The organism is Viridibacillus soli, assembly GCF_016612995.1.
GTDB lineage: Bacteria > Bacillota > Bacilli > Bacillales_A > Planococcaceae > Viridibacillus > Viridibacillus soli.
In genome coordinates this window covers 346030-389231 of sequence record NZ_JAEOAH010000001.1, presented here as the reverse complement: position 1 = coordinate 389231, position 43202 = coordinate 346030, and the positions used below count along the sequence as shown (strand labels likewise).

The following is a 43202-nucleotide window of genomic DNA, read 5'->3' as shown; positions in this document are numbered from 1 at the left end:
CGCTTTTCTCATGTTCCATCAGACTTTGAATAACTTCAATAGGTGCACCATTGTTTAATAAATGAGTGGCGTAACTATGTCTGAGTTGATGTGGATGTATCTCTTTATTAATTCTTGCACGATTTGAGATTCGCTTGATGATATATCTCATTTGGGCGACGCTCATTCTATGAGGATGTCTTTCAGTCACGAAGATGGCTGGATCAGTGTCAGTTCTATTATCAATATAGCGTTTAAGCCATATTTCGCTCCTTATATTAAAATAAACTTCCCTCTCCTTATCACCTTTTCCTCTTACTATCGCAGATCGATTGGACCAATTAATATCGTTCTTTTCCAACGAAACAATTTCCCCAATTCGGCAACCTGTAGAGAACATAAACTCAAACATCGCTTTCTCCATTTCTGTATGACAAGCTTCACGAAGAAGTTCAATTTCCTTTTCAGATAAATACTTAGGTATTCGTTTTCCTACTTTAGGCTCTTTAATTTTGGAGGCGGGATTCATCTGTAGGTAACACGAAACAAAGACTTCATAAAGCGAATTCTATGTGAAAGGCTAGATGGTTTTAAATGCTTCCCTGAAACCGAAAGATATTCTTTCAGTAGATTTGTTTCTATATTTGTTATTTCTATATCCTTAAAATATTTAATAAGTAATGAGGCTCGGAGTCGATAAGCTTTCAATGTCTGTGGGGAAAAACCTTCAATTCGTTTGTCTGATTCAAATGCTTCCCATGCTTTTGACAGTAACATTGTTTCTACCTCCTAAAAGGTTATTAATAAAGGGACTATTGCCAACTCTATTGAAATATAGACATATTGATATTTTACTAACGGGGCAGTTTAGTTTAAGTAGAAATGATAGAATTAATAAAAATTAATAAAAGGAAAGGTTGGTTTGATTATGGATATTATCACTTTTGGTGAAAAAGAAGATGGTAAGGAATACATATTGAGACCCGCTGTTTATTGTTTAATGTTCGATAGTCAGAAAGATAAAATAGCAATTATTCAAACAAGTGATGGTAAGTATTTTCTTCCAGGTGGGGGAATAGAAAAAAATGAGACACACGAAGAGTGTTTAAAAAGAGAATCTCTTGAGGAAATGGGGATGGATATTGAGGTAGGTCATTTTGTAGGGTGTGCCCGAAGATACTTTTATTCTACAAATGAATATAAATATTACCTTAGCGAAGGATATTTTTATTTATGCGACACGGGTAGGCAAATAAGTGAACCTACAGAAGAAGACAATTTCCTTAAATGGATTGAACCAATCCAAGCGATAGTAAACTTATTCCACGAACATCAAAGTTGGGCAGTTAATGAAGCATTAAGACAATTAAAGTTGTTCAACTAACGGACTGATTTAGTAGAAAATCTTTGAGCTGTTCAGACAGCTATTATTCAACTAAAGGGGCAGAATAGTTGAAGAAGAAGCCAAAGACTTTTGTATATTCAAGATGGGTTATTTATTTAATTTTGGAACTTAAATTCCTTTCAACCGTATTAAAGTAAAGAGTTAAGAGGTGAAAAGATGAAAATTGAAATGGAAGTAAAAGCATTTGGCGAAGTAGAAGTTCAAGGTGCAAAAGATGCTTTTAAAGGTGTAGAACTTATGAGCGTACATAATCTTTCTAAAGATACAACACTAGGTGAATTAGAAACTCTATTATCTACGCTATTTGAAGAAGTCGAAAATGGATACAAAAACCCAAAGCAATGTGTAGGTAAAATTACAATTCGCGCAAAAAAAGAAAATGGTGAAATTGTATTTTTAAGTTAGATTGAACGGAGTGCGTTTCTGCGATTTGTAGGAACGCTCTTTCACTAAATGAGTGCTTTAGTAGAAGATCTTTGAGCTGTTTAGGTGGCTCTTTTTCCTTATTGAACTAAGAGGCATTTTAGTTTAAAAAAGGTATCTTTTGAAAGTGACAGATTATCAGTGGGAGGAATAAATAAATGGAAGAAAAAAAGTTTGATATTTTAATGTTATTTCAAATAATTTTTGCAATCCTTGTTATGTTAATTAGTATTTACAGTAAGGTTACGGAAAACTACAACTTACTACCATTGATGCTCATACTTCTGAGTATAACGTTACTTATAATGGGGTTACGAGAATATAAAAGAACTCAGAGTCTATTGTGGGGTATCTTCATTTTATGCACTTCGTTATACATTTTATTCTCGGCGGTTGAAGGTATTATGATTAATTAAATAGAGGTAATATTGAACTAACGGGGCAGGTTAGTTACACAATAATATGTTTTAAATTGAAACTTTGCACCAATATATATCGTTAAACCTATGTATTGAGAATTGTTGAAGAATTTGTAATTTATTTCGAAAGGGGAAGTAGAAGTGTTGAAAAAAGCTATAATTTCAGGAATTGTATTAATTTCAATTTTGTTAGTTGGGTGTAATGGAGAGCCGGAAGTATTAGATGATTCGAAAAACGGGGAAAATGATACAAATTTATTATCAGAATTAAAAAATGAAATAATAGTATCTATTACAAAACAAACAGAAATTGATAGTGAGTCAATAGCAATAATGTTAGGTGGTAATCCTGTTAAAGGAATTATTGATGTATCAGTAAGTTTCCCAAAGGATGTAAAAGTTGATGATACGATGATTCAACAACTAGTTGAAGATTCTATAAAGAAAGTTTCTGAAACAGAAAACGTAACAATTAGCAAAGAAGATATAGCAATAAAAATTGAGAAATACTAACGCAGAAGTTCTTAAAGGATACAATCAACCTTAAAAGTACAGTTGCTTTATAATTAACTACATATTTTATATTCATCTCGATACAAAAAACGTTCCCAAATGAAAGTTTGGAAATACATCAACATTCGTGGCTGTTCTTATGAACATTGTTTATGCGTTGTTTTATGCACTTTTGTTAAAAGTCAGTCATAGCAAAGGTTTTGAAGTATATGAAGTAATGTTGCACCATCGTCTATGATGAATAAAAACGTGAATAAAAATTGAAGTCCTATCGTTGTAAATCCGCATAAATCTAACTAGACCCCTTATTGTACTAACGGGTGCTTTAATTGAAGAAGATAGCAAAACCAGAAGCAACAATTTTTGAGAAAACAGCCTATTAAATTAACGGAGCAGTTTAGTTTTATACTTTTTGGATTTAAAAGATATAAGGGGGAAAAGACATGCAAATACTATTAATTCGACACGGAGAATCGGAAGCAGATATTTTAAACGTACATGAAGGAAGAGCTGATTTTGAATTAACGGAAAGAGGTAGAAAGCAAGTGGGAAGTTTATCACAAAAAGTAAAAAATGATTTCCCACCAGATTTTATATGGGCAAGTACGTTAAAAAGAGCACGTGAAACTGCTGAAACATTAGGAGAAACTATTGGGTGCCCAGTGCAATTGGAAGAAGAATTAATGGAGTTTAATAATGGTGTACAAGCTGGATTATCCTTTGAAGAAGCGAAAAAGTATCCTGAGCCAAAATTTTTTCATGAACGTTTTGAAAATGGAGAATCATTCATAGAATTTCGAATGAGGATTGAAACGATATTTTCTAAGATTGTGACAGGAAATAAATATGAACGAATTGCGATTGTTGCTCATGGCGGGGTAATTAATAATATATTACGTGCTTTTTACCAAATGCCAATCAACATGGAGTATTATTTTAAAATCGGAGATACAGGAATTAGTTTAATTGAACTTAATGATAAGGAAAAGGTAATTCACTTTATAAATGATACGAATCATTTAGAGAATATATAGGATAACTTTATGAAAAAAATTTGTTCAACCTTTTTAAAAAAACATCCTATTAAATTAATAAAACCCCACCGTTTAGATTAATCTTTTTTTCTAAACGGTGGGGTTTTTAAAACGCGAATCAACGTTTGCAAGATACTTTTAATTTTATTTCAAAGCTACGAGGAGGACATTTACTTGAGGACAGATTTAGATAATTGGGAATCAATCAACGTAACAGAAATTTATAAGCTCTTTTCCACTATCCCAATTAATTGGGGTATTGCAGGGGGATGGGCTTTAGATTTACATTTAGGCAAACAGTCAAGGGTACATGATGATATAGATGTAATAATACTTCGAGAGGAACAATTAACTACCTATAATCATTTGTCAGATGATTGGATGTTATACAAAGCAGAGAATGGGAAACTTGTTCTTTGGCAAGAAGGTGAATTTTTAAAAACCACAAATGACATCTGGGTCAGCAAAAGCAGTAGTTCCCCCTGGGTTTTTCAAATTATGTTAGTAGAGACAGAGCAACAATCTTGGATATACAGTAGAGAAAAATCTATTCGAAGAAGATTAGAGGATATATTTTTAAGAACAGATGAGGAGATACCTTACCTGAGACCCGAGATTCAACTCCTTTATAAAGGTGGTAGCTCAAACGTTAGAGAAAAAGATTTTAAAGATTTACAAATTATGCTTCCATATTTACTGCCTGAACAAAGGGATTGGTTAAAAATGAATTTGAAAAGACAATTTCCAACTGGTCATTCGTGGCTTGACTATATCTAAGTGTGAAATATGATTCAAAAGATAAATTGAACCAAATGTTAAGTGAGCTGTATGTTAACAAACAACAAGATATAAAGATACTTTAATGTACACTTGAGAAATTTAATAAATAAGGTAATCCACTACTTAACTCTAATGAGATATAAAATTGTATCAACTGATAAAAAAAGCACTTGAACCATACTCATTAGGGAACAAATCACTAATTATAGAAAAATAGTTACACATAGGAAGTTGGAATAATGACCTACATTATAAAATAGTTGCTGACGGAAAACCTTTTTCTGCAAGATTCATTAAGAATAAACGTCCCCCAACAATGTATTTGGTAAAATCTCAAATGATACTTTATTTGAACAAACAAAGTTTTGTCGATTCCTTGTAAATAATCAAATTCCGTTTATGAATTTATTACCCGTTTCAGTAGATTTACCATTCACTACCATTTAATAGGAAGAAGAAATTTATCGTTTTATACTATTTGAATGGATTGAAGGAGAACATATTACTCATTGTGATGAGTATATTGCAGAGGAATTTGGTAAAATGGTAAGAAAGTTCCATGATATTTCAAGCTTATATAAAAGTTCTGCCTTTCCGAAACAATCTCAACTTGTTGGTTACTCCCAATTTGTTGATAATCTCCGAAATACGGTTGAGACATCTTACATATCATTAGAAAATTTGAAAATGGTAGATGAATATCTTGAAACAACCGAATATCATATAGAAAATGCCAAAACGAAGCAATTTGATTTTATTATACAATCAGATTTAAATCCACTTAATATTATCTGGGATGAGAATAGAAAAATAAAAGGAATTGTTGACTTTGAATCAATTGGCTACAGTGATAGGATAGAGGGTTTAGCTTGGCTAATCAAATGGTATTCCAGAACAAATGGAATAACTTCAACTGAAATGTCTCCCATTGTCGCTAATGCCTTTATAAAAGGTTACAAAATAAATGATTTTCTTTGTGAAAATGATTTTGACCGTCTATCTTCACTAATATGGTTATCTGGTTGCATAAATTGGAATTTCGTAAGAAATACAATTAAAGTTTTAGAAACTAATAATGAAGAAATATTAAAAAATCATTTGAATGCTTATAAACAGCGTGGTGAAAAATTATTACAATTAATTCCGAATAAATAGGATTATTGAAAAAATAATAAGGAGGAAAGTACTTGAGATATACAGAAAGAACGTTAAGAATTCTAAAATATGCAGAAACAGAAGCTGAAAGGACAACTAAATCGTTATAAGCAAGTTGGTGAAAATGTTTGGCATAAAGAATAAAAATGTTGGATTTCTTGTTGAACTAACGGTGCAGTTTAGTTGAAGAAGCTATTGTATACTTTATTGGCTCGAGTTAAAATCATAAAGCTTTAAACATAAAAAGGTAGGTTTAATGATGGGTGTATTATCCTTAATTGCAGGAGTTATTTGTATAGTAATTACGTTATGTATTTACATACCTGAGGAGGCTCTCCGCCTGTGCATCAAAAATCGAAAAATCCCCTTACCTTTGTTAGGCGTTTCTTAAGCATGTATTCATCAGAAACCTCTTCGCACAATTTCAACAAAGTTCGCCGAAATTAGGCATACACTCTGCCTTGGGTGAATATCTTAATGGGAAATTACTTTTTAATAATTGGGGTGATACACTTGAGATACTTTGTAACTGTCGAACCAGGCGTCAACGTATTTATAGAGGACATCAATCCGAAGGGAAATAAAACGATACTTTTTATTCATGGATGGCCGCTAAACCATAACCAGTTCGAATATCAGTTCAACTTCCTTCCAACGCTTGGATATCGTTGTATCGGAATGGATTGGAGGGGATATGGCAATTCGGATAAACCTTTTAGCGGGTACAGTTTCGATAGATTAGCAGATGATGTCCGCATGGTCATCGAGGCGTTACAGTTAAAAAATATAACACTGGCAGGACACTCTACAGGAGGCGCGATCTCGATTCGTTATATGGCTCGTTATAAAGGGTATGGGGTATCTAAGCTCGTCCTGATCGACGCTGCCTCTCCATCTAGCGTTCCAAAAGAATTTACAAATAAAATCATCGAAGATACAAATCATGACCGCCCGCAAATGCTGCAAGATCAAACGGGAATTTTTTTCTTTCAGTATATTTCCGAACCGAAATCCGATTGGTTCGTTTTAATGGGATTACAAGCGGCGAATTGGGCGACTTCCGCCATTATGGTCACGCTTAGAGATGAAAATGTTTACAACGATCTCGGTCAGATCGATGTACCCACATTAATTATTCACGGAATTCATGATAAAGTCGTTCCGTTTACCCAAGCTGAGGAAACAAATAAGCTGATCAAAAATTCGAAGCTAGTTCCGTTCCAATACAGCGGCCATTGCGCTTTTTTAGAGGAGCGCGATAGATTCAACCAATTATTATCTTCTTTTGCATAACGACTCGGAATAGCAACACCGTCGCCAATTAATCCTGAGTGTTAGTGATAAACTATACAAAGACGTTACCTTTATTACTAGTAAGATTAATGAAATGAAAAACACGACCACTAATTGAGAGGTCGTGTTTTTTTGTTTTTCAGGTACTTTACATATTAGAGAGTCATATTCTGAAGACAAGTTGTAGATTTGAAATAAAGTCGAGGATAACCGTAAGTAGGAGAGATTATTTAATAAGGAGTACTTTGTTTATTGAACTAACGGGGTGCTTTTGTTGAAGATCAAAGGTTGCTTAGGTAACTCTTTTTCTTATTGAACTAACGGGGCAGTTTAGTTGAAGAGTGTTGTTTAACTTGTGTCCAACAATCGAGCCATTTTGCGGAACAAGGGTTAGAAATCACAGGGGAAAAAGAGTTAGCATGGGTGAACATTTATATACCACATATTGATAATTATGGAAATTACATTTATAATGTTTTAGACTAGGTGTGGAAGTGGCTTGTCGTAGGAGAGGAGATAAAAATGATTGAATTACGAAAGATAACCGGGGATAACATAGATGAAGTAATAGCACTTGAGGTTAGAGAAAACCAGAAAGATTTTATACTAACTACTAACCTCAGAAGCATTGCAGACGCTTATGTGTTGAACGAAGACGGCGAACCAACTATCCCCTTCGCCATTTATGCCGATGGAGTTGTGGTAGGGTTTTTGATGTATTCTTATGATATATTGGATCATGAATCATTTGAAAATGAAGATTTTTACAGGAAGATGGGCTATTTTGTTCGGCATATTATGATTGACAAGCGTTATCAGGGGAAACAGTATGGCAAGCTTGCCTTTGAAAAAATGTTGATGGATATTGAAGCGATGCCTTATGGCGAAGCAGAATATGTAGCACTCTTTTATCACACAAGTAATCTCACAGCTAAAACATTATACGCTTCATTTGGTTTCTTAGAAACAGGCATCGTTCAGGATAATTCGATGTTGGCGATTAAAAATCTAGATGGGAAAATAACAGAATCCTTAGTAGAATAGGATCTCTCAGAAAGAAATGTAAGCTATCATGGCTTGCCCCATAATAAACACCGATTTTGTTAACTCTGTACTAGCAAAAATATAATATTTATACTGCAATCAGGTACGATTGTTTAAGAAAAGTTTTTATTTTAAATTACTTTAGTTTATTAAAGATTTATAACGTATACAAAATAAACCTAATAAACGTTCCCAAATGAAAGTTTGGAAATACATCAAAAAGCCACGAATGTTGTTAAATCAACGTTTGTGGCTTTTTGTATGGACATTAATTTATGCAGCTTTTTATGCAAAGGTATATAAACATAGCTACAATAAGACTTTTTAAGAATTTGCAGAAAATTCTACAGATATGCTATATGAATAAAAACGTGCATATATAGACAATTTATAACGCTGTAAATTAGTATTTTTTAATCGGTACTTCAACTTAAACTAACAAGAACTTTAGTTGAAGAAGCGTCGCTGTTCTTATTAAACTAAAGGGGAGCTTTACTTCAATAAGGAGTAGAGCCTTTTTTTATTGAACTAAAGGGGTAGGTTAGTCAAACAAAGGGGTTATTTTTTATAAGCTACGTTGTGACGCATAAAATATACATTAAAACGATCTAGGGTTTATAATTAATAATTTTCAATCAACCGGTGCAAGAGTGGCTGAACAAACATGATACGGCAGCTCTTTTTCTTATTGTAGTAAGTCTTATTGACCTATCAGGGCAGAAATTACAAAAGAGGTATTTGTAATTTTATGTAGAATTAGTATATACATAGGGCTATTTAGTTTTTATAGCCGAAACTTAAGGAAGAGGTGACATATTGAAAATGATAGAATTTCAAAATAGCATGCTAATGAGAGGGATTACTTCTTAACTAAGGTTTAATCCTCTCAAAGGTAATGGGAGGAAAAATAAAAGATGATGAATTTAGGAAACATGGTAAGAGGAGTAGCTTCTGATGCAGTCGCTCAGAGTCTCGTTCAATTCTGGGAATATGACGAGGGAACTTTGGAGTTGTGGCGCACAAATTCAAAATTGTTGAACAAGAAGTTGGAGGGATAAGATGAAAGAATGGTTTGGTTCCGCAGCAATTTGTATTAATGAGGACAAAGAAGTTTTAATGGTAAAAAGCAGCTACTGCTACGGAAAGTCAAGTAATTCAGGCGATTAATATGGCCGTATCTGTAATGTAAACTAAAAAGTACCCAAGCAATTATTGGTTAAAAGGTTAAATGAAATTACTGAAGGTAAGTTTCTTAAACATGAGCCTTGAAATATAGCAATATAGACAAACACCTGCCTTGGGTGAAAATGAAGTTAGTTGGAGGAGATATATTGAATCATAATGAAGTTGCTGAAATATACGAAGCTTATTTAAGTCCACTAGTATCAGAGTTGTACGAGTTGGAAGGCTATGAAACAAGTTTAATTAATGCTCATGCCGGAGGGCGGAATGTCGTTTATAACTGTGAGAAAGAGGGCGCTAGTGCAAAAATACTCAGAATCGCCTTTTTAAATGACAGGAGCCGAGAGGATCTGTTGGGCGAAGTTGAATATATCCAATATTTATTCGAGCATGGCGGTAGTGTCTCGAATGTGATCAGCTCTCGGAAGGGGAATCTACTGGAAGAGATCACTCATAATAATCACACTTTTTTTGTCTGCCTGTTCGAAAAGGCTAGGGGAAAAATGCTTGTAGAAAATCATTATCAGTATCGCGAAGGAGTTCCTATTACGGAATACTATTATAACTGCGGTAAAGTTCTCGGGAAGCTGCACCAATTGTCGAAAAGCTATGCTCCTGTTCATCGCCGGTATAGTTTCTTTGATAAATACAATGTCGAGTATATCGATAATCTGATACCGGGTACGTTACCACTGCTTAAGGAGAAGATGGTAGAGCTTCTTAACACTTTAGAAGGATTGGACAGGAACCGTGAGTCTTTCGGTATGGTCCATTTTGATTACAATGATGGGAATTATTCGATAGATTTTGATACCGGGCAAATTACCGTATATGATTTCGATAATTCATGTTACTGTTGGTATATGTTTGATTTGGCAGGTCTTTGGACACACGGAGTTGGCTGGATACAATTTGAACCAGACGCCGGTAAACGGAAAAAGTTCATGGATAATTATTTTGAAACAGTTCTCGAGGGATATAAATCCGAGACCAGAATCGAAAATTCAATATTGGATAAGTTGCCCTTATTTATCCAAGTAACCGTCATGGAAGGTATTGTGGATGCATTCGAGGTAATGCGGAACAATGGTGAAGAACCGGAGTGTGATGAGGAGTTGTCGTATCTCATAAAATGCTTGGAGGACGATATTCCGTATAAAGGTTTTTTCCATGAAATTTACTCGTGTGAAGAACCCTTCGAGTGTGAGGAACGAAATATTTAATCCACCAATTTCCGAAGATGACGACGGTGTCTCGTCATCTTCAAGTTTCTATTCTTGTTTAGCTGCTTCCACATATAAAATTATTAACGACTTTCGGGAAGTGGTTGGAAAATCGCGGTATTTTTTGTCAAATACTAGCGCAAAATATGGCGGAAGTGGTAAATTCTAATGGCATTAATCAGATGCAGTCATAGACGTTCTTATTTATGGGATACACCTAGCCGAATTAGTGCGGTTTTACTCATAGAACAATAGCATGTTAGAATTTCTTATTGCGCTAAGTATACTTTTATAACCCACATGTAAATCGGTAAGTCAGTGGAAACCAAAAAGGAAATTTTAGTTTAGATTTTTTTGTCTTTGTACAAGAATTTTTTGAAATAGTAATTATTATTTTGTATGTATTTTTTTACTAACTGGGTGCTTTAGCAAAAGATTATTGAGCTGTTCATACAGCTCATTTTTTTTGTTCAACTAAAGAGGCAGGATAGTTGAATAGTGTGTTTGTGTTTAAACTGTTATTCAAGAATCGGGCTATTTTCCACAATAACATTATATAACTAAATTAGATATTTACGTTAAACTATAAAGGGGTAATATTGTAAAAGGGCTATGAGTAATGACTGAGAGATTACTTTTCAGCTTTCATGCTTTTCAATACCGCAATTGGGGGCTTTAGAAAAAAATCAACAGGTGGTTAAAAATAATGAATGGAAAAAAGATTTTGAATATATTTGGATTTGAAGTTAAAGACGAGCCTTTAAGTATTTATCCATTTTCACCAGTATATCGAGTAAAATATGGTGATAAATGATGTTGTTGTAAAACGTACGCAAAGAAGAGCAGATAATGTAATGGCTTATACTAATATGCTAAAAGATAGAGGGATAAAGGTCGTAACCCCAGTTAAGTTACAAGTAGATAATCCACAAAAATATGAGGATACAAATTTTGTTGTTTATCCGTTTATAGAAGGCGAGCAATATTCAGGAAAAGAAAAAGAAATCTATGAAGCTGGAAAATTGTTAGGACAAATTCATAGTTTTTCTCCTTATTCTAATGCTTATAATCTTTTTGAATATGATGTTTACGATTTTAATCTACAAGAAGTAGAAGAGAGTATGGAAGCGATTCTACAACATGTGGACAAAGCTGGAGTTGAAATTGATACAGGGTTAAAAAGAATATTACTAGAAAGTGTTGCGAGCCAAGAGGAACTTTACCATGCAAGGTTACCACATGTTGCAACTCCTCATGATTTTAAAGCAAATAATCTGGTTTTAGTTCCGGAACCATTTCTAATTGATCCAGATAATGCCACTTGGATACCAAGAGTCTTTGACCTAGCTTTGGCATTACTACTTTTTCATAATGAGCATGATCAAGCCCCAGACCAGGTTTTTACAATAGATGAATGGAAATTATTTTTATCAGGATACAAAAAATATATTGTTTTAACCGATAAAGAAAAAGTATTTTGGGAAAAGGCGAAACAGCACGTCTTTCTTGATGAAGTAATGTGGTTAATGGCTGAGTATGAAGAGGACTGGCAAAATTCTTCTCAACAAAAATTGTTTAATAGCTTAATTCGTATTGTGATTGATGGTTCTGACTATAAACTAGTATAAGGAGTTTTAAAAGAAACTCAACTAACTATAGTTTATAACATGCTTCTTCAACAAATGGGCGTAATTGTTGAATGAGCGTCACTTTTCTTATTCAACTAAAAGGTGCTAGTCACATCAATGAGCTGCATAGGCGGCTCTTTTTTCTTGTTCAACTAACGGGGCAGGTTAGTTCAATAAGAAAATCATAAAATTGTACGAGGAAAAGGAAAGAACCCTATTCTTCTAAAGAATAGGGTTCTTTTGTTGTGTGGTAAGGGAGAACCATCGTTTTATTACTGATTGGTTAATTTATTTCTACCATGGAGTTTCAGTTTTATGCTCGATGACTTGTATTACTTTTGGTTCAATATCTTTTAACATTTGCTCGTATGGTCTACTACCGCCATTATTTTCACCCTGAAGTTGTGCATCAGCCTGTGTTTCTGCAATGACATTAATTACTTGTTGTTTAGAAACGTTTTTAGAAGCTGCAATCTCCACCACAGATTTTCCTGTTGCCAATTCTTGTTTTAATTCTTGTGCGTTTATTTTTAATAAAGACAATAAAATTTCATCGTTCAAATAAAAGTCTGCAGTATAATCAGGTTTACCATTTGTAGAAAATAAACCTTCGACTTTAATATTTGGAGGTGTAGGTTTACCTTCTAATACTGTTTGAATTTCTTCAGGAGTTGGTGCTTTAATAGAATGCACAGTTTCTACCGGCGCATTTCTTTCTTTTTGAGCAGCATAGGTACTGCCAGCTCCTACTAATAATACTGTTGAAATTCCAAGTGCAGTGAATAATTTTGTCTTAGGATTTAACATTTTAAAACCTCTTTTCATTGTTTTATTGGGTGCTACAAGTACTACAATAAACGCAGCATGTAAAGATGAAGTGAAGATGATATAAAGTTGAAATCAAACTTTATTCTTCCACTAACCGGTGCTTCAAGTAAAAGAAGCTGAAATGCTTCTTTTTTGTTATGCAGCTAAAGGAGCAGTTTAGTTGAACAAGAAGTACATTTATATGGTAATATTTATGTGAAAAGTATGGAGGGAATTATGAGTAATTCTATTAATTATAAAATATGGACTGTTTGTATGATTCAAAGTGAAGAGAAGGTTTTACTTCTGGACAGACAACACGACAATTTCAAAGGATTTATTCCACCGGGTGGTAAAGTTGAGTTTCCTGAAAGTATTGTAGAGAGTGCTATCAGAGAAGTAAAAGAAGAAACTGGGTTAGATGTTAGAAACCTTATTTATAAAGGACTTTATGAATATGTTAATCCAGCCGTTAAAGATAGATACATGATATTTAATTACATAACAAAGGAATTCCAGGGTGAACTCTTGGAAGATGCTCCAGAAGGGAAAGCAGTTTGGGTAGATATAGAGAAAGCATATAAACTTCCTATGCAGACATCAATACGGAGAAGATTTCCTTTGTTTTTTAAAGATGGAACATTTGAAATTCAAGTTGAATGGAATCACGAAGAAAATAAAGAAGGGAAAGTTACTATACGTAACACATAAAACTTCTTATTCAACTAACGGGGCAGATTAGTTGAAGAGCGTTGTTTAACTTTTGTTCAACAATCGGGCCATTTAATGGAGTAAGAAACTTAAGAAAACCTATATTAAAAAATAAGAAGAAATTAAAAGGCTGTCGAGGACTTATCGACAGCCTAAGCTTTAGAAAAATGAATGACTTAATATTACTCTGTCTTGTAATTATTACCAAGGTTGTCTTGTCGGTCCAATTGTAAACTCATTAACGTTAGTATCTTCTGGCTGATCAATCGCGAATGCCACAACATTTGCCACTCGATCAGGTGTAATACCATATTGTTCGTACAACGCAGTCATACCTGCTGAAACATTCTTATCAGTAATCGTATCCAACAATTCCGTGTTGATCGCAGCTGGATAAATAGTGGCTTGCGGATGTTAGTACCTTCTTGGGCAGATTCCATACGCAAAACTTCCTTTAAATTACGAACAGCCCACTTGGCTTGCTTGCACCATAAAGGTGGTTTTTAAGAACGAAGATAAATCAAAGTTATTCCATTAAAGGGCGCTTTAGTTTAATAAAGCAACAGTAGAAGAATGATAAGAAAAAAAGGACTCGATTCCTCTAAGCCTTATTTATTCAATTCCTTATATAAAACATATTTTAAAGCAGAAATTTCATCTTCAGACAGTTTACCTTCAATTTCGGATAATACTTCATCCTTACTAATTGAACCGTTTTGCGCTTGTTCCTGAATATCAAGTAAACGATTAACGCCCACTTTTTTTATTAACACACGTGTCGCTTCTTCCTTAGTTTGGAAGGGAAGAGTATCCGGATTTATAGTTGCTGCCTCGCTTACAATTTCTTGAACCTTCGAATCGTTCTCGATATAGGATTTTACTTCTTCTAGATTTTCGTCATCTAAAGTAGATTCCACTTTTTCGATTATTTTTTCGGAAGCGATATTTGTCCCAAAATGCCACACAGCAAAGCCAGCTGCTCCGAGTAAAACAAGAATTATTGCGGTAATTGTTAAAAACTTTTTCATCAACTCACTCCTGACACTTTGAATATAGCACAACTTCTCAAAAACCACGAAGAAAAGATGTTTTCTATAATTGGTTTAATTACAATTATTTGCGAACCCAGAGCAGATAAGTTTTCACCCTAATATATAGATAGCATAATTATTATCTATTGTAGGTATGTCTATATTTCCATCTGGGTACTTGTTAAACAATCAGGCGCGAGTGTTTAATAAGCGTCTCTGTTCTTCTTCAACTAACGGGGGCTTTTGTTGAAGATCAAAGGTTGCTTAGGTAACTCTTTTTCTTATTGAACTAACGGGGCAGTTTAGTTGAGTAAGAGGAATAGATAAAAGGCTCTTTTCGTAAGGATTGTTGCTTTCTCAATAAAATAAGGTTTTTTACATTTTGTGGTATATTGTTTACAGGAGCTTATTCAACTAAAGAGCAGATTTGTTTAAGAAGAAAGGATATTAGGTTAAGCAAGGAGTGGATAGAAATTAGTAAAGACAATGATTCTGTTTTGTATCGAGAAGTTCAACGACCAAGACAATTATTATATATCATAGTGATAATTGTGGTTTCAGGAATTTTGTGGTGGGGGTTTATCCAACAGGTTATTTACGGAATTCAATTCGGAGACAAACCGATGTCGGATATTGGGTTGGTAATAGTTTGGGTTTTGTTCGGTTTGATGATACCCTTGTTAGCGTTCCAAGTTAAGATGATAACTGAAGTACGTGGAGATGGGGTGTATATAAAATTTGTCCCCTTCCATTTTGAATACCGAGACTTTCGTTATCAAAGTATTCGGGATTATAAAAGTGTTTCTTTTAGTTCGTTAAAACGGTTTGGAGGTTGGGGGATTCGTATTAATCTAAATGGAGAACGCCTTTATAATATTGCAGGAAGCGAGGGTGTCGAATTAAGGTTAGCTTCAGGAGAAATTGTTATAATAGGCTCAAAAAATCCTGATGAGCTCAAAAAGGCATTAGATTTATCTTTCATAGATAATACTAAATAATAAGTCAGTTTCTTCAACTAACGGGGCAGTTTAGTTTAACAAGAGATATGAAAATCCCATTCTTTTTATGTCGCATTAGACACAAATGTTGATTGACAATAAAGTTGTTTCATTTACAATAAAGTCGTTTAAAAACTAATAAAGTTATTTAATTTTAAATGTACCTTCGTCAACAAACGTGGCAGATTAGATTTAAGAAAGAGTATTATTTCCTTTAGCGAATCTATTTCAAAAAGCACTTTTCTATTTATTCATTTGGTCATTTATCGAAGTAAGTTAATTCTGAGTTTTAGTTTGAATAACGGGGGAATTGATATGACAGTAATAAAAGCAAATAATATTCATATTAATTATGAAATAAGAGGGGATGGTGAACCAATTTTATTTTTACACGGACTAGGGGGAAGTTGGAAAATGTGGGAGCCACAAATCCCATTTTTTTCGCAGAAATATAAAATGATAATGATTGATATGAGAGGGCACGGAGGATCAACCAAAGCATTTCCAAATGATAGATTTGACCCAAGGGTGATGGCAGAAGATATAAAATTCTTTCTTGATGCTATGGGAATAATAAAGATTTCTATTGTAGGTGTGTCACAAGGCTCCGTTGTTGCACAGTTATTTGCAGCTAAATACAGCAGTTATATTAATAAATTGGTTTTATCAAATGGTTATAGTGAGGTTCCGACGAAGCTATCAGGGTTTGTATTAAAAATTTCCACTGCAATATTTAAGATGCTGTCTTATGAAACCATTATAAATGCAATGCTAAAGGTGTATAAGAATGACAATTATACAAAAAAATCTTAAGAGAATCTTTTTCATTTGATAAGGAATTACTTATTATGGCAAAAACGAGTGATTTTCCAAGTCATACACTAGAGTTACAGAATATATCCGTTCATACACTCGTAATGGGTGGGGATAAAAAAATTATGGGTGTTGACGAAAAAAAAGGTTCTCAAATAATTTTTGAAAATATACCTAATGCAGTATTAGCTTTATTTAAAGATTCATTTGATCCTTTAAGTATAATGAAAAAAGACATATTTAACGATATGGTTTTAGATTTTCTTGAAGGGCACAAACTTAACTCCTACGAAGGTGTAACATATACATATAAATAATACCTCTGTACTTTTACTACAAGAATTATGTAAATTGACTTATTTTTTATTTCAGGGGCAATAGTTGCATAAGAACAATTTTTAAACCCTGATTGTAAAGGAGGAGCTAATATTCCATCTTTAAGGCAAGCACAAAAAACTCTATTGTATTTGGGGCTTGTGAAGAAAGGTGTATTGAGTTTGTAAGAAAACCTAATGAAAAAGACGAAAAAGACCCTAATTGGAAACGGTTATTATAGAGGAGAGTTATTAAGCTAACGGTGTGCTTTAGTAAGAAGATCTTTGAGCTGTTCACGCAGATCTATTTCTTCTTCAACTAAAGGGGCAGGTTAGTAGAACAAGAAAAATGATAATAGCGACTATATAGAGTGTCAGTAATCAGTGATTGGGGTAGTGATATGGGGAAGAAAATATGGTTATTAATTAATGAGAGTTTGAGTGTCTTAAAAAAGAAGACATATTCCCTTTAGCGCGGGGAATATGTCTTCTTTGTCTTTTTTATGCAATAGATGTGCTTTTTGTAAACATGTTGGTGGTACCCCATATAGTAATACAAAAAAAGCCTTCAAGAAAAAATATTAAAGGTAATTGTAAGAGATACATTCTATTTCTTAAATGGAATATTCAACAATTCTGGAACTGTGACAAATTCATATCCTTGCTCTTGTAGTTTTGGAATAATTTGGTGAAGTGATTCGATCGTATTCGTTCGATCTCCACCCGATTCTGCCCCATCGTGCATGAGAATAATCGCACCTGGATGAATGTTGTCTACTACATTCGAAGCAATAACTTCCGGCGGGTCTTCCTGCCAATCCAACGAATCAACCGACCAGGCAATCACGTAATAGTTTATTTCCCTAAGCTTCTCGACTAATTCATTGTATAAGAAGCCATATGGTGGTCTAAATAATTTTGTCCGGTAACCAATAATGTCCTTAAGAGCATCTTCCGTTCTAGTTACTTCCCTCTCTAGGGTTCCGAGGTCGGATTCTTTGACAAGGTTAGGATGGGAGTAGGTATGGTTTCCGATTACATGACCCTCGTTTTGCATTCGCTTGACAATTTCAGGGTTAGCAACGGCTTTTGAACCTAACACGAAGAATGTTGCTGGTACATTGTACTGTTTTAATACATCTAATACATCATTTGAAAAACGTGGATCAGGACCATCATCAAAAGTTAAAGCAACTCGTTTTTGATCAGTAGGACCTTGTAAGAAAAATATTTCTGGATACCGTTGTTGTAAAATTCTTAGGTCAACAGGCTGCAGAGGATCCCGCCCGGAATTTTCAGATCCTCCTTTAAGGTCAGGTAAATCTTCTTCCGGATCATCTCGTAAGTCCGCTTTCAACCATTGCCTCGATACATCTGCCAAGGGTCCCTCATTCGCATAAACAGTCATGATATCTGTTATATGCAAACAAAATAAAAACCCCGTAACTAACAACCACTTGAATATTCGTTCTTTCATCCATTCATCTCCTTTTTATATTGATACCCGTTTTAGCGATGGCTATTCTAACCTGAAGGTGTTTTTATTTCTCATAGTTGTTTAGCATATTAAAAATTTCATTTTTTGTTCAACTAACGGTTTTGTTGAACTTATTTAACTAAAGGGGCAGATTAGTTGAACAAACACATGATTTTTATGAACTGGGCAAGCTACCTTGACTGATAAAATAAGGTGGTTATTCAAATATGAAAAAAAACAAATTACCTCTATTTTGATTTCACTCGTTTTGGTATTAACGTTTATCACTTCGGGAGTGATGTTGTCGAATACAGGTAAAGCTGAAGCTGAAAAAGTAAGTTCTGAAGAAGAGCATTCCGATTTTTATGATGTATTATTAGTTTTATTAGACCCTGAGGCTAGGAAAGTGATTAATAAGGAATATCCAAATCGTAGTTATGCACTTTGGAATGCAGAAATATTAGAAGTAAAACGACTAACTGGCGGGTATTCTCAATATGATTTTACTGTGAAAGTAAAATATGATACGTATACAGGTCCATTTAATCCACCTGAAGGTCCTATTACAATAACCTTTCATGTAACAACAGATGGAGTTTCAGTAGCGAAAATTCAAAAATGAGTCTTGATACAGCTTTGTATCTAATTCAACTAACGGGTACTTTACTTGAAGATCATTGAGTTGCATAGGCAGCTCTTTTTTTCTTATTGAACTAACAGGGCAGGATAGTTGAATAAGGAATTATTGTAGCTGAACAGGACAAACTAAACCTAATATTTAAGGTGATGAAATTGGATAAAAGTATTCCTCTTATATTGGTTTTATTTGGTGTATTAAATTCTTGGTTGTATTATGGAACTTTTCTAAATACGCCCATTCTACACTAAATAATATAAAGGAACTACAATCTTTGATCTCGGTATAAAAAGGAGACATATTGATGAAGAAAATAATGCTACCTACATTATTGCTACTCTTTGCATTTAGCTTTAGTCCAATATTTGTTCACGCTAACGAGGACCAGAAAGAAGACTTAATGAAAATTGTTAGCAGATTTATGCCATCGAATGCGTCACTTATAAGTCCTGAAAATCCTTCCTCCACACTGCCAATTCAACTCTATGACTTTGACCACGATGGACAGAAAGAAATAATCTTTACTTTTGAAATTAAAGCAAAAGATCAACCAGCCCCTTCCCAGTTTGGATCAATAGTGCTGAAAAAGGACAATGCTGATTGGCGAAAAGTTTTGGAAACAAAAATTCAAGGAGTAGATTTGGATTTTTCGGGTTTGGAAGATATTACAGGTGATGGTACAAAGGAATACTTATTCGGTGTTACAATTGGTGCAGCAGCAGGAAGCGAACTTGAAGTTTATCAATGGGTTGATAACTCATTCAAAAAGATTGCTGATGTTCCTTATCATAAAATGGATTTTGTGAATGGAAAACAAAAAGTTGGTATAGCAGTTTGGCAAATGTATATTGGCGATAGTTATTTAGTGGATGTACTAAAATGGAATGGTGAAAAGTTGGTCTATAACGAAGAATTATATTCTAAATACTATCCGATAATCGAAAAGTTTTATAAAGATAAAATTTCAGAAATGGATGCCTGGTTTTACTGGTATTGCCTTGCAGATGCCCAAATTAAAGCAAATAAATTTGAAGAAGCTTCTAAATCTATTCAAAAGGGGATTTCGTTAGCTAAAAAATCATCAATGCAAGAAGTAGTCCAAGACTTTAATGATTTAACTGAACGGCTAGAGAACAAGAGAAATTAAACAAAAGCTTCTTCAATTAAAGGGGTACTTTAGTATGGAAGTCGATAAAATGGTAGTAGAGATAACTGAATTTTTTTTCATGAATACAACCCCTTTTAGTTTTTATATTGTTCTCTTTCAAAATCATCTTCTAGCTCTCCTGTTACTGCGTTGAACATTAAATAGATCATATTTTCCTTGGTATGATCCCAACCGATAACCATCACAATTGGAACGTTTTTTTGCAGTTGTTTAGTGAAACCAAAATTATATCCCTTAGCAAAAGTGTCTCCTGGATATATTTTGGTGATTTTTTGTGCCTTTTTTAGTAATTCAGGTGTATCATACTTAAAATCTTCAACTTTAGAAATAAATTGACTATTAGGCATAGCGTCCATTTCATTAGGCACATGCACTCTTTATTCCATTTAAGTGCTTCTTTATGGGCGATTTCAAGTGCTTCTTTTAATGTTAAGCCCCTTTCTATATCAGGGGAAAAAAGAAACTTCGGATTCTATGTTCGAATCCATCGTAGTATCTTGGTCTGTACTTTGTTGACAACTAACTATAAATACACAAATGAAGAGAAGTAAAAGATTTTTCTTCATTAATTCCTCCCTTCAAGGGATAGTATAAAAACTATTAACATCTTTTTCATTTTCTTCAATATACCTCTTTACGACTTTATCGAATTGATTGTATTGTTACCTTTTCTGAATAAAGTATGTGCTTATTGAACTAACGGGGCAGGTTAGTGGAAGAAATAGCAAGTGGGTTTAACTAGGAGAAGTGTCGATGACATTAAAGAAGACACCGAGGTGTCTTATGTTTTTTAAATTAAGAATATTGATAAATTGGAATTTAATTACTTAACATTATACTTATTTTCGGAGCGAGGCATCTTATCGGTGAGTATATACCAAGTAATGCTTGCTGTTAATAATGTTGACGAAATCAAAGCTGTAAGAACACTATATGTTTGCCAAATAAGTATCGTTGACCAATCGAAGGCAAAAAACATTATACACTGGGCAATCGTAGCGATTAGGAAAATAATTGTTACGATTGTTCTCTTTTTTGTCATTGGCTGCTGCTCATTCGTTTTCCTTTTTCTTAATCCTAAGAGAAATAACAGAACGGCCAATAGGCAAAGAATAATTGTGGTAGACGACAAAATGATGTCCAAAAGCTGTGTGCCGCTTATCTCATATGACTGAGTTAGATTGCCGTTTAATATATTTTTAACTTTTAGTACCAGGTTTATATTGGTATTTGCGCCGTTGCTCAGTAAGCAGATGGCTGTTCGTTCATTTGGCAGTATGGCTACTTCGGTTCTAAAATTCGGATTACCCCCAGTGTGTTCTATAAACGTTTGTTCGGCGTTTACCGACCAACCTGCCGCATAATACATATCGTTGACAGCCGAAACAGACATATCACCCCTATGTGATTTTTCGATAACCCTGTGAAATATTTCGGGTATGTCCTGCACGATACCCATCTGTATGCCCATCCAACGCGCCATATCTTTTGTATTAGAAATGATATAGCCGGCAGGTTTATTCCCAGCATAATCCGGAGCGTTAAATGGAGTTGTTATGAAAAAGGAAGAACGGTAGCCCTGCGCTAACTGTCCAGTGGCTTGAGCATCTTCTTTATAAACATACGTCTGGTGAAGACCTAAGGGTAGAAATACCTGTTCCCTCATAAAGTCTTCATAGCTTTGTCGTGATACAATCTCAATAACCAAACCCAATACGTCATAATTAACGGTTCCATAGTTATATTGTTCACCGGGAGAGAACGCCAATTCAGCATCTACCAGCGTTTCCACAGTCTTTTGCAACATATCAGGCGTATTGCCTTGTGGAATATTTTGAGTATGTCTAATATTTGTTAGGCCGCTGGTATGGTGAAGGAAGTTATTTAGTGTAAGGCTTTGCATATCAACAGGTTTACCTTGATACTTTAACGTAAACCAAGGTAAATATTTTTGGATAGGGTCAGTCATAGATAGCAGCCCTTTCTCTTCCAATAGCAGAATCCCCATACCAGTAAAAGCTTTACTCACCGAGGCCAACTCATAGAGTGTATTTTCACTTGCAGACAACCCCTTTTCAAGATCTGCATACCCAGAAGAAAAATAGAACACTTCATCATTAGCAAGTATTGAGATTGACATTCCAGGCACACCTGATGTACGACAGGCATCATCTAGCAACGCTTGTATTGCCACAGATTTCGAATCTGACAACGCATAACTTTGTGTTGCGAATCCTGAGAATAATATAAGTATCGTTAATACAAAAACAATAGTCTTTTTCATAAACCCTCCTTTTTGAAGAATTATAAGAGTATAAAAAACTTATTTTTATAACTATAAACTAAATTCTAATTTATATTTCTACTTACCTATATAATATCAAGTAATTGTGAAGAGTTACACTTAAATTAACGGGGGCTTTAGTTGAAGAAGAGCTACTAAAAATAATCAAATTTTCCAATAAAAACTGTATACTAAATTAACAGAAAAGAAATCGTTTTTCTTTGATTTGTATTTTGAAGAAAAGAGTCAAAATATAATGCAACAAAACAATTGGTTTGATTATCGTATAGGGGTTAACAGTGAGAAGGTAAATAGATAATAAATCAAGCCAGTCCTATGAAAGTTTTGTAGGACTGGCTTTTAATTTATCTTTACATTAATTTTTCCACTCATTCTCCAATTTGGATTTACAATGAAATATTCTTTCATTTTGGAACGCATATTTATATTTTTATTATAGGCTTACTCTTTGGGTTTGTGTACAAAAAGACCGGTTCATTATGGTCGGTTATTATATTGCACGCACTTTATAATTTTTTTGTTACTATTATTTAGTAAAGGAAATACGTTATTAACTTTATTCAAGTAATGAGGATGTTTCTAAATTAAGTTGAGACGCTTTTTTACTAACGACTCGGTAATTTAAAATGTACTCATTGAAACTTTGCTTCGTATAAAACGTATTATACTGGAAGGAGATGATATATTTGAAAAAAGAAAATAAAAAGGAATTCATTGAATGGATTAAACCAATCGTAGTAGCAATTATTTTTGCTTTGGCGATTCGCACATTCATTTTTACACCCATAGTGGTAGATGGGGCTTCGATGATGCCTACATATGAAGATGGGGACAAAGTCATTGTAAATAAAATTAGTAAACAAATTGCAGAGTATGAACGCTATGATGTAATTGTCTTTGATGCAGGGGAAGATAATTATATAAAGCGTGTTATAGGTTTACCGGGTGAGCACATTGCCTATAAAGATGATATTTTATATGTCAATAGAGAACCTTATGTTGAGCCATATTTAGAAGAATATAAGAAAAAACTAATTGACGGTGGTACATTAACAGAAGATTTCAGACTCGAAGAATACACTGGCAAATTAACGATTCCTGATGGTTACTTATTCGTAGTAGGGGATAATAGGAGACATAGTTCTGATAGTAGGGATCCGGAAGTCGGTTTAATACCAATGGACAAAGTTTTAGGAAAGGCCAATATTATATTTTATCCATTAGATAATATAGGTATCGTAAAATAAAACAGGAATTGGAAGGTATTTGCGTAATAGGAGCATTCGCTTCTTTTGCTAACGGGGGCTTTAGCAAAAGATTACTGAGCTGCATAGATGGCTCTTTTTTTATTGTGGAAATAATAATATAAAGCTTATAATTTGATTGGGTGATTAAAAGTGACTATACAACATAAAAAGATAATCGATTTCTATGATAGTCGTAGACTGTTCAATAAATATCAACGTAAAAATACACCAAGCGTAATCTTTATTGCAGGGTTAGGCGATAGCCATGAAACATGGAAAAAGGTCCAAGACCGAATATCGGATGAAACGTCAACCTTGTCCTATGACAGGGCGGGTATTGGCAGGAGTCAAGACGTAGCAGTCCCGCGGACTTGCTGTGATCTTGTCGAGGAGCTCTCCGAATTGTTGCAAGCGCTTGACGTGGAGAAGCCCTATATATTGGTAGGACATTCCTTTGGTGGGTTGGTCGCCAGATTGTATACCAGTCTTTATCCGCTGGATATCTGTGGTTTTGTTTTGGTTGACGCTGCACCGGAATATAAAGAACTTGCCTATGAAAAGGCTCTACCAGAAAATCTCCTTGCAGGAAATAGGGAATATTTCGAGAATCCTATGTTGAATAGTGAGAAAATTGATAAAATACAGAGTTATCAGCAAATTGTTGATCACTCAAGACAAAGTGACATCCCTCTCTCAATTATTACAAGAGGTTTACCCGATAATGGTGAAGATGGATGGCCCTCTCAAGAAATATTAGAAATTGAACAAAGTCTACAAGCAGAATTCCAATGGCTGTCAACGTCAAGTAAGTTCCGGATTGCTAGTCGTAGTGGACATTATATACATCACGATGAGCCTGATATTGTAATAGAAGAGATTTTATTAATGTTAAAGGGGATGGGGAAGTGAGCAATATAAGGTTGAAATTTATGGCGGATTTGAAAAGAATTGAGGAGGAATAATACCAACTTCGTTAAGGTGAGCAGATGAGGAATTTGTAACTTTAATGTTGCAATATATCGGTGATCCTGAGAGCTGTTCATACAGCTCTTTATTAATTCAACTAACGGGGCAGTTTAGTTTAATAAGCACTTAGAAAAAGAGACAGTACCTGTTTATTTTGGGTACTGTCTCTTTTTAATTGATTATCATAGCTAGCAAAAGATGTTTTTGTTAATGCATGAAGCTAGCGCCGACAATAATTAGAAGAATGAATAGTACAACGATTAGAACGAATGCTGAACCATTGTTGCGTTCGCGAAATTCTCCAGAGTATCCCATAAAAATCCCTCCTTTCTACAATCTATAATATGTATAGTTGTAAAAATGGGAGGTGTATTAGTCTAATAAATACTTTTTTTTGAAAAATATATTATCAATTTAAGTATTTTGAGAAGAATTTTGTCCAGTAAGGGGTGAGAATAATTGAAGGGATATTATGTTAAAAACCTAATTTTAATAGGTAATGGGATTCGGTTAGGAAAAATGCTTACTGATGAAAATAAGTTTTTGAAAGGGATAACATTAGTTCTTTTCCATAAAGCGAGTTGAAATATTGTCATAGCTGATAACGAATGGGTTAATGGCGACGGCGTACCGTACAAAATAATAACGATAGATGGCCGTGTATTATTCTTTAAACGATTAGCAATAGGAGTTATGAGGGTTTTTTAAGATATATATATTGTGCAGGGAGTGAGGTGAACTAATTTGGATTAAACATGTTGGACATGCGGTCATTGGGTGTTAGCTCTATGGAGACTAACGGGTGCTTTCGTACAAGGTCGTAGAGCAGCTGTTCAGACAGCTCTTTTCTTCTTCAACTAACGGTCAGTATAGTGGAAGAAGGCCCAATAAAAATGATTGCGAAAGACCAAATTGGAAACCATTATAGCTTATATAGTGCTAGCTTTTAAGATTCTTGATATTTCAAGATTTTTCTAATAGAATTGAGATAATGATATATACAAAGTTTCCATAGTGTATTGAGGCCTGGGTCGAAAGTTCGATTCTTCGGCACCTTCATATTTGTATTTATTACAATCTCTTTTTTACGATATATCAGTTTATTACCTGAAGACGTACCATATATGGAGGCAATGCAAATGCAATTATCAGCAAAAAATCTTATTTCTATCATTACTGAGTCACTCTGGGCTTTTGGAATTAGTGTATTTGCAGGTATGAATATAGGTGGGTCTGGTGTGCATCCAGGGGCTTCGGCCTAAATACATTAGAATACATATTTTTAAAGAGTGTAGTTTTTCTACACTCTTTTTATGTGAGTCTGAAGTGAAACGATGATGAATATAAAGTGAAAATAAGTTGACAACAAATTCTGTTTCTATCTAATTTTTTTAAAATATGCTTTGGGAGTTGCTTAAAGGAACCATCTTCATTATTTAAGTAACTCATCACCTTATTAGGTGTAAGATAAATATTTTCAAAACCTATGATTTGGATACGTACTCCAGATATATGCTAAACCACGTGCATATTGTTCCTGTGACCAACTTTTGAAAACCTCTCCAGAAGGTTGAATAATCTGAACTACTCGTTCATTATCTATTTCAATAGTCATATACCGGGGAGAGGAAATGGCTAAAAGTTGCTTGTAATTGATTTTTGCATATATCTCCTTTAATTGGATAGGCTGAAGGTTTTTTTGTCCTTATACTTATCAAAATAGTGCATGCCAAATTCTGATTGTACTCCTGAATCCTCGATACATAGAAATAAACCAATATCGTTCATTTTCATTCCGAAAACAGTAGAAAAATACTCAAAGTAGTTGAAGTTTGATTCATCCCAATCATCATCATATTCATACATTATAAATACAAAAAGTGAATAAGGTTTTACCGGAATATATTGACCGGGTCAGCTTAGCAGGCTTCTACCTTATGACTAGACCGAACGAAGAAATGTAAGCGTACTGACGCTAAGAGACATGGGAGGGTACGTCATAAGCATCGCAGAGATCCATTGTGCATCACGTAGTGGATAAAAAAAGCTAATGATTTCCATTAGTTTTAGCGAAGCTTACACTTGATTTGTTAATAAAAACCATAAATTCAATACCCTGTTTGTAGGAGGAGCGAAAAAATATTTTTTATACATCACGAAGTGTTGTAAACCGTTGATACATCAATGTTTATAGAGGGAGTTTAGTTGAATAAGCACTTAAAAAAGAGACAGTACCTATTTTGGGTACTGCCTCTTTTTCCTTAATACATTTACTTTTATAAACTAACTGCAAAGTAGGGAATTTTAATTGTTATGGTCTATAGATACCATCCACTTACTGTAAAGAGAGACCAAATGTAATTCTAATAACTACTAGTTATTTTTCTGGTTTAATATAAGGGACAATTTGGGCAGTAGCACCTACTGATGCTCCACGAACAAAATCTTGATTTTCTAACGCTTTAAAATTTTGCGTTTGGCCAGTCAGCATCACTCCTGAAATTCCTGTTTAATCCCATTTTAATTCTTGTTCATATTCAAAAAATCCTGGATTTTTTCGATATTACCATTAGCATCATATATTTTTAGCGTATCGATAAAGCCATTGTATGCCTCTTTCGGTGAAGAAGATGGTTCAAATCCATAAACCAGTGTACCAGAAGGTCCCTTACTTTCATCTATAATCGGCGAGGCCATATATTGATCCGTGTTACACCGATTTTGCTAAGATAACACAATGTAGCGAGAAAACACTATTGTCTTGTGGCTAATTAGCCCGACTTGGATATAAAAAATTATTAATAGAATGTTACGTTTTAAGAAATGAATCGTTTATTAAACTGGATAGATTAAATGGGGGAAGTGGTTGGATGTGAAGTTTGTTGACTTGTATGATGCTTATTTTGATGACATTTATAGGTATGTGTATGTGAAGACGAGTAATAAATGGGATACGGAAGATTTGGTTAGTGATGTGTTTCGGAAGGCGTTTGAGAAGTTTTCTGTGTTGGAAGGGCATCCGAATGATAAGGCTTGGCTGTTTACCATCGCGAGGAATACGGTCATTGATTACTATCGGAAAAACAAGAGTGTCTTAATGGGAGATGAATTCGAACAGTATTTGAGTCAACTTCAATTTGAAGATCCGTTTGATGGTACAACGGAGAAGGAATGTTTACAGAAAAGTTTAGGGCATTTATCAGACGAAGATTTAGAAATTACGGAGTTACGGTATTTTGCGGATTTGAAATTTAAAGATATGGCGGTCATTTTGAAAAAAGAGGAAGGGTCTCTTCGTGTGAAGTCAAATCGTATTACGAAAAAGTTAGGTGTTTTAGTGAGGAAGTGTTTGGGGGGATTATGATGGAGAACGAAAAAATAAAGAAGACACTTTACGAGTTAAGAAATGAGATTGCAGTTGACACTGATTTAAAAAAACAATTGCGTAAAACATTTGTGAAGAAAAGTAGGACGAGGAAATGGAAGAATGCTTGGATTCCTTTACTTGCGGCAGCTAGCATGTTTTTAGCTTTTTTATTGTCGAATGAACAAGTGCCACAACACGTGAAGGCAAGTTCGTTAAAGATTGCGAATGCAATTTCGTTTCTCGATATTGGGAGCGGGGAGATAACAGCCTATACGTATCATGATGGACGTTTGTATCTCTCATTAGAGGGCAGAGGTATTTTTGTTTATGGGAATGAATTGAAAAAAGTTTTAAATGATGCTGCGGATAGTTTTAGCCGTTCGTCTAAGGGGGAGAAGCTACTTTTTACGTATAATGGAGATGTGTTTTTGTTTGATGTGAAAACTACGAAGTCGGAAAAAGTGCTAGATGGAACTTCAGATTCTAGTTATATTTATCCAGAATGGAAGGATCAGAACCATATCTATTTAACAAAAGTAACGGATAAGGAAAAACAAATTGTAGAAGTGAATGTGCAAACAAAGGAAGAGACCATCATTGTAAGTGGAGAAATGGCCTCTTTTGTGGAGAAGGAACAAAAACTTGTCTTCGAGCGCCATGGAGAAATTATTATTTACAACGTAAAGAGTGGCAAAGAAACCATTGTGGATCGTGGTAAGAACCCATCTGTTACAAACGATGGCAATTACATTTCGTATGTGAAAGAGCGTTCTGGGTTTGAAGATGTATGGATTTCGGATATGGATTTGGAGACAAAAAACAAGGTCACGACAAATCCGCCTCCACGCTATGAGCCTTCGGGTGAAGGGATGTATCGTTATCATCTTCCCATTTGGGGTAATGATGAACGTACATTGTATGTTATGAAAAAGAGAAACGATGGTGAAAACGGACCTGCTAAAATTATGAAAATCGAATTGAGTGAACAATCGAGTACGGAGATTGAAACGGTGAAAAGTTATTTACAAGCTTTGATGGTGCGAGATGATGACTTTGCAAAAAGCTTACTAAAAGACCCTCCGGAATTTTTAACGTATTCGAATCCTAAACAAATTGGTTTTCAAATACTGGAAACGACAAAAAATGAACAGTCTACTTCAGTAAAAGCTGAAGTCTATTGGACAGACACATCTCTTGCTTATTACAAAGTGTCCACGTATGACCTTACTCTTATGAAGAAAAATGAGCGATATGTAATTGAAACAGTGAAAGAGCTATCTACCACAGAACTTTTGGCAAATGAACAGAACGAAGTTGAATTGGTGAAGGATGGCAAGGGGGAGGCACTTTTTTCTTTACAAGACATTCCTCAATCTTTTAATCAAACTGAAAATATTCGTTTCAGTTCCTTGCTCCGTACACATGATGAAAAAACCGTTATTTTTAGTTTGCAGGGAATGGATGAAAAGAGTAGGTTTACCTTACTTTCTTTTAATCGTGAAACAAAAGCCTTCAACTTGTTAGTTACACTTGAAGGAGGCATTATGGAGAAAGTTGCACTGGATGCTACTGGACGCTTTTTAACCGCAGACTATTCTACAGACGCTTTTGATTCGAAGATGTTCATCTTTGATTTAGAAAAAGGAAAGCAAACAGACTTTACCAACGTCCATTCTGTATTCTGGAAGGGAGACAAACTCATCCTAAAGGAAGTGGCGAAAACACATTCTATGTACTATCAGTATGATCCACATACGGGAAGTAAAATAAATTACTAATTCACTCAACTTTCGCATAGTGAAATCGATAAATAAGCCTTGATATAACTGGGTAGGCCGTTGATCCACTGTTGTAGTTGATTTTCAATCGACTTTCTTATTTTCTGAAACTGTCAAGGGACATATTAAACTATGGATAAAGCAAGGCAGGGTAACTTACAACGCTAATTTATTTGGTGCGAAAGTGGAGTTAATAATATTATTGATAACATTCCCGGTGAGATGAATGAATCACAGTAAGCAGGAGATTATGTAATTTTAGAGCATTCAAACAAGGAGTATAGTTTACTTGCCCATTTTAAAGAACATTTCATTATGGTAAATGAGGGAGATGCTGTAAAGAAAGATCAAATCATCGGATTATGTAGAAACTCTGGAAACTCATCTGAGCCACATGTTCATTTTCAAGTGATGGATTCGTCGGATTATATGAATTGTCAATCAATCCGTATCCGTTGTAACGATGGGCTAGAGCCAATTCAAGGGGAGAGAGGTTCCCTTCTACTCGACTAGTTCAATAAGGGCTAATTCTGAGGAAGATGAAACTATTAGTAAGTTCTCACGTATCTAACATATGTAAAATATTGGGTATGGAGTGATTTTATGAAAAAAATAATTATGATGCTTACACTACTATTTTTAGTTGCTTGTTCAAACAACGAAGGGGAGACTTTAAACTTTCAAGGAGAAAGTGAAAACTGGAAAGTTAATTTTACTTCTGTAGATACAGGTTCTTCGAGTCAAAATACATCATATACAATTGTGTATATTGGTAGTGATACAGCACCTGAAACATTTGATTATAATCTTTCCGCCACTCCTTCACAGAAAGATTTTGGAGAAACAAATGCAAAGTTGAACAAAGATGGGCTCAAGGAAGGAAAAGAAATAAATAAAGGTTCCAAAGTTCAGAAGGATGAAATCATAGTTGTAGAATTAAATTGGGATGGCAAAACAGAAAAAGTGGAGTTAGCTCCTAAATAAGAAATTCGACAATAGTTTAATCATTTAGCGTTTTTCTTATTTAGACAAAGGTCAGTTTAGTTTAATAAGGTGTTTGTTTTATCATTTAACAATTGAGATAGGTGGACGAAGAAAAAGAAGTAATACAGTTTAATATTAGTTTCTGTGAACCGTATCAAAAGTAGGTGCGGTTTTTCTGAATTAGGAATATAAAGTTTTCATACAATGCACATTTTAATGAGTTGTCGTGAATTATCTTATAGTTATATAATTAATAAACTGATTATATAGAGGAGTTGAAAAAGAATATGGTTGAGCGATATAAAGTATTTTCTTTTGTCTTTAGCCTGATGGCGGTAGCTTTTATTTTGACGGGATGTGGAACATCAACAGAAAGTGGACAATCAGAGGAGAAGACGGTAAAGGAATCGGACGAAAAAACGGATTATTCATCAGCTGTGAAAGAAAATCCAATTGTGACGATTACTATGAACAATAATGAAAAAATCGTTATTGAACTAGAGCCTTCTACAGCTCCAAATACGGTAGCTAATTTTATTTCCTTAGTTGAAGAAGGTTATTATGATGGTCTTATTTTTCATCGGGTTATCCCTGATTTTATGATCCAAGGAGGAGATTCCTCAGGAAATGGATCAGGTGGACCAGGATATTCTATTGAAGGTGAATTTTCTAAAAATGGTTTTGAAAATAATCTGAAACATGAACGAGGTGTCATTTCAATGGCACGAACGAATGATCCAAACTCTGCGGGATCGCAATTTTTTATTATGGTAGAAGAAGCTCTACATCTTGACGGAGAATATGCTGCTTTTGGGAAAGTAATAGAGGGCATGGAAACAGTAGGTGCTATCGTTGCCGCTGAACGAGATCGTGCAGATAAACCGTTAGAAAATCAGCAAATGAAAAAGGTCGAAGTGGATACGAAAGGCTTTGACTACCCTGCACCAGAAGTACGAAAATAGAGGATGTGACAGTCCAAAATTGGGCGTATTTATCTTATATTGGGAGAGTCAATCCAACAACTTGTTATAAGGGATATGCAAGGAATACAATTTGATTGTATTGTAAGTATTAATGAAGAATAAAAAAACTCATTTAGATCAGTCACGGAGAACCGTATCATAAGTAAGTGAGAAAAAGGAAAATCAGTACTTCTATTAGAATAGAAGCTACTGATTTTTTTGACTAAAAATAAAATTTTAAATATGGAGTAAAGTTTGCAAGAAATTTACGCATTCTATTATAAATTTCTGTATTTGTTTCAATATGAATTCCTAAAGCATCGGAAAAAGAATGTAGTTCCATTTCAATCCAATCATAACTACCTACATCGGGGAGATATTCGATTAGTTTGTCTAATATTTTAATGGCATTTAATAAGTCCTTTGGTGATGTTAAATATTGATTCATTAAGCCAAGTACAATATGTATAGATAAATCTTTATCAACATCTCCTTCAATCTCCATTAACTTTAGATTTACTTCAGCAGGTGTCTCTTTAGACGACATAGCTAATTCAATAAATTCATAAGGTGGAACATTAAGTTTATCGATTACTTTATCTGCCCATTTTACAATGTCTGAAATGCTGAAAAGTCCTATATTAAGCCCAATTCTATATACTTCAGCGTTCAATTTTAAATCCACTTACCATTCCCCCTAGAATTAACGTTAATTTATTATAAATAAAAACTGGTAATATCTTTTAAATTTAGAGGAATATGTTCGACTATAAGAAATAAAAAAACGTATATAGCAAAGTTACGGTGAATCGTATCACGAGATAAATATAGTACTCAAATTGGAGTGTTTTTGTTTGTTATCAAATATTGATTCGTTACGTTTTATAATTAAACTTTATTACAAAGCTACAAAGTCATCGAAGCTGCTCAGCATCCATCCGTATTTGTTTTTTCATCTGAATAAAAAACTGCCCCAAAATTAACGATTATCATGACTAAATCAAGAAACTAGTAAAAAGAAAAGTCCAGAAACCTTGATATATCAAGGTTTCTGGACTTTTTGATAGAACTCTGATCTGCGTTAAAATTAACGTGAATAATAACGCTGTTAATCCAGTAGATAGGAAGCGTAAATTCCCTAACCTAGTCATTTCACCAGACTTAAAGCGTGGCGATACAATCAGTCGTAGCGCTCGCTTTGATGTGCTGGCAGAGGAGCTAACCACCATTTCACAACTAAGTGGTTTAGGTTGGAATATCATTATAGATATCAAGAATAAGCAGTTTGTATTTGATGTACAAGTCGGTGTTAACAGGGTAGCAACACAGCGAGTTAATCCACCAGTTATTTTCAGTCCTGAATATAACTCATTAAAAAGTATGGGTTATACAGAATCTTATTTAGATTTTAAAAACATGGCATATGTTGCAGGTCAGGGTGAAGGAATAGAATGTAGAGTAATCACGCTTAATGAAGATACAACAGAAGGATATAATCGTTATGAGCTCTTTGTTGATGCTAGGGACGTAGAAGAAATGATGCAACAAGAAGGCGTTGACGAAGAAGGCAACGAAACAACTGAAGATGTATCACTTCCGATTGAGGATATTGAAAAAGATCTCACTAATCGCGGTGAAGAAAAATTGGATGAACATAAACAGGAATTTTTTATACACTATTGTCGATTATCACAACGGCAAAAAACGTGAATTAGATGTAAGTGTCCATTTAAATGCCAGTAAAAAGACAGATAAGCCAGTCGGCGTAGAATGCCTGTACTACGATGCAAAAGCATTATCTGTAAAAGTGAGTGCAGCTATTAGTGAAGCCCCTGGATTAAAAGACCGAGGAGCGAAGGAAAGAAAAGATTTATACTTCCTTAACGCCACTAGCGAACCAGCAATCTTAATTGAAGTTTGTTTCGTAGATTCTAAAGCTGATGCAAAAATTTATAATGATAAGTTTGAAGAGATTTGCCAAGCAATTGCTTCAGTTATAGCTAATGAGTTAGGATACAAAAAGAAAGAAATAACAACCGTGTCAAAACCGTCTAAGCCAGTTAGCAAGCCGAGCAACACCGAGGAATACTACAAAAATGGCACCGGCTTATATCGAATCAAAAAAGGAATTCGTTGAAAAAGTATAGTCTCTCAAACGTTTTGGGATGGATAACTATACGTAAACTCATTCTCGAATGCTCTCATGCAATGTTTCTTCTATTGTCTAAAATCAAATAAGTATTAACTTACTTCGCCCTGTCTTCCTCATGGGGGATTAGACTAGATGTAAATCTAATTAAAAGCATGGTAATTTTTAAGAAAATTAATATTTCATTTGAAATGGGAATACTATTATGGATAAAGAAAAAATTTATCATTTTATCACGAATCAAGGGAGAAATAATTTATGAAAAGATTTATAAAACCATTAGGTATACTTCTTTGTTTATTATTTGGCGGTGTATGGTTTATTCAGCAGTTTCAAAATCAAGTAGAGGCTACGACAAACGAATCTTGGACTCCGAAAGGGCTCGGAGATAAGCTTGAAAAAACGGGTTCTGACAGGACTCCTGGGGACATATGGGCTAAACTTGCAGAAAAAAACATTTCATTTGTAAACGGAGTCCTTATAAATTACCCAAAGAAGAGAATTAATGTAATGATTGAGGGGAGACAACAGTATATAGATGAAAATGAAAAGGATATCAAAAAAATTGCTAGAGGGGTGATACGAAAAACAAAATATAAAGATTATTCAATCCATGTCAACAAGTCGTTTACTACCACTCTTGAAACAACTGAGCAATATAATGAATTAAATATTGAAGAAATTAAGAGAAGTCTTAAAGCTAAAGGGTATGACGAAGTTCAAAGAGTATTAAAAGAGACAGAGGTCGATTTCGTAAACATAAATATCCTTACAAGTTTAAGTAATAATGACTTAACTAGCATTAATCGAGGAAAAGAAATTGAAAAAGAAATACGAAAGGGATTAGCAAAAGAAATTGAAACACTTAAAACAAATAACGTATTAATTGAAATTCATGTTTACAACATAAAAAACGAAAAAGTAATTTAAATTTCATATACTAAATAGTAACTCCATATACAGAAAATTATGTAGTATTGGAGTTACTATTTAATTTTTAATGTTCTTTAGTCGTAAAAATCTAAGGTGAAACCACCTGTGACGGTTGAATAAACTTCGAAGTATATCCAGGCTCCTTTGGGAATTCCAAGCCCATTAAATTCTAGCTTGAGTTTATTTCCAGAAAATGAGGTGCCTTGCTGATCCGCCCATGCACCATTTACATACATTGTTGCACTAAAGAAATCTGATTTGTTGAGAGCAGTAACTTCAAGTTTGAAATTTCCCCCATCTACAGAAGTAATCGCGCCTGTACTACTATTTTTATTTGCTGTCAAATATATAGGTTGTGTATCAACTTTTTGCCATCCTGGTGCATAAGACGGGATTTCTTTATCATCGTTATTATCGCTAGCAAAGACGTTCGTAGTAGGAATCAAAAATACTAGTGAAATTACCATTGTCATAATTATTTTACTCAGCTTCAATCATTACAATCCCCCAAATGATTGGGGGATTTCGAGTAACTTTGGATAGTTAAAGCAAATAAAAAAACCTTGAGACCGTTGATATAACGGTAACAAGGCTTTGAGATAATCCGCTTTTGAAAAGAACGAATATTAACGAGAGTAGTACTCTACGATATAAGCTTCGTTAATTTCAGCTGATAATTCGCTGCGTTCTGGAAGACGTACAAAAGTACCTTCTTTTTTGTCTGCATCGAATGTTACGTATTCTGGTACGAAGTTGTTTACTTCGATTGCTTCATTTACAACATCAAGGTTTTGAGATTTTTCACGAAGAGAAATCACTTGACCTGGTTTTACGCGGAATGAAGGGATGTCAACGCGTTTGCCATCAACCATAATATGGCCGTGGTTTACTAATTGACGTGATCCACGACGAGTGCGTGAAAGACCAAGACGGTAAACTAAGTTATCAAGGCGAGTTTCAAGAAGGATCATGAAGTTTTCACCGTGGATACCTTGCATTTTACCAGCTTTATCAAATAGAGTACGGAATTGACGTTCGTTCATACCATACATATGACGAAGCTTTTGTTTTTCTTGTAATTGTAAACCGTATTCTGATAATTTCTTACGTTGGTTAGGACCGTGTTGGCCTGGAGCGTAAGGACGTTTTTCGATTTCTTTACCTGTGCCGCTTAGAGAGATTCCAAGACGACGAGACAGTTTCCATGATGGACCTGTATAACGAGACATTGAGGGTCTCCTCCTTCAATTGGTTTTATTTTGTTGTAAAATAAAAACCAGATGTATCCAGAATTATTGACATTTTATTTTCATGTAACTTCGCCCATGCAGCCAAAGGGTTACGTGTTACACCATCCATTAATGGAGGAATAAAATGAAAGCAATAAAACCATACAACTGCTGCGTTTATTTTACACAAAGCCAATTGTAACTTTTTCATATAAATGTGTCAAGGGAAATGATAGATTGAAAAAGTGAAACAAGGAGATAAAGGATAATTTCAGGGAGTATTGGAATGGTTATTTTAATTCAAGAAAATTTTTCCATAAGAACTATAGTTGAAAAGACTTATTTTATGTATAATGGAAATAGTCAATATCGTATACATCATGTTTCGAAGGAAAAGGTGATTGCATGACACAAGATCAGCAAACAATGCAGAATATAAAATGTCAGATCCTAGACTTGTGGACCGATTTAATTGGTGAAAATCTCAATAACGATGAATACCTTACACTATTAAAAGAGATATTCTTTCAATACTTTGATATTACGAATAGTGAATATTTATATCTAGGGAAAGGAATGTATTTTCCTGTTTCTGTCGATGCAGAAAATGGCAATATAACGAATGGCATTCCGTTTGCAGTATTAGAGCCATATTTCCATCAACAATATCAATTCCCTAACGCATTTATTAGCATTTTGAAAGAGAAATATGACTTTGCAGATGATGCAATCTTGTTACGAGATGCAAACCAAAAGCCGTTTGGCATAATCATTTTGCAAAAGACAGAACGTTGGAGAGACTTCGCTACTACAAAGCATATTCACGATTTTGTAGTGTTAATTTCGAGTGTTATTCAGTTAATACAAAAAAACTATAAAGCTAATTACGAAAAAAAGTTGAATAAGGAACTAGTTAGAATGACTGGGATTTTCCATTCATCAATGGATATTGATCGTATATTAAAAGCGGTTCTTCAAGGTGTCAGTAGTGCTTTTCCGACGTTTAAGTCAAAACTTATTTTATCAAATGACCAAGATCGTCATTTAACCGTCGATACGCATATGTTTGATTATATGTCTGAGCGAACTTCTACTATAGAAGCATTTGTTTCTGGCGATATGACGATTGAGCAGGCGACAGATTTAAAATGTCGTCTATTGAACGCACCTATTAAAGGGCGCCAAGGGATTTACGCTGTACTGCAAATCTTCGCACCATATGATTATGTCTTTGTAAAACGTGAAAAGGATTTTATTAAGCATATAGCACAAACATCGGGCAATGCATTAGAAAATGCAAAACTCTATCATCAATCACATCGTTTAGTATCGGATCTACAACTTATTAATGAAACATCACATCGTCTAAATATGAAATTAAACCAAGAAGAAATGCTAGTGTTTCTAGCAAAGCAGTTAACAAAGTCATTTAGTCCTAATGAAACCTGCTTTGTATTAAAGGGACACGATGAGTATCAAGTAACGACCGGTAGCACAGCATTTTTCTTTGGAAATTCCTGCGAACCGTATTTGAAGCATGTTACTGATCATTTTGAACGCTCTACAGATCCGCTATTTGTAGCTGATTTCAGCAATTTAGTAGATGACAAAGTAGCGTTTATGTCCATGATGGCAATCCCAATTATTATTCGAGAAAAAGTACATGGCTTTAGCATTGTATTGCATAATAAACCTTATTTTTTCTCATTTGATAGTTTTAAATTAATGCAATCTTTAATTCGTCACTCATCTTTGGCGATTTCGAATACAATTTTACGTGAGCAGTTACAAGAGATGGTCGATCGAGATCATTTAACAAAATTATTTGCCAGAAAATATTTGGATCGCTACGTTGAAATGTCAATGGACAAGGATGAAAGTGGTGTCTTTGTTTTAATGGATATCGATAATTTTAAAATGGTAAACGATACTTATGGGCACCAAACTGGCGATGCTATTTTAGTAACAATAGCCCGTCATCTAACGGAAATGGTACAAGGAAAAGGGATTTGCGCTAGATGGGGCGGAGAAGAAATTGCCGTATACTTGCCAAATCAAACATTTGTGGAGTCGATTGATCTAGTTGGGAAAATCATTGCATCTATTCCAAAAGTAACGGTACCATCTGTTACCGTATCTTCAGGTGTTGCTGTTTGGCATAAAGAACTTCAAGCTAACTTTCAAAGTGTGTTTCAAAATGCAGATATTGCATTATATGAAGCGAAAAATAACGGTAAAAATCAATTTCGTTTGTTCCAAACAGATGATGTAACAAGTTAAATTTCAAAAAAGAGTTATGTCCGAGTTTGCGGGCGTAACTCTTTTAATATTTTATAAAGAAAGATGTTTAGTTAATACATGAACGAATTGTTCAATACCTTCACGGTCATCGGTAGAAAAGCGGTTATTGATGGGACTATCAATATCAAGAACACCAAACAGATTACCTTCAATAATTATTGGAACGACAATTTCAGATTGAGAAGCCGCATCGCAGGCAATGTGACCGGGAAATTGATGGACATTTGCTACAACGAGAGTTTCCTGATTAGCTGCAGCGGTGCCACAAACACCACGTCCCATTGCGATATGAACACAAGCAGGTAAACCTTGGAAGGGACCTAACAATAATTCTTCGTTTTTATACAAGTAAAAACCACACCAGTTAATCGTATGTAAAAATTGATTTAATAATGCTGAGGCATTACTCAAATTAGCGATATTATCCGTTTCATCTTCTAATAATGCATCTAGCTGTTTCGCTAAAAGTGCGTATTGGTCTATTGTATTACCATTATAAGTGGGCTGTGTGAACATTATATCGCTCCATTCCAATTTATTTTAAGGGAAATATTTTATTATAATGCCGGTGTAAATCCGCAACTTGATGGGCGTCAGAGCCGAAGACAAGAGGGATTTTCAAATCGTTAGCAAGTTTAACATATTGTAGAGGAGGATAAGGTTCTTTACAATCTTTTTTAGACAAACCAGCGCTATTTAAATCGAGCTCATAGCCTTCATTTGCAATATGGTGTAAAACTTCTTCGATTTGCATGTTGTCTTCGATTTTTTGCGGATGAGCTAATTGAAATTTATGAATAAGCGTAGGATGACCAATTCGCTTTGGTTTATAAGGACCTAAATCTGCAGAAATAGATTCTTTCACCGTGTCATAATATAAATTATAGACTTTTTTTACTGAGCCAACTAATTCGGCAAACTCAAGGAATGTCTCACTGGAATAATCAATACAAGTATAGGTATTGTCATATTTTAAAAAGTGAACGGATAAAATAGCATCATCTAGTTGTGGACCAATGTCGTTTAAAAAGTCTCTTGTTTGTCGTTCGTACCCTATAATGTAATCGACTTCTAAGCCGATACGAATACGAATTTCAGGGGCGTATTGTATTTTTAGTGCGGTTAATTGTTGTATGTAAGGTGTCAAATATTCCGTTTTCATGCCACTATCTTGCAAAGGTGTAGGGTCCGTAAAATCGATAGGGAGAGGAGCGTGTTCAGTAAATGTAATGTCAGTAAAGCCACAAGCGATTGCCTTTTTGATATAATCTTCAAAAGCATCAGTTGTTCCATGTGGACAAAAAGGTGAGTGAATGTGAGCATCTCGTTTCATAAATATTCCTCCAACTTGTACAATATAGAATAAAGGTAGATATTTTTTGAAAATACATGTAAACGGTAAACAAATTCACCGAAAACATGGTAATATTAAGAATAATTAATTGGCTGAAATAGTGATTTAGGAACAGGGGGTCTTACGATGCTTCAGTATATCATTCCCGTCATCATCGTACTATGTATTATAGTAACATTCATTTTCATTTTGCGTCGAAAACATAATAAGGAAATTCAGAGGTTGGATCAGAAAAAACTTCAAATCCAAAACAAACCAGTTTTAGAAGAGTTAACAAAAGTGAAAGCTCTGAACATGAATGGTCAAACAGAAGAGATGTTTGAGCGCTGGCGCAATAAATGGACGGAGTTAATGGATGTCGAAATGCCGAAAATTGATGTGCTATTATTTGATGCTGAAGATCAAGTGGATAAATTCCACTTCAGCAAAGCGACTGAAATTGAAAAAGAAATTGAATCGCGCATTACTGAATATGATCAAGAGATGAATCAAATTTTAAAAGAGCTAGATGAATTAATCGGCAGTGAAGAGAAAAACAGAATCGAGATCGAACAATTGAAAGACCAGTACCGTTCTGCTAGAAAAACGTTGTTAGCACATCAATATTCTTATGGTCCTGCAGCAGGTCCTCTAGAAAAACGGTTAGAGACATTCAATCCGAAATTTGAAGAGTATGACACATTAACGGAGTCTGGAAACTACTTACAAGCTAGGGAAATTGTCATCACATTAAATGAAGAAGGTCAACAAATTTTCAAATTGATTAATGAAATTCCGACGTTATTAACGGATATTCAACACAAAATCCCATCTAACATTCATGAACTTCGCAATGGGCAACGTGAAATGGAAGAGCAGTCTTTCTTCTTAAAACATTTAGAAATTAATGAGAAGCTAGACCTAATGGAAGTAAGTATCGATGAATTTAAACAGCAAATTGCAGATTTAAATATTACATCTGTACAGCATCGTGTAAATGAAATCAAAGATGAAATCGAATCATTTTATGATGCGTTAGAAAAAGAAGTATTGGCTAAAAAGTATGTCGATGAAAACTTTGAACAAATCGGCACGCGTTTAGAAAAAGTTATTTTATCGACTATTGATACAGCGAAAGAAGCGGAAGAAGTTCAAAAAGGATATCATCTTTCAGAAAAAGACGCTGCACTTCCTGCTAATTGTAAGCAACAACTTATGTCACTCCGTCAGCGTTATGAATTGTTAACGAGACAAGTGAAGGAAGAACAATCAGCTTATTCCAGCTTGCAAGAGGAGTTAAAGGAAGTTAAGGAAGAAACGGAACGCCTATTTGAGGAGCAAGACCGTTTTGCAGACCGCTTGAAAAACTTACGAATCGATGAAAATAAAGCAAGAGCAACACTTGATAAACTAAAGCAGCTATTACATGAAACAGATCGTATGCTAAATAAGGCGAATATTCCAGGGATACCAGAAGAAATGGACGTCCGCTTAGAAGAAGCTGAGGAACAATTATTTATTGTTGTTCAAGGCTTAAAAGAAGTGCCACTGAATATGGTAATGGTACATAAGAATTTGGATACTGCTGAAAAGTGTATTCAGGATGTACATAATACAGCAACAGAAATGCTAGAAAACGTCTTATTAATTGAAAGAATTATTCAATATGGTAACCGCTACCGTGCATCCAATCCAACAATGCATCAACGTTTACTAGAAGCGGAGCAGGCATTCCGTGAATTCCGCTATGCTAAAGCATTAGAAAACGCGGCAACAGCTGTAGAATCGGCGGAACCAGGTGCTATGAAAAAAATTCAAGTACTTGCCAAAGACGACAATTGACGTTCATAATAAGAGAAGCATAAAGCCACCGCACGGTAGAGTGCAGGTGGCTTTCTTTTGGAAGGAAGGTTACACAATTGATTTATCTAGATCATAGCGCGACGACAAAACCAGATTCAGCTGTTTTACAAACATTTATACAAGCGAATGAACGATATTACGCAAATCCGGCTTCACTCCATCAATTGGGAACGGAAGCCAATACATTATTGATGAAAGCAAGAGAGCAAATCGCACAAATTCTGAACACAGAATCTGAGCATATTATTTTCACTTCAGGTGGGACAGAATCTAACAATTTTGCGGTTAAAGGTCTTGCCAGAGCAAACCAACATCGTGGCAAACATATTCTAATCTCCGCAATCGAGCATCCATCTGTCATCGAAAGTGCCCACCATTTAACAAATGAAGGCTTTGAATTAGAATTCATCGATGTAGATGATCATGGGCGTATTAAACTTGCTGATCTACAACGTAAAATTCGCAAAGATACAGTGCTTGTGAGTATTATGCATGTTAATAACGAAATGGGTGCGATTCAGCCAATTACAGACATCACTCAAATAGTACGCGCGAATAGCCGTGCATTTTTCCATGTAGATGCGGTACAAAGCTTCGGTAAAATACCAGTGCAATTTCAAGGCGACGTAGGTCCAGATGCAATGACTATTTCTGGCCATAAAATTAATGGCTTAAAAGGAACAGGATTACTCGCATTTTCTAAGCGCATTAAAATTCAACCAATTATGCATGGTGGTGGTCAAGAATTAGGCTATCGTAGCGGTACTGTAGCGGTGCCGCAAAATGTCTCATTAGCAAAAGCGATGCGATTAGCTGCAGAACATATGTCGGAAAATACAGATAAATTCGTACAATGGCGCAATGATTTACATGCGTTTTTTAATAAATTTTATCATGTTCACGTTATTTCCAATAATGATGGTGCACCACATATTGTGAGTTGTAGTGTAAGAGGCTTAAAAGGTGAAGTAATTGTCAATGCATTGCAAAGCGAAGGTTTTATCGTTTCAACATCGAGTGCTTGTTCTTCGAAAAATTCAGACATAAGTCATGTTGTAGAAGCACTTTATATAGAAGAAAGTTTTCAAAAAGGTGTTATTCGCATTAGTCTTGGTAATGGATTAACGAATTCAAATATTGATCAATTTAAAATAGTATTTGCGAAAATGATGAAACAATTAAAAGGAGAGACAATTCAATTATGAAATGGCATGAAATATTAATACGTTACGGTGAGTTAACGACAAAAGGACGCAATCGTAAACAATTTATAACGCGTTTAAGAGAAAATTTGCGTTTTTCATTTGCGGATATTCCAAATATGAAAATTCGAGCAGAGCGAGATCGTATGTATATTAGCAGCGATAACGACGATGATATGAATGAACTGATTAAACGTTTGCCAACTGTTTTTGGCATTCATTCATTTAGTCCAGTTGCAAAGTGTGAACCAACAATAGATGCAATGAAAGAACTTGCAGTAGATATTATGAAATCAATCGATACAGATGGCAAAACGTTTAAAGTAAATGCAAAACGTTCATTTAAAAAATTTCCGTTAGACACATACGAATTACAGCTTGAAATGGGAGGACATGTTTTAAGAAATATTCCGAATTTACAAGTTCAAATGAAAGAACCTGAAATTGAACTTCGTATTGAAGTGCGTGAACACGCAGTATATATGATGGTTGAAGTAATTCCTGGTGTTGGCGGTTTACCAGTCGGTGCTAACGGAAAAGCATTGTTAT

General features: G+C 34.6%; 42 protein-coding genes and 5 pseudogenes (1 of these 47 running past the window's edge). 33 read left to right on the top strand and 14 right to left on the bottom strand.

Annotated elements, in window-relative coordinates; all coding sequences use genetic code 11:
• Positions 1-756 (bottom strand): annotated as a pseudogene (locus JFL43_RS01880) (tyrosine-type recombinase/integrase); the annotation flags it as partial.
• A 151-nt stretch (positions 757-907) separates the two neighbouring features.
• Between JFL43_RS01880 and JFL43_RS01875 the strand changes: the two are divergent.
• The 11 genes and pseudogenes from JFL43_RS01875 (at position 908) to JFL43_RS01825 (ending at position 12078) form a co-directional block, all read left to right on the top strand.
• Positions 908-1363, top strand: a complete 456-nt coding sequence (locus tag JFL43_RS01875) for an NUDIX hydrolase (protein WP_234447540.1) — start codon at positions 908-910, stop codon at positions 1361-1363.
• 177 nt (positions 1364-1540) lie between these two features.
• Positions 1541-1789 (top strand): hypothetical protein, encoded by a 249-nt coding sequence (locus JFL43_RS01870; protein WP_200747665.1) that lies wholly within the window; start codon positions 1541-1543, stop codon positions 1787-1789.
• A gap of 176 nt (positions 1790-1965) precedes the next feature.
• Positions 1966-2223 carry a DUF3953 domain-containing protein gene (locus tag JFL43_RS23300; protein ID WP_200747664.1) on the top strand — a complete coding sequence of 86 codons (258 nt, stop codon included), beginning with the start codon at positions 1966-1968 and terminating at the stop codon, positions 2221-2223.
• A 144-nt stretch (positions 2224-2367) separates the two neighbouring features.
• Positions 2368-2739, top strand: coding sequence for a topoisomerase (locus tag JFL43_RS01860; RefSeq protein WP_325166617.1), 372 nt, complete (start codon positions 2368-2370; stop codon positions 2737-2739).
• 443 nt (positions 2740-3182) lie between these two features.
• Entirely contained in the window at positions 3183-3773 is a 591-nt protein-coding gene (locus JFL43_RS01855) for a histidine phosphatase family protein (protein WP_200747663.1), read from the top strand.
• A 174-nt stretch (positions 3774-3947) separates the two neighbouring features.
• Positions 3948-4550 carry a nucleotidyltransferase domain-containing protein gene (locus tag JFL43_RS01850; protein WP_200747662.1) on the top strand — a complete coding sequence of 201 codons (603 nt, stop codon included), beginning with the start codon at positions 3948-3950 and terminating at the stop codon, positions 4548-4550.
• 226 nt (positions 4551-4776) lie between these two features.
• Positions 4777-5708: pseudogene (locus JFL43_RS01845) on the top strand (phosphotransferase).
• 513 nt (positions 5709-6221) lie between these two features.
• A complete protein-coding gene (locus tag JFL43_RS01840) occupies positions 6222-7001 on the top strand; it encodes an alpha/beta fold hydrolase (protein WP_200747661.1) in 780 nt (259 codons plus the stop codon).
• Between the two features lie 522 nt (positions 7002-7523).
• A complete protein-coding gene (locus tag JFL43_RS01835; RefSeq protein WP_200747660.1) occupies positions 7524-8045 on the top strand; it encodes a GNAT family N-acetyltransferase in 522 nt (173 codons plus the stop codon).
• A gap of 1307 nt (positions 8046-9352) precedes the next feature.
• The gene (locus JFL43_RS01830; protein ID WP_200747659.1) at positions 9353-10450 is read left to right on the top strand and encodes a phosphotransferase enzyme family protein; all 1098 of its coding nucleotides are present in this window, start codon (positions 9353-9355) and stop codon (positions 10448-10450) included.
• Positions 10451-11250: 800 nt separating this feature from the next.
• Positions 11251-12078, top strand: coding sequence for a phosphotransferase (locus JFL43_RS01825; RefSeq protein ID WP_325166616.1), 828 nt, complete (start codon positions 11251-11253; stop codon positions 12076-12078).
• A gap of 294 nt (positions 12079-12372) precedes the next feature.
• Here the strand turns inward: JFL43_RS01825 and JFL43_RS01820 are convergent.
• Positions 12373-12711: pseudogene (locus JFL43_RS01820) on the bottom strand (hypothetical protein); the annotation flags it as partial.
• Positions 12712-13122: 411 nt separating this feature from the next.
• On the opposite strand from JFL43_RS01820, the gene JFL43_RS01815 reads away from it, so the two are divergent.
• A complete protein-coding gene (locus JFL43_RS01815) occupies positions 13123-13596 on the top strand; it encodes an 8-oxo-dGTP diphosphatase (RefSeq protein ID WP_200747658.1) in 474 nt (157 codons plus the stop codon).
• Positions 13597-13797: 201 nt separating this feature from the next.
• Here JFL43_RS01815 and JFL43_RS01810 read toward each other — a convergent pair.
• Both JFL43_RS01810 and JFL43_RS01805 read right to left on the bottom strand, forming a co-directional pair.
• A pseudogene (locus JFL43_RS01810) lies at positions 13798-14072 on the bottom strand (SDR family oxidoreductase); the annotation flags it as partial.
• 132 nt (positions 14073-14204) lie between these two features.
• Complete coding sequence (locus tag JFL43_RS01805) at positions 14205-14624, bottom strand: hypothetical protein (RefSeq protein WP_200747657.1); 420 nt, start codon at positions 14622-14624, stop codon at positions 14205-14207.
• A gap of 395 nt (positions 14625-15019) precedes the next feature.
• Here JFL43_RS01805 and JFL43_RS01800 point away from each other — a divergent pair, with 395 nt between their 5' ends.
• The 3 genes from JFL43_RS01800 (at position 15020) to JFL43_RS22265 (ending at position 16755) form a co-directional block, all read left to right on the top strand.
• Positions 15020-15625 carry a DUF6141 family protein gene (locus JFL43_RS01800; RefSeq protein ID WP_234447538.1) on the top strand — a complete coding sequence of 202 codons (606 nt, stop codon included), beginning with the start codon at positions 15020-15022 and terminating at the stop codon, positions 15623-15625.
• 315 nt (positions 15626-15940) lie between these two features.
• Positions 15941-16438 (top strand): alpha/beta fold hydrolase, encoded by a 498-nt coding sequence (locus JFL43_RS22270; RefSeq protein ID WP_234447537.1) that lies wholly within the window; start codon positions 15941-15943, stop codon positions 16436-16438.
• 35 nt (positions 16439-16473) lie between these two features.
• Entirely contained in the window at positions 16474-16755 is a 282-nt protein-coding gene (locus JFL43_RS22265; protein ID WP_234447536.1) for a hypothetical protein, read from the top strand.
• 604 nt (positions 16756-17359) lie between these two features.
• On the opposite strand, the gene JFL43_RS01790 is transcribed toward JFL43_RS22265, so the two are convergent.
• Positions 17360-18229 (bottom strand): polysaccharide deacetylase family protein, encoded by an 870-nt coding sequence (locus JFL43_RS01790; RefSeq protein ID WP_200747656.1) that lies wholly within the window; start codon positions 18227-18229, stop codon positions 17360-17362.
• Between the two features lie 298 nt (positions 18230-18527).
• Between JFL43_RS01790 and JFL43_RS01785 the strand changes: the two genes are divergently transcribed.
• Together JFL43_RS01785 and JFL43_RS01780 are read left to right on the top strand one after the other, a co-directional pair.
• Positions 18528-18851, top strand: coding sequence for a DUF3888 domain-containing protein (locus JFL43_RS01785; RefSeq protein ID WP_234447535.1), 324 nt, complete (start codon positions 18528-18530; stop codon positions 18849-18851).
• A gap of 319 nt (positions 18852-19170) precedes the next feature.
• Positions 19171-20013 (top strand): hypothetical protein, encoded by an 843-nt coding sequence (locus tag JFL43_RS01780; RefSeq protein ID WP_200747654.1) that lies wholly within the window; start codon positions 19171-19173, stop codon positions 20011-20013.
• Positions 20014-20108: 95 nt separating this feature from the next.
• Here JFL43_RS01780 and JFL43_RS01775 read toward each other — a convergent pair whose 3' ends face one another.
• Positions 20109-20402: a hypothetical protein gene (locus tag JFL43_RS01775; protein WP_200747653.1), complete on the bottom strand. Its 294-nt coding sequence runs from the start codon at positions 20400-20402 to the stop codon at positions 20109-20111.
• A 455-nt stretch (positions 20403-20857) separates the two neighbouring features.
• The gene (locus JFL43_RS01770; RefSeq protein ID WP_200747652.1) at positions 20858-22318 is read right to left on the bottom strand and encodes a serine hydrolase domain-containing protein; all 1461 of its coding nucleotides are present in this window, start codon (positions 22316-22318) and stop codon (positions 20858-20860) included.
• 363 nt (positions 22319-22681) lie between these two features.
• Between JFL43_RS01770 and JFL43_RS23295 the strand changes: the two genes are divergently transcribed.
• The 3 genes from JFL43_RS23295 (at position 22682) to JFL43_RS01755 (ending at position 24495) form a co-directional block, all read left to right on the top strand.
• Entirely contained in the window at positions 22682-22873 is a 192-nt protein-coding gene (locus JFL43_RS23295) for a CPBP family glutamic-type intramembrane protease (RefSeq protein ID WP_200747690.1), read from the top strand.
• 152 nt (positions 22874-23025) lie between these two features.
• The gene (gene lepB / locus JFL43_RS01760) at positions 23026-23586 is read left to right on the top strand and encodes a signal peptidase I (RefSeq protein ID WP_407701925.1); all 561 of its coding nucleotides are present in this window, start codon (positions 23026-23028) and stop codon (positions 23584-23586) included.
• Positions 23587-23736: 150 nt separating this feature from the next.
• Complete coding sequence (locus JFL43_RS01755; protein WP_200747650.1) at positions 23737-24495, top strand: alpha/beta fold hydrolase; 759 nt, start codon at positions 23737-23739, stop codon at positions 24493-24495.
• A 264-nt stretch (positions 24496-24759) separates the two neighbouring features.
• On the opposite strand, the gene JFL43_RS01750 is transcribed toward JFL43_RS01755, so the two are convergent.
• Entirely contained in the window at positions 24760-24867 is a 108-nt protein-coding gene (locus tag JFL43_RS01750) for a YjcZ family sporulation protein (protein WP_200747649.1), read from the bottom strand.
• Between the two features lie 824 nt (positions 24868-25691).
• Between JFL43_RS01750 and JFL43_RS22940 the strand changes: the two genes are divergently transcribed.
• On the top strand, positions 25692-25814 hold the full coding sequence (locus JFL43_RS22940; protein WP_267907740.1) for a hypothetical protein: 123 nt from the start codon (positions 25692-25694) through the stop codon (positions 25812-25814).
• Between the two features lie 1115 nt (positions 25815-26929).
• Here JFL43_RS22940 and JFL43_RS22260 read toward each other — a convergent pair.
• Positions 26930-27252: pseudogene (locus tag JFL43_RS22260) on the bottom strand (anti sigma factor C-terminal domain-containing protein); the annotation flags it as partial.
• Positions 27253-27424: 172 nt separating this feature from the next.
• Between JFL43_RS22260 and JFL43_RS01745 the strand changes: the two are divergent.
• From JFL43_RS01745 to JFL43_RS01725, 5 genes are all read left to right on the top strand, one after another.
• Positions 27425-27916: an RNA polymerase sigma factor gene (locus JFL43_RS01745; protein ID WP_325166621.1), complete on the top strand. Its 492-nt coding sequence runs from the start codon at positions 27425-27427 to the stop codon at positions 27914-27916.
• The gene (locus JFL43_RS01740; RefSeq protein WP_200747647.1) at positions 27913-29697 is read left to right on the top strand and encodes a hypothetical protein; all 1785 of its coding nucleotides are present in this window, start codon (positions 27913-27915) and stop codon (positions 29695-29697) included. Before JFL43_RS01745 ends, JFL43_RS01740 begins: the two co-directional genes overlap by 4 nt.
• A 255-nt stretch (positions 29698-29952) precedes the next feature.
• Positions 29953-30210 carry a M23 family metallopeptidase gene (locus JFL43_RS23290; RefSeq protein WP_200747689.1) on the top strand — a complete coding sequence of 86 codons (258 nt, stop codon included), beginning with the start codon at positions 29953-29955 and terminating at the stop codon, positions 30208-30210.
• 90 nt (positions 30211-30300) lie between these two features.
• Positions 30301-30681 (top strand): hypothetical protein, encoded by a 381-nt coding sequence (locus JFL43_RS01730; RefSeq protein WP_200747646.1) that lies wholly within the window; start codon positions 30301-30303, stop codon positions 30679-30681.
• A gap of 287 nt (positions 30682-30968) precedes the next feature.
• Positions 30969-31643, top strand: a complete 675-nt coding sequence (locus tag JFL43_RS01725; RefSeq protein ID WP_100794535.1) for a peptidylprolyl isomerase — start codon at positions 30969-30971, stop codon at positions 31641-31643.
• A 223-nt stretch (positions 31644-31866) separates the two neighbouring features.
• On the opposite strand, the gene JFL43_RS01720 is transcribed toward JFL43_RS01725, so the two are convergent.
• Positions 31867-32328, bottom strand: a complete 462-nt coding sequence (locus tag JFL43_RS01720) for a hypothetical protein (RefSeq protein ID WP_200747645.1) — start codon at positions 32326-32328, stop codon at positions 31867-31869.
• Positions 32329-32735: 407 nt separating this feature from the next.
• Here JFL43_RS01720 and JFL43_RS22255 point away from each other — a divergent pair, with 407 nt between their 5' ends.
• The 3 genes from JFL43_RS22255 (at position 32736) to JFL43_RS01710 (ending at position 34722) form a co-directional block, all read left to right on the top strand.
• A complete protein-coding gene (locus tag JFL43_RS22255) occupies positions 32736-33353 on the top strand; it encodes a siphovirus ReqiPepy6 Gp37-like family protein (RefSeq protein WP_325166615.1) in 618 nt (205 codons plus the stop codon).
• Positions 33292-33780, top strand: a complete 489-nt coding sequence (locus tag JFL43_RS01715; RefSeq protein WP_234447534.1) for an N-acetylmuramoyl-L-alanine amidase — start codon at positions 33292-33294, stop codon at positions 33778-33780. The genes JFL43_RS22255 and JFL43_RS01715 overlap by 62 nt, the downstream gene beginning before the upstream one ends.
• Positions 33781-34050: 270 nt before the next feature.
• A complete protein-coding gene (locus tag JFL43_RS01710; RefSeq protein WP_200747643.1) occupies positions 34051-34722 on the top strand; it encodes a hypothetical protein in 672 nt (223 codons plus the stop codon).
• Positions 34723-34799: 77 nt separating this feature from the next.
• Here JFL43_RS01710 and JFL43_RS01705 read toward each other — a convergent pair whose 3' ends face one another.
• Positions 34800-35219 (bottom strand): hypothetical protein, encoded by a 420-nt coding sequence (locus tag JFL43_RS01705; protein WP_200747642.1) that lies wholly within the window; start codon positions 35217-35219, stop codon positions 34800-34802.
• A 132-nt stretch (positions 35220-35351) separates the two neighbouring features.
• On the bottom strand, positions 35352-35954 hold the full coding sequence (rpsD, locus tag JFL43_RS01700; RefSeq protein ID WP_100794533.1) for a 30S ribosomal protein S4: 603 nt from the start codon (positions 35952-35954) through the stop codon (positions 35352-35354).
• 405 nt (positions 35955-36359) lie between these two features.
• Here rpsD and JFL43_RS01695 point away from each other — a divergent pair, with 405 nt between their 5' ends.
• On the top strand, positions 36360-38234 hold the full coding sequence (locus tag JFL43_RS01695; protein WP_100794532.1) for a sensor domain-containing diguanylate cyclase: 1875 nt from the start codon (positions 36360-36362) through the stop codon (positions 38232-38234).
• A 51-nt stretch (positions 38235-38285) separates the two neighbouring features.
• Here JFL43_RS01695 and JFL43_RS01690 read toward each other — a convergent pair whose 3' ends face one another.
• Together JFL43_RS01690 and hisJ are read right to left on the bottom strand one after the other, a co-directional pair.
• A complete protein-coding gene (locus JFL43_RS01690; protein ID WP_200747641.1) occupies positions 38286-38771 on the bottom strand; it encodes a GAF domain-containing protein in 486 nt (161 codons plus the stop codon).
• Between the two features lie 19 nt (positions 38772-38790).
• A complete protein-coding gene (gene hisJ, locus JFL43_RS01685; protein ID WP_200747640.1) occupies positions 38791-39588 on the bottom strand; it encodes a histidinol-phosphatase HisJ in 798 nt (265 codons plus the stop codon).
• 147 nt (positions 39589-39735) lie between these two features.
• Here hisJ and ezrA point away from each other — a divergent pair, with 147 nt between their 5' ends.
• The 3 genes from ezrA to thiI form a co-directional block, all read left to right on the top strand.
• Complete coding sequence (gene ezrA, locus JFL43_RS01680) at positions 39736-41430, top strand: septation ring formation regulator EzrA (protein ID WP_100794529.1); 1695 nt, start codon at positions 39736-39738, stop codon at positions 41428-41430.
• 77 nt (positions 41431-41507) lie between these two features.
• On the top strand, positions 41508-42656 hold the full coding sequence (locus tag JFL43_RS01675) for a cysteine desulfurase family protein (RefSeq protein ID WP_200747639.1): 1149 nt from the start codon (positions 41508-41510) through the stop codon (positions 42654-42656).
• Positions 42653-43202, top strand: the 5' portion of a protein-coding gene (thiI, locus tag JFL43_RS01670) for a tRNA uracil 4-sulfurtransferase ThiI (protein WP_100794527.1). It continues 653 nt past the right edge of the window; 550 of the gene's 1203 nt are visible here — the first part of the coding sequence; the start codon lies at positions 42653-42655; its stop codon lies beyond the right edge, outside the window. Before JFL43_RS01675 ends, thiI begins: the two co-directional genes overlap by 4 nt.

Coding starts and splice junctions, on each gene's coding strand:
- JFL43_RS01875 (WP_234447540.1), top strand. CDS start 908: ATGGATATTATCACTTTTGGTGAAAAAGAAGATGGTAAGGAATACATA.
- JFL43_RS01855 (WP_200747663.1), top strand. CDS start 3,183: ATGCAAATACTATTAATTCGACACGGAGAATCGGAAGCAGATATTTTA.
- JFL43_RS01825 (WP_325166616.1), top strand. CDS start 11,251: ATGGTGATAAATGATGTTGTTGTAAAACGTACGCAAAGAAGAGCAGAT.
- JFL43_RS01870 (WP_200747665.1), top strand. CDS start 1,541: ATGAAAATTGAAATGGAAGTAAAAGCATTTGGCGAAGTAGAAGTTCAA.
- JFL43_RS01835 (WP_200747660.1), top strand. CDS start 7,524: ATGATTGAATTACGAAAGATAACCGGGGATAACATAGATGAAGTAATA.
- JFL43_RS01730 (WP_200747646.1), top strand. CDS start 30,301: ATGAAAAAAATAATTATGATGCTTACACTACTATTTTTAGTTGCTTGT.
- JFL43_RS01805 (WP_200747657.1), bottom strand. CDS start 14,624: ATGAAAAAGTTTTTAACAATTACCGCAATAATTCTTGTTTTACTCGGA.
- JFL43_RS01715 (WP_234447534.1), top strand. CDS start 33,292: ATGAACATAAACAGGAATTTTTTATACACTATTGTCGATTATCACAAC.
- JFL43_RS01785 (WP_234447535.1), top strand. CDS start 18,528: ATGTTGTCGAATACAGGTAAAGCTGAAGCTGAAAAAGTAAGTTCTGAA.
- JFL43_RS01690 (WP_200747641.1), bottom strand. CDS start 38,771: ATGTTCACACAGCCCACTTATAATGGTAATACAATAGACCAATACGCA.
- JFL43_RS01780 (WP_200747654.1), top strand. CDS start 19,171: ATGAAGAAAATAATGCTACCTACATTATTGCTACTCTTTGCATTTAGC.
- ezrA (WP_100794529.1), top strand. CDS start 39,736: ATGCTTCAGTATATCATTCCCGTCATCATCGTACTATGTATTATAGTA.
- JFL43_RS01815 (WP_200747658.1), top strand. CDS start 13,123: ATGAGTAATTCTATTAATTATAAAATATGGACTGTTTGTATGATTCAA.
- rpsD (WP_100794533.1), bottom strand. CDS start 35,954: ATGTCTCGTTATACAGGTCCATCATGGAAACTGTCTCGTCGTCTTGGA.
- JFL43_RS01750 (WP_200747649.1), bottom strand. CDS start 24,867: ATGGGATACTCTGGAGAATTTCGCGAACGCAACAATGGTTCAGCATTC.
- JFL43_RS01710 (WP_200747643.1), top strand. CDS start 34,051: ATGAAAAGATTTATAAAACCATTAGGTATACTTCTTTGTTTATTATTT.
- JFL43_RS01830 (WP_200747659.1), top strand. CDS start 9,353: ATGAAGTTAGTTGGAGGAGATATATTGAATCATAATGAAGTTGCTGAA.
- JFL43_RS01790 (WP_200747656.1), bottom strand. CDS start 18,229: ATGAAAGAACGAATATTCAAGTGGTTGTTAGTTACGGGGTTTTTATTT.
- JFL43_RS22265 (WP_234447536.1), top strand. CDS start 16,474: ATGGCAAAAACGAGTGATTTTCCAAGTCATACACTAGAGTTACAGAAT.
- JFL43_RS01740 (WP_200747647.1), top strand. CDS start 27,913: ATGATGGAGAACGAAAAAATAAAGAAGACACTTTACGAGTTAAGAAAT.
- JFL43_RS01725 (WP_100794535.1), top strand. CDS start 30,969: ATGGTTGAGCGATATAAAGTATTTTCTTTTGTCTTTAGCCTGATGGCG.
- JFL43_RS01695 (WP_100794532.1), top strand. CDS start 36,360: ATGACACAAGATCAGCAAACAATGCAGAATATAAAATGTCAGATCCTA.
- JFL43_RS23300 (WP_200747664.1), top strand. CDS start 1,966: ATGGAAGAAAAAAAGTTTGATATTTTAATGTTATTTCAAATAATTTTT.
- JFL43_RS22270 (WP_234447537.1), top strand. CDS start 15,941: ATGACAGTAATAAAAGCAAATAATATTCATATTAATTATGAAATAAGA.
- JFL43_RS01770 (WP_200747652.1), bottom strand. CDS start 22,318: ATGAAAAAGACTATTGTTTTTGTATTAACGATACTTATATTATTCTCA.
- hisJ (WP_200747640.1), bottom strand. CDS start 39,588: ATGAAACGAGATGCTCACATTCACTCACCTTTTTGTCCACATGGAACA.
- JFL43_RS22940 (WP_267907740.1), top strand. CDS start 25,692: ATGCAATTATCAGCAAAAAATCTTATTTCTATCATTACTGAGTCACTC.